Source organism: Kribbella sp. NPDC002412 (assembly GCF_053592935.1).
Genome location: NZ_JBSFBL010000002.1, coordinates 54996 through 109379 on the forward strand (window position 1 = coordinate 54996; position 54384 = coordinate 109379).

Below are 54384 nucleotides of genomic sequence, written 5' to 3' on the forward strand. Positions count from 1 at the left end.
CCCCTACCAACTCCAGGCCGCGATCGCCGCCATCCACGACGAGGCCCCGACCGCGGCGGATACCGACTGGCCCCAGATCGTCGCGCTGTACGACGTGCTCCTGCAGCAGGTCGACAACCCGATGGTCGCCCTGAACCAGGTCGTCGCGGTCGCGATGGCCCACGGTCCCGAGGCAGGCCTCAAACTCCTGTCGACGATCGAGACCGACGACCGCCTCACCTCAGACCACCGCCTACCAGCAGTCCGCGCCCATCTCCTGGAAATGTCCGGCGATGCGGCGGGTGCGCGGGCGGCGTACGAGGAGGCCGCCGATCGTGCGACGAGCCTCCCCCAACAGCGCTACCTCCACACCCGCGCGCACCGCCTCTGAGCGGCGGGCAGGGGTTAGCGAAGGCCGGTGGGGCGGGTGGTGGCCAGGGTCAGGAGGCGGTCGACCAGGGCTGGGTAGTCGACGCCGCTGGCGGCCCAGAGGCGCGGGAACATGCTGGTGGGGGTGAAACCGGGCATGGTGTTGATCTCGTTGATGACGACCCGGCCGTCAGCGTCCAGGAAGAAGTCGACCCGGGCGAGGCCCTCACCCTCGATCGCGTCGAACGCGGTCAGTGCCTTGGCGCGGATCTCCGCCGCGATCTCCTCGGGGAGGTCGGCGGGAACCGAGAGGGCGGTGTACTCCTCACCCTCGGGCAGGTACTTGGTCTCGAAGTCGTAGAAGTCGTGCCCGCCACCGGAGACGGCGATCTCACCGCAGACACTCGCCTCGGCCGGGCCGCCGTCCAGGCCGCCGAGCACCCCGACCTCGATCTCGCGCGGGTTCTTCGCGGACGCCTCGACGATCACCTTCGGGTCGTGCGCCCGCGCCTCGGCGACCGCGTCGTCGAGCTCGGCGAGGCTGTTGACCTTGCTGATCCCCAGGCTCGACCCCCCACGGCACGGCTTCACGAACACCGGGTAGCCGAGCGCGTCGACCGAAGCACGGCACGCCTGCGGGTCGCGGGTCCAGTCGCGGTCGCGGATGACGACGTACGGCGTGACCTCGAGGCCGGCCGCCTGGAAGACCACCTTCATGTAGTGCTTGTCCATGCCGACCGCGCTGGACAGGACACCGGAACCGACGTACCGGATGTCCGACATCTCGAGCAGGCCCTGGATGGTGCCGTCCTCGCCCCACGGGCCGTGCAGCAGCGGGAAGACCACGTCGACCTCGCCGAGCGTGTTCGGCACCTGGCCCGGTTCGCTGACCACGAGTTCGCGGTTCGCGCCGAACAGCACCGGCAACGCGGTCACGTCGACCTCCGGGAGCTTGCCGTCGGTGATCGACAGCCGCTCCGGGTCGCCACTCTCCAGCACCCAGTGGCCGCTGGTGCTGATGCCGACCGGCACCACGTCGTACTTGTCCCGGTCGATCACCTGCAGCACGTTGGCCGCGGTCACGCAGGAGATGGCGTGCTCGCTCGACCGGCCGCCGAAGACCACGGCGACACGGGGCTTGCGTTGTTCCCTCGAGTACTCACTCACCGGCTCGACTGTAGCGGCCTCGCGATCAGGTTCCGACCTGGGCTCGGTTAAGAGCTCTTCAGATCGCGGTCCGTAGCTATCCACACACCGTGGTTATCCGATCACTCCCAGGTGACCGGCAGGGCGGTGACGCCGTACACGAGGGTGTTGTCCTTGAAGCGGATCTCCTCGAACGGGACAGCCACCCGCAGGGTCGGGATCCGGGTGTAGAGCCCCACCGACAGGTACCGCAGCAGCTCCTCGACCGCGGCCGGAGCCAGCGATGGATCCTTGCGCAGGGCAGCGAGTTGGGGCGGGTTGCGCAGCAGCACGAGAGTGCTGACGGCGATCATGTTGGCGGTCGTCTCGTGGCCGGCGATCAGCAGTGTGATGCCGATCGACACCAGCTCCGGCAGCGTGAGCGGTTGCCCTTCCTCCTCGGCGCGAGTGATCAGCCGGGACAGCAGGTCGTCGTCGCGGCGGGCCTGCTTCGCAAGCACCAGGCCGACCATGTACTGGTTCAGCTCGTCGCTGACGTGCGTCACCTCGTCCATGTCCCGGTCGATCGCCACCAGGATCGCGCTGCGCTCCTGGAACTGGTCGCGGTCCTCGTACGGCACGCCGAGCAGCTCGCAGATCACCAGCGACGGGATCGGCAGCGCGAACGCCTCGACCAGGTCGACCGGCCCGCCGGCGGCGAGCATGGCGTCGATGTGGTCCGCGACCATCGCCACGATCCGCGGCCGTCCCTTCAGCAAGATTTTGGTAGTGACTACCGTATGGCAGAGTCACCCATGACACGCCGGAACCGGTACTGTGCCCGCGGAGGTGGAGATGGGACTGCGCGAACTGAAGCGGGAGCGGACCCGCCGGCTGATCGCGGACAAGGCGTTCGAGCTGTTCACCGACCACGGCTTCGGCCGGACCACGGTGGAGCAGATCGCCGCTGCCGCCGAGGTCGGACCGAGCACGCTGTACCGCTACTTCCCGACCAAGGAGACGCTCGTCCTGGAGTTCGTCGAGGACTGCCTGCTGGGCGCGGTCGCCTGGCTCCGCGAGCAGCCCGAGGTGGATCTGCCGGACGGCCTGCAGTCGGTGATCGAGCGCGTGCTGGAGCAACTGGACAGCAACCCGGACCGGGTGCGCGCCGTCTTCGACCTGGCCGCGCAGACCGCGTCCGTGAGCGCTCACCTCAACGAGACGATCTGGCGCTTCCGCAACGAGCTGACCGACGAGCTGGTACGGCGCCTGCCCGGCGACGACCCCCAATCCGTCGAGTTCACCGCCGCCCTGTCCGCCGGCATCGCCATGAACATCATCGAAACCGTCGTCCGCCTCTGGGTCGACAACCCCGGCACCACCGAGGTCAGAACCCTGGCCCGCCAAGCCATGACCCTCCTCCGAGGCGGCGGCATCCCCCTCCCCGCGGTCAACGCCTCCGGCAGCTGACCGGAGGCCGGCGGTGAACGCGCCTCCGCCAGCTGCCCCCCGGCGGTGAACGCGCCTCCGCCAGCTGACGCGCGCCCCGGCGGTGAACCTGTCCGGTGACCGGCCCGCTCGACTCCTTGTGAGGCGCTGCCGGGAGAATCGCGGTATGAGCTCTGATCTCGATCCGTCGACTGTTGTTGTGCATGCGGGGCGGCCGGAGCGGGTGGCCAATGCGCCGGTCGGCCACTCGCCGGTGTTCAGTTCCACGTATGTGGCCGGCGGGGATCGGGGGTACGGGCGGTTCGGCAACGACTCGTGGGTGGCGCTCGAGGAGACGCTGGGCGAGTTGGAGGGCGGTCGGGGGCTGACGTTCGCGTCGGGGATGGCGGCGGTGGCGGCGATCGTCGACCTGGTGCCGGTCGGCGGCAAGGTGGTGGCGCCGCAGCACGCGTACTCCGGCGTACTCGCCCTGCTCGACCAGCAAGCAGCGACGAAACGCCTCACCGTCGAGCGAGTGAACGTCGCGGACACCGACGCCGTGAGAGCAGCGACCGCCGGCGCGGACATGCTGTGGATCGAGTCGCCGACCAACCCGGCGATGGAGGTCGCCGACCTGCCGACGCTGTCCGCGGCCGGACGGGAAGCCGGCGCGACCGTTGTCGTCGACAACACCTTCGCGACCCCGCTCCTCCAGCAGCCGCTCAGGTACGGCGCCGACGTCGTGATGCACTCGGCAACGAAGTTCATCGCCGGCCACTCCGACGTCGTCCTCGGCGCCGTCGTCACCGCCGACGACGAGCTCTGGAACGCGATCGAGCTCCGGCGACGCAGTCTCGGCGCGATCCCCGGTCCGATGGAGGCCTGGCTAGCGCTCAGAGGTCTGAGGACACTCGCCCTGAGACTGGAGCGCGCCCAGTCCAACGCCGCCTTCCTCGCCGAGCGCCTGCTCGAGCACCCGCGCGTCAGCCGCGTGCGGTACCCGGGCCTGCCGACCGACCCGGGCCACGCCAGGGCCGCCGCCCAGATGTCCGGCTTCGGCGCGATCCTGTCGTTCGAGCTCGGCGGTGACGCCGAGGGTGCTCAGCGGGTCTGCGAGAGTACGGCGCTCTGGGTGCACGCGACCAGCCTCGGCGGCGTCGAGTCGATGCTCGAACGCCGTCGCCGCTGGCCGATCGAGGTGCCGACGATCCCGGACGACCTGATCCGGCTGGCCGTCGGGATCGAGCACCCCGACGACCTCTGGGCCGATCTCGAGCAGGCCCTCAAGACCTTGACTTGAGCACCGGCGCGCCGAGGAACGTCAGCACGCACAACACCACCGGCAGGATGAACGCGAGATTCAGCGGCATCCAGTGGGCGAGCCCGCCGATCAACGCCGGCCCGGCCAGCAGGCCGACGTACCCGAGTCCGACGACACGTGCCATCAACGCACCGGATGCGCGCGGGTCGAGGTTGCCTGCGGCGGTGAAGAGCTGCGGCACGCCGCCGGCCAGGCCGAGACCGAACAACGCCCAGCCGAACAGCGCGACCGGCACCCACGGTACGACGATCACGATGGTCAGCCCGATCGCCGCCATCGCAGCGCCGTACCGGACGATCGCGGCCGGGCCGACCACTGCCGCGACGCGGTCGGTGAGGAAGCGCCCGACGGTCATCGCGACAGCGAAGGCGCCGTACGCGTAGGCCGCCGTACTGACCGAGGTGTCGAGCACGTCGCGGAACTGCAGGGCGGCCCAGTCGTTGGCCACACCCTCGGCGAGCATCAGGCCGAAGGCGAGGCCGCCGAGCGCCCACACCAACTTGGCCGGCGGCTTCGCGCGTTCCTCCTGATCCTCGTGTTCCTCGGGCGCCGCCTCGATCAGGAATCGGCTCACGACCAGCGACACCACGACACACAGGACGCCGGCCAGACCGAGCGTCACCTCGGTCGGCACCTCGGCCCGCAGGGTGGCGGCACCGATCAGCGCGGCGAACGCCCCACCGATCGACCACATCGCGTGGAACGCGGCCATGATCGGGCGCGGGTAGCCGCGTTCGACCACCACGGCCTGGGCGTTCATCCCGACGTCGATCGAGCCGTTGGCGAACCCGAGCGCCATCAACGCGAGACCGAGGGTCCACCAGTTCTGGGCGACCCCAGGCCAGGGCAGGGCGAGGCCGAGCAGCACACCGGTCGCCGGGACCAGCCTGCGCTGGCCGAGACGGTCGGCCAGCGGACCGGCGACCTGCATGCCGAGGAACGCGGCACCGCCCAGCGCGAGCAGCAGCAGACCGAGCGTGCTGTGCGTGATCCCGGTGGCGTGCTCGATGCTGGGGATGTGGACGACCCACATGCCGACGGCGAAACCGTTGAGACCGAAGTAGGTCCAGGTGGCGACGCGGGCGGCTCTTGGCGGTGCGGTCTGCGGACGCAGATCGGTAGCGGTCAAGAGGCCACCTCGACCAGCACTCCACGTTGGGCAAGCATGGTCCTCTGATCCTCCGGGGCGGTCGGGTCGGTGATGATCAGGTCCGGCCGGTCGGCCGGGCACACGTACGCCAGCGCGGCGCGGTCCCACTTGGCGCCGTCGGCCAGCACCATCGTGCGGGTGGCGACGTCGAGCGCCGCCTGCTTGACCTCGGCATCACCGAGGTCGAAGGCGGTCAGCCCGGCGTCGAGGCTGAAGGCACACGGACTGAGTACGGCGACGTCGAACCGCAGCGCCCGCAGCGACGCGACGGTCAGCGGACCGACCAGGGCCAGCTCGCCCTTGCGCGCCTCCCCGCCCGGCATCAGCAGCCGGATCCGCGGCGCTTCGGCCAACTCGGTCGCGATGTGCAGCGAGAGCGGCATGACGGTGACCGCGCGGTCGTGCAGGAGCTTGGCCACCTCGAGCGCCGTCGTCCCGCTGTCGAGCACGATCGTCTCGCCGTCATGGATGTGCTCGACGGCGGCAGCGGCGATCGCCTGCTTGGCCGCGACTGCAGCCTGGGCACGCAGCGAGTACGGCGGCTCGACACCCGACGGCATCGCGGACACAGCTCCGCCGTGGACCCGCTTCAGGACGCCTTGAGCGGCCAGGAAGTCGAGATCGCGGCGGACCGTCATGTCGGACGCCTCGGTGGCCTCGACCAGTTCCTGGACCGTGACTCGGTCCACCCTGCGCAGTCGTTCTACGATCACTTGGTGCCGTTCTGCACTCCTCACGCGCAGAAATCTACCATCCGGATGTTCGATCGAACAAAGAGAGTGTTTGCCTGTGGCTGACCTGGTCGTGCGGTCGAGGTATGCGGTAGCGGCAGTCTTCTGCGTGCACGGCGCGGTGACGGGATCGTTCGCCACCCGGGTGCCCTGGATCCAGGAACACTCCGGAGTCTCGGCCGGCCAACTCGGGCTCGCGCTCGCGTTCCCGGCGCTCGGCGCGGCGCTGATGATGCCACTCGCCGCCCGCGTCACCCACACCTTGGGCACCCGCAACGCCCTCCGCGGCCTGCTCACCCTCTGGACGCTCGCACTCGTTCTGCCGTCCCTCGCCCCCAACCTGCTCACCCTGTGCACGGCATTGCTCGTGTACGGCGGCACAGCAGGCATGGCCGATGTCGCGATGAACGCGCTCGGCGTCGAGGTCGAGCACCGGCTCGACAAGTCGATCATGTCCGGCCTGCACGGCATGTGGAGCGTCGGCGCACTGATCGGGTCCGCGGTCGGAACTGTCGCCGCGCACACCGAGATGAGCGCGCAACTCCATCACGCGCTGGCAGCCGCCGTCCTGACGGTGGTCGGCCTGGTCGTGTGTCAGTTCGTGCTGAACCTGCATCCCGCGGACGACGAGGAGCCGCCGGCGAGGTTCGCGTTGCCGCCGCGGTCGGCGTTGCTGATCGGGGCAGTCGGGTTCTGCGCGGTCTTCGCGGAGGGCGCCAGCCTGGACTGGTCGGCCATCTACCTGCACGACATCCTCGACAGTTCGGCCGGCGTCGCGGCCGCGGCGACCACCGGCTTCACGTTGACGATGGCGATCGCCCGGATCAGCGGCGATGCGGTGATCGACCGCTTCGGCGCCGTACGGACCGTGCGGTGGAGCGGCGTGATCGCGACCGCCGGCGGCATCCTGGTCGTGGTCGCTCCCCACCCGGCGGCGGCGATGGCCGGCTTCGGACTGCTCGGGATCGGCATCGCGGTCGCCGTACCGCTCGCGTTCGCCGCGGCGGCACGCACCGGCGCCAACGCGAGTCACGCGATCGCGGGCGTCGCGACGATCACCTACGCCTCCGGCCTGGTCGCGCCGTCGATCATCGGCGGGATCGCGCAGGCCAGCAGCCTGACGATCTCGTTCCTGGTGGTGACCGTGCTCGCGACCGGCCTCGCGATCTTCGCCCCGGTCCTGCGCACGCGCAGCCGCTCCCGGGTGAACTGACAACTCCCGTCCCCCACCACGATCCAGCCGCATCCTTTGACGCAACCGTTCGGTTGCTATAGAGTTGCAACCCATCGGTTGCTAAATGGTTGGAGCGTCTCATGTTCAGTGCACGCCAACGCGTGGTCCTGCTGGTGCTGCTCGGCGCCGGGTTCATGCTGTCCGTCGACTTCTCGATCCTGAACGTCGCGCTGCCGCAAGCCGGTGCGGGCGTCGGGCTGGGGCCGGACGGGCTGGCCTGGATCACCTCGGCGTTCGCGCTGCCGGCAGCAGGGTTCGCACTGCTGTTCGGGCGACTGGCGGACTACTTCGGCCGCCGGCGACTGTTCCTGGTCGGCATGGTCCTACTGGCCGGCGCGTCGGTGCTCGGCGGACTGTCGACGAGCGCTGAGCAACTGTTGACCGCGCGAGTGCTGCAGGGTTTGGCGACCGCGATGGCGCTGCCCACGTCGTTGTCGTTGCTGACCACGACCTTCGACGGCTCGAAGCGTGAGCGGGTCTTGGGACTGCGAGGTGCGTTGCTGTCCGCGGGCTTTGCCGTTGGCGCTCTGGTCGGCGGTGCGCTCGTGAGCCTGCTGGGCTGGCGGGCGGCGTTCTTCATCAACGTGCCGGTCGTGCTGACCGTTCTGGTGCTGGCGCCGTTCGTGATTCCGGAGAGCAGGGCGGCCGTGCGGACGCGGCTCGACGTACCCGGCGCGGTGACGGTGACCGGTGGTCTGCTGGCCGTGATCTACGCCGTGATCGAGCGAAGCCTGCCGACCGCGATCGTCGGCGTACTGCTGCTGATCGCGTTCTGGCGGATCGAACGGCGGTCGCCGGCGCCGCTGGTCCCGGTGCACATCCTGCGGCGCCCGTCGGTGACCTGGGGCAACTTCGCGGGCCTGGTGGTCTGCTCGATGGAGCCCGCGATGATCTTCCTGATCACGCTCTACCTGCAGCAGACGCTCGGCCTGTCACCGCTCGCGACCGGTCTGGTCTTCGGCATCCCCGGGGTGGCGTCGGTGTTCGCCGGGGTGGTTGCCGGAGGCATCATCGGGCGCTTCGGCTACCGCACCGTCCTGACCGTGAGCATGGCGGTGCAGGGTCTGGCGACACTGCCGCTGGTGTTCCTCGGCACCGACCGGGTGATCGCGCTCGTCGTGCTGATTCCGGCGCTCTTCATCGGGTTCTACGGACACGTGGCCGCGATCGTGGCCTACACAGTGACTGGTACGTCGGGCGTCGCGGACGAGGAGCAGGGCCTGGCAAGCGGTCTGACCTCGATGACCCAGGAGGTCGGCGGCACGGTCGGTACGCCGGTCCTCGCCGCCATCGCCGCGACCCAGGCGACCCAGCTCGCGGGCACCCGCGTCGCCCTGGCATTCGACGTCGTACTGACCCTCGCCTGCGTCGTGATCGTCTGGCTCGGCCTCCGCCCTCGCCTAACCAAGCAGCCGGTCGAGCACCTCTCCGGCCTCCCCGTACCCTGCGTCGGAGATCCGCTGAAGCTCCAGTAGGTCGTTGGCGGCGACCGCGCGACGGGTGAGGTGCTCCCCCGCCCGCTCACACCCCTCGTCCAGCAACTCGCTCAACGCCTCGACGTCACCACGCTCGTCGGCCAGGTCCGCGAGCCGATCCAGCGCCTTCTCGTTCCCCTCGTCAGCCAGCGCCCGAAGTGTCTCCCAGTCGGTCATGACTCGATCGTCGAACATTGCCCCAGGGGCAAGGTCAACAATGGCTGTGTGCTCACCATCGGACAGCTCGCCCGGTATGTCGGGGTGTCGACCAAGACCGTGCGCGTCTACCACGCCAAGGGCCTCCTCCCAGAGCCCGAACGCGACGCCTCCGGGTATCGCCGGTACGGCGCGCAGGCGGTCGTCGACCTGGTCCGGATCCGGACCCTGGCCGAGGCCGGTGTGCCGCTGGCGCGGATCCGCGACCTCGACCACGCCGATCTCGGCGAGGCGCTGCGGCAGATCGACGCCGACCTGACCGCGCGAATCCGGGGCCTGCGGGACACCCAGCGGCGATTGCGGAAATTGGCGGCCGGCGACATCCGGCTGCTCCCCGTCGAGGTGGAGAGCCATCTCCAGCAACTCGAGAAGCGTGGGTTCACCGCCCGTTGGGTCGAGCTCGAACGCGACCTGTGGATCGTCGTGTTCGCGACGCACCCGGAGATCGCCGGCGACCTCTTCCGCGACCAGGCCGACGCGCTCACCGATCCGGCGCTCGAAGGGCTCTACCTCGCCTACGACCGGGCCCACGACCTCGACCCGGCCGACCCGTCACTGCCCGAGCTCGCCGACCGCATCGTCGACGCAACAGTCCAGCGCTACGACCCCGGCAACCTGCCCGGGCAATCAACCGGCACCGCCATCCCCCAACTCCTGCAGAGCACCGTCAACGCGTCATCGCCTGCCTGGCGGCGACTCGACGACCTGATCCGTCACCGGCTCAACCGGCTCACCACTTAGCGCCAGGGCCGGGGAGGATGTCGACGTCGTTGGCGTGCATGGGTTTGTCGCAGTGGGTGCAGTGCAGGTCGACGTCAGCGATCTCGCCGCAGGCGTGGTGGCGGTAGAGGACCGGAGGGCCGGCCTCGCCGGCCAGCCACTTGTCGCCCCAGCCCTTCATGACCATGAGCAGGTCGACAAGCTCGGCGCCCTTCTCGGTCAGGTGGTACTCGTACCGCGGCCGGTTGTCGTACGGACGGCGCTCGAGCACGCCGTGGCCGACAAGGTGCTGGAGCCGCTCGGTCAGCACCTTGCGGGAGATCTTGAGGTCCGCCTGGAGCTCGTCGAACCGGCGCATCCCGACCCACACGTCGCGCAGGATGAGGGGCGACCACGGCTCCCCGATCACGTCGAGGGTGCGCGCGATCGAGCAGACCAGCTCACCGAAGTTGGTGCGTTGCATGGAATGACCGTAGCAGTTGGGGTTCCCTTACGGAACTCCAACTGCTACGGTCATGGAGTCTCTTGAAGGAACCCCAAACCAGGAGGACGGCGATGAGCAAGGTCTTCAGCGCGCTGTCGGTCTCGGTCGACGGCTACATCACCGGTCGTGACCCGCGGCCGGGGCACGGGCTCGGCGACGGCGGCATGCTCTTCGACTGGTACTTCGACGGCGACACCGCCAGCCAGGTGATGGACGGCTTCAAGCTCAGCGAGCCCAGCGCCCGGCTCTTCGACACCCTCGCCGCCCGGGTCGGCGCTTCCCTCGCCGGCCGCAACACGTACGACGACTCCGAAAACTTCGGCGGCGGCAGCCCGCACCCGACGGCGCCGCTCGTCGTGCTCACCCACCGGCCGGCGCCGGAGGCGAGCGAACGGCAGACCATCGTCACCACCGGGATCGAGGACGCGATCGCGGCCGCCAAGAAGGTTGCCGGCGACAAGGATGTCGCGCTGATGGGCGGCGGCGTCGTGACCGCGGCCCTGCGGGCCGGCCTGGTCGACGAGCTCGTCCTCCACCAGGTGCCGATCCTGCTCGGCGGCGGCCGCCCGTACTTCCAGGACCTGCCCGACCACGTCCGGCTGCGCCTCATCGACGCCGTACCGGCCCCAGGCGTCACCCACCTGCACTACGAGGTGCAGCGATGATCCTCGTCACCGGAGGCCTCGGGATGATCGGCGCCCACACCGCGCGGGCGCTGCTCGACCTCGGCGAGGAGGTCGTCGTCACCAGCCACCACAGCCGTGACGTCCCGTCCTTCCTCGCCGGCCGAGTCACCGTCGAACAGCTGGACGTCACCGACCGCGAGGCGTTCCTCGACCTCGGCAAGCGCCACGACATCACCGGCATCGTGCACCTCGCGGCCCCGCGACCGCCGTTCGCCCCATCGCCGACTGGCGCGTCGATCGCCGATCCCGTCGAGTTCCTCCGGATCAACACGACTGGCCTGTTCAACGCCCTGGAAGCCGCTCGCGTGTGGCAGGTACGGCGGTTCGCAGTGGCCAGCAGCATCGGTCTGTACATCGGCCGGCCGGAATCCAGCTGGCACGAAGAGCTCGCACTCCCGGCGATGACGCTCGACAACCCGATCCTGTCCTTCAAGAAGGCGGCCGAGCCGCTCACCAAACAGGCACTGGCGGGCAGCGGCGTACAGCCGGTCATCCTGCGGCTCGGGACCATCTGGGGCCCGCTCGGCGACCCGACCTCGCCGTTCTACCCGCTCCCCTCGCTCCTCACCGCCGTCGTCCGCGGCAGCGAGCGGCCGCAGGTGTACGGCGACGACGGTGGCGACCGGTGCTACGTGCCGGACGCCGGCCGGGCGATCGCGCTACTGATGACCGTCCCCACGCTGAACCACGACACCTACAACGTGTCGAGCGGCCGTCCGGTCGCCAACCACGAGTTCGCCGCCGGGCTCGAGACCGCCGTACCGGGAGCACAGGTCCCGCTGACACCGGGCGGCCAGCTGGAGCCGTACCTCGACATCACCCGGCTGACCGCCGACACCGGGTTCACGCCGCACTTCGACACCACCACCGCAGTCGCCGACTTCGTCGGCTGGCTCGCCACCAACCCTCGCTAGGAGCTGATCGCCATGCTGAACCCCGACGTACGCCGTGTGCTCGAGACCACTGCGGTCGGCCACCTGGCCACCGTGCTCCCGGACGGCGCGCCGCACTCCGTTCCTCTGTGGGTCATGCCGGTCGGCGAGCGCATCGCGTTCCTCACCGGTCCGGACTCGCGGAAGGCGCGCAACCTGCGACGCGATCCGCGAGTCGCCCTGTCGCTGACTCCGCTCGACAACCCGCACGAGCCGGTGATCGTCCGCGGCCGCGTCGTCGAGTGGCTCGAAGGCGACGCGGCCTGGGCGATCGTGGACCAGCTGGCCGCGAAGTACATCGGCCAGGCCTACCCACGTGAGCAGGAGCGTGTCATCGCCCTGATCGAGCCGGACCGGCAGCAGTTCGGGATGCGCTGACGGCCTACTTGTCCGTGGCGAAGGCCGCGTCGAAGGCCGCCGCGGGCTTGTCGAAGGCGAGCGCCCGGATCACGTTGACGGCTTCGGCGGCGCCGACCTTGCGCTCCATCCCGGCGTCCTCCCACTCGACCGAGATCGGGCCGTCGTACCCGATGGAGTTCAGCACCCGGAAGCAGTCCTCCCATTGGACGTCGCCGTGGCCGGTCGAGTAGAAGTCCCAGCCGCGCCGCGGGTCACCCCACGGCAGGTGCGAGCCGAGCCGGCCGTTGCGGCCGCCGCCGACCCGCATCCGGGTGTCCTTGCAGTCGACGTGGTAGATCCGGTCCTTGAAGTCCCACAGGAACGCGACCGGGTCGATGTCCTGCCAGACCATGTGGCTCGGGTCCCAGTTCAGGCCGAACGCCTCGCGGTGGCCGATCGCCTCCAGGGTGAGCTGGGTGGTCCAGTAGTCGTAGGCGATCTCGGACGGGTGCACCTCGTGCGCGAACCGGACCCCGACCTCGTCGAAGACGTCCAGGATCGGGTTCCACCGGTCCGCGAAGTCCTGGTACCCGGCCGCGATCCGCTCGGCCGGCACCGGCGGGAACATCGCGACGTACTGCCAGATCGACGAGCCGGTGAAGCCGATCACCGTGTTCACGCCGAGCTTGGCCGCGGCCCGCGCGGTGTTCTTCAGGTCCTCGGCGGCCCGCTGCCGGACGCCTTCGGGGTCGCCGTCGCCCCAGACCCGGGACGGCACGATCGCCTGGTGTCGGAAGTCGATCGGGTCGTCGCAGACCGCCTGGCCGACCAGGTGGTTCGAGATCGCGAACACCTTCAGGTTGTACTTGGCCAGGATGTCGTGCCGGCCCTGCACGTAGGAGTCGTCCTCGACCGCCTGCTGGACGTCGAAGTGGTCACCAGAGCAGGCGATCTCGACACCGTCGTACCCCGCTTCGGACGCGAACTGGCAGACCTCCTCGAACGGCAGGTCGGCCCACTGACCCGTGAACAACGTGATCGGACGTGGCATCTGGCTTGCTCCTCAGCGACTAAGAGTTCTCGACGGTGATCCAGGCGCTGTCCGCGGCGGCCGACCGCAGCACGGCGTCGACCAGCCGGGCGGACCGCGCTCCGGCGGCGAAATCGGGCAGGCCGTCCGGGCGGTCACCCAGTACGGCGGCATAGCTGTCGGCGACGAAGCTGTCGAAAGCGTCCTGGTACCCCTGCGCATGCCCGGCCGGCAGCCGGTTCACCCGCGCCGCGGGCGGGCTCAGCGTCTCGGGATCCCTGGTCAGCAGCTGCGAAGCGGTACGGCGGCCGACCCACAACCGGTCGGGGTCCTCCTGGTCGAAGCCGAAACTCGACTCGGTCCCGGAGACCTCGAGGTAGAGGCGGTTCTTCCGGCCGGCCGCGACCTGGCTGACCACGATCGTGCCGACCACACCGGCCTCGGTGCGGAACTGCGCGGTCGCGAGGTCCTCGGTCCGGACCTCGACGCCGCCACGGTTCGAGCGAACGGTCCGCAGCTGGGCGCTGATCGCGGCGATCCGGTCGCCGGTGACGAACTCGGTCAGGTCGCACCAGTGCGACCCGATGTCGGCGAAGGTCCGCGACGGGCCGCCGGCCTCGTCGTCCACCCGCCAGTTCTGGTCGTCCTCGCCGGCCAGCCAGTCCTGCAGGTACGACCCGTGCAGGCTGGTGATCACCCCGGCCTCGCCCTCGGCGATCCGGGTCCGGAGCTCGCGAACCATCGGGTGGTAGCGGTAGACGAACGGGACCGTCCCGACCCGCTCGGTCTCCAGGGCGGCGGCGTGCAGTCCGGCCGCGTCCTGCACCGAGGTGGCGAGCGGCTTCTCGCAGATCACGTGCTTGCCGGCTTCGAGCGCCTGCAGCGTCACCGGGAGGTGCGTGTTGTTCGGCGTACAGACGTGGACGACGTCGATGTCCGCGGCCAGCAGCTCGTCGAGGTCGGCGTACCCGCGCTCGGCGCCGGTCGCTTCCGCGGCCGCCGCTGCCCGTTCCGGGGTTGATCCGATCGCGCCGACCACCTGGGCGCCCGCGACCAGCGCAGACCTGCCGTGGACGCGGCCCATGAAGCCGCCGCCGACGATCCCGACCCGGAGCTTGCGCGCACTGGTGGACACGCTGAAGGACGCTATGTGACACTTTTGAACCCTGTCAAGCAAAAGTCCACGGCCCTCCGACGGAAGTCCTGCGCATGAGTGATCTCGGTACGGCGGGAAGCGGCGCGGTCCTGCGCCTGCTCCTCGACGGGCAACCGCGGACCCGCGCAGAGCTCATCGATCTCAGTGGCCTCGCCAGGTCAACGGTGACCGGCCGGATCGAGGAGCTGGTCGCGGCCGGTCTCGTCGTGCCGTCGGGTGAGGCCGCGTCGACCGGCGGACGACCGCCGGCCCGGTTCCGGTTCAACCCGTCCGCCCGGCTGATCCTGGCCGCGGACATCGGCGCGACGCACCTGTCGGTCGCCCTCACCGACCTGACCGGCGAGATCCTCGACCGGTCCACGATGCCGCTGAACATCGCGGAAGGGCCGGAGACGGTCCTGAGCGAGGTCGTGCGAATCGGCCGCGGGTTGCTGAAGTCGGCACGACGTTCGGTCAAGGACCTCGCGGGTACGGGCGTCGGACTGCCAGGACCCGTGGAGCACAGCACCGGGCGACCGAACCACCCACCGATCATGCCGGGCTGGGACTCGTACGACGTCGCCGGACGACTCGGCCGGGAGCTCGCCGGACCGGTGCTGGTCGACAACGACGTGAACATCATGGCGCTCGGCGAGCACGCGGCCGAGTACGCCGACGTCGAGCACCTGCTGTTCGTGAAGGTCGCGACCGGGATCGGCGCCGGCGTGATCAGCGGTGGGCGGCTGCATCGGGGTGCGCAGGGCGCGGCCGGCGACATCGGCCACATCCAGGTTCTCGATCACGACGAGGTCTGCCGCTGTGGGAACACCGGCTGCCTGGAAGCGATCGCCTCGGCCGCAGCGATCGCCAACCAGCTCGGGGTCACCAGCAGCCGGGACATCGTCAAGCTGGTCCGGGCCGGCGACACGGCTGCGACAGCAGCGGTTCGGCAGGCGGGCCGCGAAATCGGCACCGTGCTGGCTGCATGCGTCAGCCTGCTGAACCCGTCGGTGATCGTGGTCGGCGGCTCACTGTCGCAGGCCGGTGACAGCCTGCTGGCCGGGATCCGGGAAGCGATCTATGCCAGATCGTTGCCCCTGGCCACCACCGACCTGCTCGTCGTCACCAGCCGGTCCGGCCAGGACGCCGCGCTCCGCGGCGCCGCGACGCTCGTCCTTCAGCACCAGCTGATGACCAACTGATCCGCCAGCGCGAGCACCCGATCCAGCAACGGCCCCTCCCGCGCGACGCCGAACCCGTGCCGGCGGCCGTGGAAGGCGGTCTGCACGAGGATCAGCTGCACCCAGCGCCGGATCCGGTCAGGATCGACCTGCGCGGCGTCGGCGTACTCCTCGAGCTCGCGGTGCAGCGCCTTGACGAGGTCGCCGGACTCGATCAGCGCGAGGGCACGGGGCCTGAGGAAGATGGCGCCGTCGTACGCCGGATCTCCGACCAGCCCCTTGGGATCGACGGCCAGCCAAGGCTCCCGGTCGGCGCGCAGGATGTTGCGCGGATGGAAGTCGCCGTGGATCAGGAGATCCGGCTGATCCCGGCCGACCTCGTCGATCGCGGCCAGCGCAGCATCCACGACCGCAGCCGGGAACGGATGCGCCAACTCGGCGGCGTCCCTGCGCAGCTCGGCCGCCCAATCGTCGGCACGATCCTGCAGCCGCGGCAGGCCGGCCGGTGCGGGGATCGCCAACCGGTGGTTGAGCCGCCCGGCTGACGTGGCGATGTCCGTGCCCTCGTTGAGGGTCGACGGGTGTGCCCGTTCGAGCAGCATGGCGAAGTCGGCGCGCTCGTACAGCAGGACCGCACCTCGTCCACCCCAGGCGGCGAACGCGTCCGGCTCGTGCACGTTGCCCGGGTGCGGGAACGACACCTTGAGCACCGCGGGTCCGGCAGCGCTCTGAACCGGCACGATCACGCCGACCCGGCCGTGCATCACCTCGCCGTCAACCGTGCAGTCCCACCGCGCCAGCAGGGCCTGCACGATCGCAGGCAGCTCGCCGAGCCACGCAGCACCGGACTCCCCCTCGCGGGCGATCGTCTCGCGCGCGAAGGCCGCCGGTACGATCACCAGCGCTCGGACTTGGCCGACCGGGAGACCAGGCTGAACAGCATGTCCTTCGGCGTCATCTCGCCGGCCACCACCTTGGTCACGTGCTCGACGATCGGCATTTCGACGTCGTGGTGGTGGGCGAGCTCGGAGATCGACGCGCAGGACTTCACGCCCTCGGCGACCTGCCGGGTGGCGCCGGTGATCTCGGCGACGGACAGGCCCTGGCCGAGCTTCTCGCCGAAGGTACGGTTCCGCGACAACGGCGACGAGCAGGTCGCGACCAGGTCACCCAGCCCGGCCAGGCCGGAGAACGTGTGCTCCTGCGCGCCGAGCGCCGTACCCAGGCGGGCGATCTCGACCAGGCCGCGGGTGATCACCGACGCCCGGGCGTTGTCCCCGAAGCCGAGGCCGACGGCCATCCCGACAGCCAGGGCGATCACGTTCTTGGAGGCGCCGCCGAGCTCACAGCCGATCACGTCGTTGTTCGTGTACGGGCGGAAGGTCGGCGAGTGGCACAGCTTCTGCAGCCGGGTCGCGGTGCCCTCGTCGGCGCAGGCGACCACCGACGCGGCCGGCTGCCCTTCGGCGATCTCGCGGGCCAGGTTCGGACCCGAGACGACCGCGATCCGCTCCGGTCCGGCGCCGGTGAGCTCCGCGATCACCTCGCTCATCCGCTTCGTCGTACCGACCTCGACACCCTTCATCAGGCTGACCAGGGGTACGGCGTTCGGCAGCACGCCGGCCCAGTCCTTCAGGTTGTCCCGCAGCGACTGACTCGGCACCGCGAGGACGACGGCTTCCGCGCCGTCCGCGGCCACGGCCGGGTCGTGGGTCGCGGTGATCGAGTCCGGGAGCCGGATGCCGGGCAGGTAGTCGGAGTTCTCGTGCCCGGTGTTGATCGCCTCGCACAGCGACTCACGCCGGCCCCAGATCGACACCTGGTTGCCGGCGTTCGCCAGCACCGTGGCGAACGCCGTGCCCCAGGAGCCCGCCCCGAACACCGCAACCTTCGTCATGCCTTCTCCTCACCGTCGTCCTCGGCGTCCTTGGCGTCTTCGGCGTTCTTGGCGTCTTCGGCGGTCTTGGCGTCCTTGGCCCGGTCCCTGCGCAGGTCGAAGAGCTCCTTGGGCGGGGCCTGGCCGCGCACCTCGCCGAGCGTGTCCGCGACCGCGCGCATGATCACCTCGGTTGCCTCGTGCAACAGCTGGTTGGTGATCGGCTTCCCCTCGAACGCGCTCAGGTCGACCGGTCTCCCGGCGCGCACCTTGATGGTCTTGCGCGGCAGCAGCCGGATCCGCACCTTGCCGGTGTACGACTCCAGCACCTCCTGCGCGCCCCAGTTGGCGATCGGGATCACCGGGCACCCGGTCCGCAACGCGATCCGGGCGGCGCCGGTCTTGCCGGTCATCGGCCACAGCTCCGGATCACGGGTGATCGTGCCTTCGGGGTAGACGCCGACGCACTCGCCGCGCTCGATCGCGGCGACCGCGTCCCGGAACGCGTCCACGGCCTGCGTCGACTCCCGGTACACCGGGATCTGCCCGGCGCTGGAGATGATCCGGCCGACGACCGGGATCTTGAACACCGAGGCCTTGCCCAGGAACCGCGGGATCCGCCGGCACTCCCAGATGAAGAACCCGAGCACCAGCGGGTCGAAGTGCGAGATGTGGTTCGGCGCGAACACCACGCCGCCGGAGCGCGGCATGTTCTCCCGGCCGGTGAAGTCCGGCTTGGTGAAGACCAGCATGAACGGCTTGACGATCGCGACCACCAGGCCGAACCAGAAGCCCCGGCGCGGCCTGGGGTCACTCTGCCGGCTGTCCACTGCTGCCTCCTGATGCTCGTCACTGCCACCCGTCATGGGAGAATCCTGCCTGATGGCAGACCTACAGGTCGCTCCCTGGACCCTGGCGATCCCGGTGAAGCGTACGGCGATCGCGAAGAGCCGGCTCGCTGCGGCCTACCCCCAGCACCGGCCCGAGCTCGCCCGCGCCTTCGCTGTCGACACTACTGCGGCCGCCCTCGCTTCTCCCCTGGTCCGCGCCGTCCTGGTCGTCACCGACGACCCGGTCGTCGCCGCGGACGTCACCGCGGTCGGCGCGCGGGTGGTGCCGGACCTCCCGTCCGCGGGGCTGAACGAAGCCTTGCTGCATGGTGCCACTGTGGCGGCTGCCGAGTTCCCGGACAACGGGGTCGTTGCCCTCTCCGCAGACCTCCCGGCCCTGCGGCCGGCCGAGCTCACCGCCGTGCTGGCAGCCTGTGTCGCGCCACGGTCGTTCGTCGTCGACCTCCCCGGCACCGGTACGACGCTGCTCGCCGCGGCGCCCGGTGTCGCGTTGGATCCCCGCTTCGGCGTGGGTTCCGCACTAGCCCACCAGGTGTCGGGCGCGGTCCCGATCGAACTGTCCGGCATCGACTCGGTACGGCGTGACGTCGACACCGCGGCCGATCTGGCGCACGCCGTACAACTCGGTGTGGGTCCGGCGACCGCCGACGTGATGTCGCTGGTGCTCGGTGCCGCCACCGGGACCGAGGGTCTAGCCTGCTGACATGCAGGGAACCGTGAGCCGTTACGACACCGAGAGTTTCGCCGGTGCGGTGCTGACCGACACCGGGATCGAACTGCCCTTCACCGTGCACGCGGTGGCCGACACCCCGGTGCGCCACCTGCGGGTCGGCCAGCGGGTCCGGCTGGAGACCAGCGGGTCCGGGGCCGGGCTGACCGTCACCAAGGTCGACTTCATCACCGAGCTCTGAAGGTTGCCCGAGGCACCCTGACCCGGGAGCTGTTCCGACCCGGCACAGTGCCCCCACACGGCGAAGGCCGGTCATCCCCTGGAGTGGGGTGACCGGCCTTCGCTGGTGTTGCGGTGCTGCAGTGCTGAAGGTCAGCGAGAAGCTGCGCGCTTCGCCGGAGCCTTCTTGGCGGGGGCCTTCTTGGCCGGCGCCTTCTTGGCAACGGTCTTGGCCGGGGCCTTCTTCGCCGGCGCCTTCTTCGCGACGGTCTTGGCCGGGGCCTTCTTCGCCGGGGCCTTCTTGGCGACCGTCTTCTTGGCGGCGGTCTTGGTCGCTGCGGCCTTGGCCGGGGCGGCCTTCTTGGCCGGAGCGGCTGCCTTGGTGGCGGTCGCGGTGGCCTTCGGCACAACCAGCTTCGGCAGCTTCTTTGCGCCGGAGACAACGGCCTTCAGCTCCGCACCCGCGCGGAACTTCGGAACCGTGGTCTTCTTGGCGCGCTTGGTCTCACCGGTCCGCGGGTTGCGCACGATGCGCGCGCCACGCTCGATGGCCTCGAAGGCACCGAAACCGGTGATGGCGACCTTGCCACCCTTCTTGGTCAGTTCGCGCTGGACGGTGTCGATCACCGACTCCAACGCGTGCTGGGCCTGGCGGCGGTTTCCGTCGAAGTGCACTGCGAGCGCTTCGACCAACTGGCTCTTGTTCACTGCTTCCCTCCGTGAACACTAGGCGTCGAGCACAGCGCTCGATCTCACGTGAACGTTATGGACTCAACACGCCGTTCACAAACACCAACGCGGCAATTCGGCCTTGTTTTGGGCGATTCGTGCCACAATTTCGCCCGATTCGCCCCTCCGGAGGCCTCCGGGAGCTCCCGGAATCCCTTCAGAGCAACGATCCGGTCCCCATCAGTGACCGCTTCGGAACCACCCCTCAGCGACGCTTTCCCCGCAAGGTTCGCAGTCCCGACCGGGCTGTGTCGAGGCCTCGCGTCACCGCGGACTCACCCTTCCGGATCCGCAACTCGTCCGCCACCTTGCCCAGCAACCAGTCCAGCAACGGGATCGCGATCGCCAGGATCGCCCACATGATCAGCTTTCTCCGCAGGAACAACCACATAGCCGTCCACCTCCTGCAGGGAGGTTACAGCCAGCCGCGGCGCTTGAAGATCTGGTGCAGACCTCCACACACCAAAGCCATCAGGCCGATCGCGAACGGGTAGCCGTACTGCCAGTGCAGCTCGGGCATGCTGTCGAAGTTCATCCCGTAGACGGTGCCGATCAGGGTCGGGGCGAACAGGATCGCCGCCCAGGCGGAGATCCGCTTCACCTCTTCGTTCTGCTCGCTGCTGGCGATCGCGAGGCTCTTCATCTCCTCGTTCTGCTGCTGGGCGACCAGCGTCGCGTTCACGGTCAGGATGTCGCGGAGCAGCTCGCGGAAGCCGTCGACCTTCTCCACCACCTCGGTGACGTGGTCGGCCACGTCGCGCAGCGACCGCTGCAGCTCCTCGTCGACGCCGTATTTCTCGAAACCGCCGCGCAGCGACTCGAGCATTCCGACCAGCGGCCGGGTCGCGCGCTGGAACTCGATCACCTCGCGGGACAGCTCGTAGATGCGCCGCGACACCTTCGGGTCGCCGCGGAACACCTCGGTCTCGATCTCGTCGATGTCGTTCTCCAGGCCGGCCACGACGGGTGCGTAGCCGTCGACGACCTTGTCCATGATCGCGTAGAGGACCGCCTCGGTGCCGCGCTGCAGCAACTCGGGGTCGCGTTCGACCCGGCGCCGGACCGCGGCCAGGTTGGGCGCCTCGGCGTGCCGGACCGTCACCACGAAGTCCGGGCCGACGAACACGTGCACCTCGCCGAACTCGACCTCCTCGGTCGCGTCCCGGTAGCGGGCGGCCTTCAGTACGACGAACAACGTGTCGCCGTACCGCTCCAGCTTCGGCCGCTGATGGGCCTGGATGGCGTCCTCGATGGCCAGCTCGTGCAGGTCGAACTCCTGCGCCAGCGAGGCGAGCTCGCGCCGGTCCGGCCGGTACAGGCCGATCCAGGCCAGGCTCTTCGGCGACTTGTGCAGGACGCGGTAGGTCTCGGCCAGCGAGTCCGGCGACGCGACCCGGCGGCCGTCGCAGTAGATGGCGCTGTCGACGACGCTGTGCCCCTTGGGCTTCGGGGTGTCGCGGACCGGCTGCTCGACAGGGTGTTCCGGCAGCGCGCGGCGGCCGGCGGCGCGGATCGACGGGGTGCGGCCGAAGGCACGGAGCGTGCGCGTACGGAGGTCGGACATGAGTCCTCCAGATGCGGTGGTGCGGGTGATGTGGGCACACGTCTGCCCGACCCCACGGCGCCAAGCCGCATCAAGAGAAGAAGAAGTCAGCCTCTCGAAGGTCGAGCGAGATCGGTATGTCTGGAGGGATCGCTGTTCATGAGCGCCTCACCTCCCGGATCTCGCAAGCCTTGTTCTGACAACCACGCAAGGGTAACACCAGAGTTATCGCCGCCGATGTGCTGCGCGTTACGGCGGCGATAACCGTGGCGGCGGGCTACGCCTTCGCGGGCAGGGTGGCCGGCTTGAAGCTCGGCCGGGTCGCCTCGTAGGCGGCGATGTCGGACTCGTGCGACAGCGTGATGCCGACGTCGTCCAGGCCGTTCAGCAGCCGGTAGCGGGTGTAGTCGTCGATCTCGAACGGCGCGGACACGTCACCGGCCGAGATGGTCTTGTTCTCCAGGTCCACCGTGACCTTGGTGCCCGGGTCGGCCTCGATCGTGGTCCACAGCTGCTCCACGACGTCCTGCGTCACCAGGGCCGCGAGCAGCCCGGCCTTGCCCGAGTTGCCGCGGAAGATGTCGCCGAACCGCGACGACACCACGACCCGGAACCCGTAGTCCATCAGCGCCCAGACCGCGTGCTCCCGCGACGACCCGGTGCCGAAGTCCGGACCCGCGACGAGCACCGAGACCCCGTCGTACTCCGGCTGGTTCAGGACGAAGGTGGGGTCGTTGCGCCAGGCCGCGAACAGCCCGTCCTCGAAGCCGGTCCGGGTGACCCGCTTCAGGTAGACGGCCGGGATGATCTGGTCAGTGTCGACGTTGCTGCGGCGCAGCGGGGCCGCCGTACCGATGTGCTGGGTGAAGGCTTCCATCTCCGTGTGCTCTCCTCAGACGTTCTCGGGTACGGCGACGTCCAGCGGCTCCAGGTCCGCCGGCGCCGCGAGGGTTCCGGTGACCGCGGTCGCGGCGGCGACCAGCGGCGAGACCAGGTGGGTGCGACCGCCCTTGCCCTGGCGGCCTTCGAAGTTCCGGTTCGAGGTGGAGGCGCTACGCTCGCCGGGGGCCAGCTGGTCCGGGTTCATGCCCAGGCACATCGAGCAGCCCGCGCCGCGCCACTCGGCGCCGGCGTCCTTGAAGATCCGGTCCAGGCCCTCGGCCTCGGCCTGCAGCCGGACCCGGCCGGAGCCCGGGACCACCAGCATCCGGGTGCCGTCGGCAACCTTCCGGCCGGCCAGCACGCCGGCGGCGGCCCGCAGGTCCTCGATCCGGCCGTTGGTGCAGGACCCCAGGAACACCGTGTCCACGTGGATCTCGCGCATCGGCGTCCCGGCGGTCAGGCCCATGTACTCCAGGGCCCGCTCGGCGGCGCGCTTGTCGTTGTCGTTGTCGAAGTCGTCCGGCGACGGCACGTTCTCCGACAGCGGGATGCCCTGGCCCGGGTTGGTGCCCCAGGTGACGAACGGCGTGATGTCCTCGGCGCGCAGCACGACCTCGCGGTCGAAGGTGGCGTCGTCGTCGGTGGCGAGGCTCTTCCAGTACTCGACCGCGGCCTCCCAGTCGACGCCCTGCGGCGCGTGCGGCTTGTCCCGCAGGTAGGCGAACGTGGTCTCGTCCGGCGCGATCATGCCGGCCTTGGCGCCCCACTCGATCGACATGTTGCAGATCGTCATCCGGGCTTCCATGCTCAGCGCGCGGATCGCCTCGCCGCGGTACTCGACGATGTAGCCCTGGCCGCCGCCGGTGCCGACCTTCGCGATCAGCGCCAGCACCAGGTCCTTGGCCGAGACGCCGTCGGGCAGCACGCCGTCGACCGTGACGGCCATCGTCTTCGGCCGGGCCTGCATCAGGGTCTGGGTGGCCAGCACGTGCTCGACCTCGCTGGTGCCGATGCCGAAGGCAATCGCGCCGAACGCGCCGTGGGTGGAGGTGTGGCTGTCACCGCAGACCACGGTCATCCCGGGCTGGGTCAGACCGAGCTGCGGGCCGATCACGTGCACGACGCCCTGGTCGGGGTCGCCCAGGGTGTGGATCCGGATCCCGAACTCCTCGGCGTTCTTCCGCAGCGTGTCCACCTGGGTCCGCGACACCGGGTCGGCGATCGGCTTGTCCACGTCGAAGGTCGGGACGTTGTGGTCCTCGGTGGCGATGGTCAGGTCCGGGCGCCGGACGCCGCGGCCGGCCAGCCGGAGCCCGTCGAACGCCTGCGGGCTGGTCACCTCGTGCACCAGGTGGAGGTCGATGTAGAGGAGGTCGGGTTCTCCGTCGGCATGGCGCACGACGTGCGCATCCCAGACCTTTTCCGACAACGTCCTACCCATCAGACTCTCCTTTGAGATGTGTGTGGTGCAGTGCCTTATCGCTCACAGTGCTCTCAACTGGGTCACGGAAGCGACTTGCGTTCCACGATTCGAGACGGCAATATCGTCTCATGGACAACTCTAGCGGAGTCGGCGTTCTCGACAAAGCAGCCCTCGTTCTGTCCGCGCTCGAGTCCGGGCCGGCGACCCTGGCCGGGCTGGTCGCGGCCACCGGTCTGGCCCGCCCGACCGCGCACCGGCTCGCGGTGGCGCTCGAGCACCACCGCCTGGTCGGACGGGACATGCAGGGACGGTTCGTGCTCGGCCCGCGACTGAGTGAGTTGGCCTCCGCCGCCGGAGAGGACCGGCTGCTGGCGACAGCCGGCCCGGTGCTGGCGCGACTGCGCGACATCACCGGTGAGTCGGCGCAGCTCTTCCGCCGCCAGGGTGAGTACCGCGTCTGCGTCGCGGCCGCCGAGCGTCCGTCCGGTCTGCGCGACACCGTGCCGGTCGGCAGCCAGCTGACCATGGCGGCCGGCTCCGCCGCTCAAATACTGCTTGCCTGGGAGGACCCGGAGCGGATGCACCGCGGCCTCCACAACGCGACCTTCAACGCCGCCGCGCTGGCCGGCGTACGGCGTCGCGGCTGGGCGCACTCGGTCGGTGAGCGCGAGCAGGGCGTCGCGTCCGTGTCGGCCCCGGTCCGCTCCCCCAGCGGCAAGGTGATCGCCGCGGTGTCCGTCTCCGGCCCGATCGAGCGCTTGTCCCGCCAGCCCGGCCGCATGCACGCCCCGGCTGTCATGGCCGCGGCCGAGCGTCTCTCGGAGGCGTTGCGCCGCGCGTCAGAGTAGCCAGACTTCACCTGTTCCACTGTCGATCAGTGCGGCGTGATCCGCGGTCGCCTCGAGCGGCAGCACGTCGTACACAGCTGCAGCCAGGATCGGCAGCGAAGCCAGTGGAACGCGAGGCGCAAGGGTGCAGTGCGGCACCCAGCGCCCTGGTTCGTAGTGGCGGTGGAGATCAGCGCCGGTCTCCCTGACCGCCGAGACTGCTTTCTCCTGCAGCTCCAGCACGTCGACGCCGACCGCCGGCACCAGCCAGGCCCGACCGCGCCGGAACGTCCCGAGCGCGTCGAAGTACAGACCGACAGGCCCGTCCATCAAGGGCTGCACGGCCGTCGTAACCTTCTCCTGGTCCCACTCCCGCAGCACCGCGAGGGACAGGTGCGGCACATGCCGCCCGTGGGTGTGCGACTTCAGCGTCGGTACACCGCGGTCCTCCAACCGGTCCCACAGCGCCCGCAGGATCCGGTCGGTGCGTCGATCGAACAGCAGGCACACCGCCAGCGCCATACCGGCACAGTACGCCCGGGCCGTTGTGCACTGCCGGTTGCGAGGTCACGATGGGCTTGGGAGGTGGGGACATGGAGCGTGAGTGGCTCACCATCGGCTGGAAGTCCCTGGTCATCCGGGGAGCGATCGGTGTCGTGTTCGGCATCCTGGCGATCGTCTGGCCGATCGAAACCGCGATCGCCCTGGCGCTGCTGTGGGGCTTCTGGGCCCTGATGGACGGCATCGGGTCGCTGGTGCAGGCGTTCCGGCCGGAGTCCAAGGGCAGCGGCCGGGTGTGGCTGGTGCTGCTCGGGGTGATCGCGCTCGTCGCGGCGTTCTTCGCGATCTTCAGCCCGGGCGTGGCGGCGGTGACGCTGACCTGGATCCTCGGCATCTGGCTGATCGTGCGCGGCCTGTTCGAACTGTTCGGCGCGTTCACCAGCAACCACGTGATGCCGCGCTGGCTGCTGGTCCTGAACGCGGCGCTGTCGATCCTGATCGGCATCCTGTTCGTCGCCAACCCGGGCGCCGCCGCGGTGGGCATCGCCGTCTTCCTCGGCTGCGTGGCCCTGCTCTGGGGCGTCGTACTGATCGGAGCCGGCCTGGCGGTCCGCCACACGCTCAGCGGCCCGGAGGCCACGACCACCCCGTCCCCCGCCTGACCGCGACACCACGGAACCTGAAGGCTTACGACTGCTGGGCTTTGTCCAGGCCGCGACGAACGGCCACGGCGGCGGCCTGGACCCGGCTCTCGACGCCGAGCTTCTGCAGGATATGCGTCACGTGGACGCTCACCGTCTTGGGACTCATGTAGAGGGCGTCGCCGATCTCCCGGTTGGTGCTGCCCCCGGCGAGCAGAGCAAGCACCTGCCGCTCCCGGTCCGTCAGCCCCTGCGGCGCCTTCGGTTCGGTGGGGACGGCTCGTCCCATGTCGATGCGGGCGAGTCGTCCGAGTTTGTCGATGTGCTCGAGCAGCGGAGCCGCGCCAAGACGTTCGGCGAGGCCTCGCGCGGCGACGAGTTGCTCGGCGGCGGCACGCCGGGCGGCAGCACCTGAGCTGCCGGCGAGGATCGCCTCGGCCGCGCGCAGGCGTGCCCGCGCCTCGTCGTGCGGCCGGCCGACCGCGCCCCACACCGTTGCCGCGATCAGCCACGGGTCCGGATCATTGGCGCCGGTTGCCCGAGATCGTTCGCCACTGATGACCGCGTTCACGGCGGCTCCGGTGCGGCCCGTCGTGATCACGTCCCCGAGCATCGCGACCAACTGTTCGAGCTGCTCAGGCTCAGCGGCGGTGCCCGCGGCCTCGAGCCCGGCGGTCAGCAGGTCCGCCGCGTCGTCGGGCCCGAGGAGCCGGTCGGGCGTCGTCCGTGCGATCGACAGGACCAGCTCGAGCGCTTCGCCGGGACGTCCGGTGTAGAGCAGGAGCCGGGCGCGTGCCTCGCCGTACAGGCTCAGGAACTGCGGCTGATCTCGCTCGCCGAGTGCGTCGACTTGTGCTTGCAGCTTCTCCGCCGCCGCCAGGTCACCGCGCGCCAGGTGAACCAGCTGCAGCACGGCCTGGAAGAAGCCCAGATCGGACGGCTCCGACGGGTCGGGCATCCAGGCGATCGCCTCGTCCCACCGACCCGCCTCGTAGAGCGCGAGGACGACGTTGGCGTCCATGATGTCCTCGAGCCAGTGCCGTCCCAGCATCAGCCGGCCGACCTCCCGCCGGACGAGCGCCGCGACCTGCGCGGCTCGGTCCGGGTCTCCGAGTCGCCAGTGGGCGTCGGTCAGCACGACGCCGGCCAGGGCGAGATCCTCGGGCTCGGCCAGTTTGTACGCGATCGCAAGGGCGGTCTGACGATGCCCGAGCGCCTCGGACAGGCGACCTTCGAGACCAGCCTGAACGCCGAGCAAGCCATGCGCTATCCCGACCGTGCGGAGGTCTCCGCACTTGGCGCCGAGCTCGAGCGCGGTCCTTGCCGGGCCGAGCGCTTCGTCCCATCGCGAGCAGGTGCCGAGCGCCATCGCGCGGGCAGCGCAGATTCGGGCCCACGTCGGTTCGTCGTGCGCAGACGTCAGCCGCTGAGCGAGTTCGACGTCGCGCAGCGCCTGCTCGGTGTGTCCGACAGTCGTGCCGAGCCAGCAACGGGCGAGGGCCGCCCGCACGACTTCGTCGTCCGCGTCGGACATGGCCGTCAGGTCGCCCTCCAGCAGGGCCATGGCGCTGTCTGTTTGACCGACAGACGCCAAGTGGGTTGCCGCCGACACCAGCAGCGCCAGCTTCTCCGGTACGTCGTCCCGCACCTTGCGGGCCGAATCCCACAGTGCTGCGGCGACGGCGTACCAATGACCTGCCTCCGCGATCGCGTACCGCTGCTCGGCCGCAACCGCAGCGCGCACCGACCAGACGAGCCCGTCGTCAGGGTCGTCCGCGCGCCGATGCTGCTCGGCGACCTCCGCGACCGCGGCCGCGGTCGGCCGCGCAGAAAGAACCGACTCCAGGTGTCCCGCCATTCTGCTGTGCAGCTGTCGTCGATCGCGCGACAGCAACCGTTCGTACGCGACCTCGGCCAGCACGGGGTGACGAGCAGACGACCCGCGTCCGGGGTCGCGCACCATGAGGCCGGCCTCGCAGGCCTGCCAGACAGCGTCGGGGTCACCGGAGGCCGCGGCAAGCATCTCGTCGTCGGTCAGCGGACGGCCAAGCGTCGCGGCGGCAGCGACCACCGTCCGTGCCTGCGTCTCGACGGCGTCGAGCCTCGACACCAGCACTTGGCGCAGCGACTCCGACGGATTCGCACCGTCACGCGCAAGCTCCGCGTTGAGGTACGGGTTGCCCGCGCTGCGTCCGTACACCGCGGCCACCAACTCTGCGGAGCACTCCGGCAGTTGCCGGCTGGTCTCCTCGAGTGTGAGTCGGCGAAGCGCCACCTCGGTGACGGACGGGCCGCGCACCTGCTCGCTCAGCCACCGTGCTCGCTCGGGGCCGGTTTCCTCGTCCCGCCAGGTCAGCAAGACCAGCAGACCGGTAGCGGGCAGGTTGCGGCTCAGATGGGCGATGAAGTCGAGCGTCGACCCATCCGCCCAGTGCATGTCCTCGACAACGAGCACCGCGCCGCCCTCGGCGATCTCCCCCACCGTGCGCAGCATCGACTCTGCGGCCCACGCGCGTCCCGCCGCGACCGAGGTGAACACTTCGCCGACGGCGGCTTGGCCAACCCCGAGGGCCGCGTCCAGCCCGCCGTACGCCACGGTGCCGGACAGCGGCGCACACGCACCGCTCAGGATCCGCAAACCCGCAGCGTCGGCATCCGCGACGGCGGCGCGAACCAGCGTCGTCTTCCCGATCCCCGCTTCACCGCGCACGACGGCAACTGCCGACGCCGCCCCCGGCAGCCGAGCCATCAAGCCTTTGATCAGCGCGAGCTCCTGCTCGCGGCCGACCATCGCCCCGCCCACGCCACCATCATGCGCCCGTCCGCGGCGGCTAAGGCATCGGCGGCAGCTTTCTAAGGACCCGCAGCGCGGATTGCGGGGCGGATGCCCGATGTGCTCGCACGGTCCGCGGACGGACGGTGGGAACACCAGAAACACCGCCAGGAGGAACCATGAACCACAAGTACTCGATCATCGCCGTACCCGCCCTCGCGGTCGCCGCCGTTGTGCTCGCAGCGTCCGAGTCGAGCGCCGGGGTGCCGCCGGAGGACCCCGGGCCGGCCACCACGGTCGCGCCGAACAACCCCGGACCACCGAACTATCCCAACTACGACATCCGGACCAGCACCACCACCGGGACCGGCTCCAGCAGCTCGGCCGACGACACCGCGGTCGAGATCCTCCAAGCCGGCGCCGCTGCGATCGGCGGTGCGGGGATCGCCCTGGCCGGCACCTGGGTGTACCGGCGCCGGCAGACCCACACCGCCTGAAACCAGGAAGCGCCTCACACCGGAGGGGTGTGAGGCGCTTTCTCTGGTAGCCCCGACGGGATTCGAACCCGCGCTACCGCCTTGAGAGGGCGGCGTGCTAGGCCGCTACACAACGGGGCCAGAGGTTTGTCGTCCGGTCCTTGCGGGCCGGGCAACGAGGCTGAACTCTACCGATTTTCATCGGTGCGGTCCAATCCGCTGGGGTACTAGGACTCGAACCTAGACTAACTGAACCAGAATCAGACGGGCTGCCAATTACCCCATACCCCAAAGGCATTTCACTGCCGCTGTGAGTTTGTCTCCGCCCTCACAACCTGGCTCGAAGAGAGTACCCGAGCAAGGGCCGAGACACCAAAACGAGGTCCCGCCGGCGGGTTGTCACTCCCGTCACACCAGCCTCTTGCCTGGCAACGGCGCAGCGGTCAGCGGCAGGTCGCAGACGGCCGCCAGCTTCGACCGCCGCGCGATCCACAACGCCACCAGACCGAACGCGGCGAACTTCGCCACGTCGGCGATCACGAGCCCCCACGGCGCGTCCTTGGCGCCCAGGCTGTCGCCCACGCTGTCGGTCAACGCCGCGAACACGAACGTCACCACGTTGTTCGCCGCGTGCACCGCGATCGACGCCTCCAGGCCGCCGGTGCGGACGACGAGGAATCCGGCCACCAGCCCGAACGCGAACCGGTCCAGGAACAGCGCCGGGCTCTCCCACGGCCAGATCCCGTGCGCCATCGTGAACAGCACGGTCGTGACCAGCACCGCGATCAGCGAGCTGCGCACCAACGCACCAACCGCCTGCAGCAGGTAGCCGCGGAAGAAGTACTCCTCCCCCGCGGCCTGGAACGTCGACGTGAGCAACGTGACCGCAATCACCCCGGCGGCATCCGGCGCGATCCCGCCACTGCCGTCGCCGAGCGTCTCGACGCCGCCGAACTGGATCACGCCGACCATCACCAGCTCGATCAGCACAGCGGCCACCGCGAACCAGGCCAGCGGCCGCCAGCGCAGCTGCCCGGCCACCGAGGACAGCAGCCCCGGCGCCTGGCGGTTCAGCTTCTGCGCCACCAGCATGCAGAGCGGGATCAACACGATCAGCGACAGGTTCGTCGCCAGCAACCCGAACCACGAGACAGTGCCCTCGGGGTCCTTCCGGATGCCCTGCTGGACGAGCGCGATCACCAGGCTGGCGAAGATCCAGCCCGCGTAGATCGTGAAGGCCCCGAGGACCACGTACCCGGCCGGCGTGATCGGGTTGCGCAGCAGCCGGTGGTACGGCGCCGGGGTCGCGTCGGGCATCACTCCGCCAGCAGGGACGCGCGGGCGCGCTCGAGCCGGTGCAGCGACTTCTCCCGGCCGAGCAGTTCCAGCGACTCGAACAGCGGCGGCGAGATCCGGCGCCCGGAGATCGCCACCCGGACCGGGCCGAACGCGTTCTTCGGCTTCAGACCGAGTCCCTCGATCAGCGACGTACGCAGGGCCGCCTCGATCGCCTCGGTGGTCCAGTCGACGTCGGCCAGCGCCTTCACCGACGCCTCCAGGACGGCGCCCGCGTCACCGGTGAGCACCTTGCCGGCGGCGTCCGGGTCGAGGGTGAACGCCTCCTCGTCGACGAACAGGAAGCCGAGCATGTCGACGGACTCCGACAGCGAGTTCATCCGCTCCTGGACCAGCGGCACGGCGGCGTGCAGGACGGCGAGCTGGTCCGCCGACGGCTCGACCGGGAGCACCCCGGCCTTGGCCAGGAACGGGATCATCCGGTTCCCGAAGTCGTCGGCCGGCAGCATCCGCATGTGCGCGGCATTGATCGCCTCGCACTTCTTCGGGTCGAACCGGGCCGCGTTCGCGTTCACCTTGCGGATGTCGAAGGCCTCGACCATCTCCGCCATCGTGAACACGTCGCGGTCCTCGGCGATCGACCAGCCGAGCAGGGCCAGGTAGTTCAGCAGGCCCTCGGGCAGGAAGCCGCGCTCCATGTACTCGCCGAGGCCGGCGCCGGGGTCGCGCTTGGACAGCTTCTTGTTGCCCTCGGTGCCCATCACGAACGGCAGGTGACCGAACCGCGGGGTCCGGCCGCTGCCGACGCCGATCTCGGCCAGCGCCTCGTAGAGCGCGATCTGCCGCGGCGTCGACGGGAGCAGGTCCTCGCCGCGCAGCACGTGGGTGATCTCCATCAGCGCGTCGTCGACCGGGTTCACCAGCGGGTAGAGCGGGTAACCGTTCGCCCGGACCAGCACGTAGTCGCCCAGGTTCTCCGGCAGGAAGGTGATCTCGCCGCGGACCAGGTCCTCGAACACGATCGGGCGGTCCGGCATCCGCAGCCGGACCACGGGCCGCCGGCCCTCGTCGACGTACGCCTGGACCTGCTCCTCGGTGAGCCGGCGGCAGTGCCCGTCGTACCCGCTGTGCTGCCCGGCGGTGCGGGCGGCCTCGCGGCGCTGGTCGAGCTCCTCCTGCGAGCAGTAGCAGTGGTACGCCTTGCCGGCCGCGAGCAGCTTGGCCACCACGTCGGCGTAGATGTCCATCCGCTCGGACTGCTTGTACGGGCCGTACTCGCCGCCGACCTCGGGGCCCTCGTCCCAGGTGAGGCCGAGCCAGCGCAGCGACTCGAGCGTGTAGCCGAGGGCCTCCGGAGTGTTCCGGGCCTGGTCGGTGTCCTCGATCCGGAGCACCAGCGTGCCGCCGTAGTGCCGCGCGAAGGCCCAGTTGAACAGCGCGCTGCGGATGTTGCCGACCGTCAGCAGCCCGGTCGGGGACGGCGGGAAGCGCACCCGCACCTTGTTCGGTTCCAGGTCGCCCAGCACGTCGTCAGTCACGCACGATCACCTTGTTCGTCAGAGTTCCGATTCCTTCGACGCTGACCGACACCTCGTCGCCGGGCAGCATCGGGCCGACCCCCGCCGGGGTGCCGGTGAGCACCACGTCGCCGGGCAGCAGCGTGGTGAAGGAGGTGATGTAGGCCAGCACCTCCGGGATGCCGAAGATGAACTGCGAGGTCCGCCCGTCCTGCTTCGGCTCGCCGTTCACCGTCGTGCTGACCTGCAGGTCGGACACGTCCAGCTCGGTGCTGATCCACGGGCCGAGCGGGCAGAACGTGTCGTAGCCCTTGGCCCGGGCCCACTGCCCGTCGGTCTGCTGCAGGTCGCGCGCGGTGACGTCGTTGGCCACCGTGTAGCCGAAGATCACCTCGTTGACCCGCTCCTTGGGCAGGTCGCGGCAGATCCGGCCGATCACGATCGCGAGCTCGCCCTCGAAGTGCAGGTTGTTGGTCTGCTCGGGGTAGACGATGCCGTCGCGCGGGCCGATCACGCTCGTGTTCGGCTTCAGGAAGATCATCGGCTCCTTGGGAACCTCGTTGCCGAGCTCCTCCGCGTGCGCGGCGTAGTTGCGGCCGACGCAGACCACCTTGCTGCGCGGGATCACCGGTGCCAGCAGCCGGACGTCGGCCAGTTGCAGCTTCTCCCCGGTGAACTGGACCGGCCGGTAGAGCGGGTCCGAGTCGAGCACGGAGACGGTGCCGACGAGCCCTTCGGGGTCGTCGGTCTCGACGACGCCGTACTTCGGCTCGTCGTCCACGGAGAATCTGGCGATACGCACGGCCCGAGCCTACCGTCGGCCCGGGATGAGACAGTTATCCGGTGACTGTAGAGATCCGGCTTGCCCGGCCCACCGAGTACGACGCGGTCGGTGAGCTGGCCGCGGACGCCTACGCGCACGACGGATTCCTGAAGCCCGGCTACGCGCAGACCGTGCGCGCCGCGGCGAACCGGGCCGCGAAGGCGGAGCTGTGGGTCGCGGCGGACGCTACTGGTCTGCTCGGCACGGTTACTTACTGTCCACCCGGCTCGGTCTACCGGGAGATCGGCCTGGACGACGAGGGCGAGTTCCGGCTGCTCGCCGTACCGGGTCGTGCCCGTGGGCTGGGCATCGGGACGGCGCTGACCGTGCGCTGCATCGAGCGCACCCGCGAGCTCGGGCTGTCCAGGATCGTCCTGAGCAGTGCGTCGTACATGGCGGCCGCGCACCACATCTACGAGCGACTCGGCTTCGTCCGCCTGCCCGAGCGAGACTGGTCGCCGCTCGCCGACATCGATCTCTACGCCTTCGCTCTGGACCTGTGACCGTCACGCTGCCCCGCTCGGAATGGACGTCGTCGGCTGACGCCCATGGCGCCCGCGTCGACTCGTTGGTCGCGGACCACCTGGACCGCCGGCGTCGCCGCGAAGCGCACCCGGTCGAGGACTTCCTGTTCACCTACTACCCCATCCGCCCCAACCAGCTCCGCGTCTGGCACCCCGGCCCCGGCGTCCGGCTCCTCGACGCACCCGAGTACGACGGACGCCGCGGCTACACGTCCGTCGCCGGCGTGACCGTCCTGGATCCGGCCGAGGTCGACCGGCGGCGCGACAGCATTCAGTGGATTCGCGAGCTGCTCGCGGCGACCGCGGACCGCCAGCCGCAGTTCGGCTGCTTCGGGATGCACGAGTGGGCGATGGTCTACCGGACGTCCGACGTACGGCACGAGAAGTGGCCGTTGCGACTAGGTGCCGAGGGCACCGATCGGGTGGTCGAGTCGCACAAGATCGCCTGCTCGCACTTCGACGCCTTCCGGTTCTTCACCACGCCGGCGCGCGGGCTGAACGTCCTGCAGCCCACCCGCGAGTCCCAGCCGGCGCTGGAGCAGGGCGGCTGCCTGCACGCCAACATGGACCTCTACAAGTGGGCCGGCAAGCTGATGCCGTTCACACCGAGCGCCTTGGTCCTGGACTGTTTCGAGCTGGCTCGCGACATCCGCACGTTGGACATGCGCGCCTCGCCGTACGACCTGTCGGCGCTCGGCTATCAGCCGGTCGCGATCGAGACGCCCGCCGGAAAGGCCGAGTACGCCGCCGCCCAGCGCGCCTTCGCCGCCCGCGCCCTGCCGCTGCGGCGGCAACTCGTTGCCTTGTGCGACGAACTCCTCCAGCCGGGTGGTTGAATGCGGCCGTGCTCAAGGGACCGGGTCGTCGACACGACTCGGCCGTCAGCGTCTAGGCTCGTGGCATGGGGAAGATCGTCGCGATCGCGCTAGGCGTCCTGCTCACCGTCTGCGGCGCCGTCTTCACGTTCCAAGGGCTCGGTTATCTCGAGGGCAGCTCGATGACCGGCAGCAGCTTCTGGGCCATCGTCGGCCCGATCATCGCCGCCGCCGGGGTGTCACTGCTGTACGTCGCGATCCGCGGGCCGCAGCAACGCCGCTAGCAGGAGCAGGGCGAACATCACCAGCAGCAGGATCCAGCGCGGGTCGTTGAGCATCAGGTCGTCGAACGCCTGCGTACGTTCGGCCGGCGTCAGCGGCTGCGTGGAGTGGCTGGAGTCGGCCCAGCCGAGGCGGGCGGGGACGAACGCGAGATAGGTCCAGACGCGCATCGCGAAGTAGAGCGCGGCGGCGGCCACGATCAGGAACCGGCGCCGGCCCGGACGCCAGCCGACGTACAGGATCAGTGGGATGACGAGGATCTCGAGCACGCTGTTGACCGCGATGTAGTACGGGATCGACGGCAGGAACATCTGCCCCAGCGCCTCGCCGGTGAGCGACGTGCTGTTCAGCGCACCCTTGAGCAGCAGGATCGCCATCAGCCCACCACACCCGGCAAACGCGAACCCAGCCGCGCCAACCGCAATCAACACATCCTCAGCCCGCGCACCACGCCCGCCAACTCGCCGCCGCGACGAGCCTCGCGATCCCCCGGCGAGCCAGTGCGCGAGCAGGCACATCACCCCGCCCCACGCCGCGCCGGCCAGCACGGCGACCGGCCAGGGCAGGAACTCGCCGAGGTTGAACAGTCCCGTGATCAGGGCGCTGAACGCCACCACCAGGTAGTACGGCTTCATCCCGACTCCTCTCTCCTGGCTGGGAGTCAAGCATTTCGCTGCTTGAAGCAGCTACTGCTGGAAGCAACTACCGGGGAAGAGTCAGGGCAACCCTTAGGTTTGGCCTATGGCGAGGAAGCGGGCGGAGCTACTGGCGGCGTTGGTCCAGGAGATGCCGTGGTACGTCTCGGCCGCGACTCGCTACCAGATCGCCGTCGCCGACCAGCTCGGCATGCCGTTGACCGACGTCCACGCGATCGGCGCCCTGCTGGAGATCGGTCCGGCCGGAGTACGGCGGCTGGCCGACCTGATGGGGATGACCACCGGCGCCGTCACCCGCCTGGTCGACCGCCTCGAACGGGCCGGCTACGTCCGCCGCGAGCCCGACTCCGCCGACCGCCGCCGGGTCGTCGTCCAGGTCGTCCCAGAACGCGTCGCCGACATCGCCCGCTACTACGAACCCATCGGCGAACGCTGGCAGCACCAGGTCTCCGCCTACACCGACGCCGAACTGGCCTTCCTCCTCGACTTCCTCCGCCAAGGCCGCGAAGACGCCCTGACCGAAACCACCAACCTCCGCACCCAAGGCCGCGCCCACGCCACCCGACGCCGAGCCGCCTCAGACTGACTCAGGCCGGCGTGCGCAGCAGCGCCCACTGGTAGTGCATTGGACCGCCGACGCTCCAGTCCAGCCACTGCTCGATCGTTCCGTGACGCGCAAGCGCTTCCTGAACAGCACTGTCGGTGCGAATGCTGAAGAAGCGGCCGGGCCCGTGACCGCTGTCGTCCTGCCAAACCCGCTCTCCGCCCACTTCGTCACCCCACAGCCCGACCCCCAACGGCGCACCCGGCTGCAACACCCGCACGATCTCCGCCAACGCAGCGTCGAGATCCTCGTCCGCCACATGCAGCAACGTACTCATCGTCCAGCCCGCCTCGAACGCCCCGTCCTCGAACGGCAGCTCGAGCACAGACCCGACGTACGCCGTCAGACCAAGCGACCGGCAAGCCTCGACGCTGGCCGGTGCCAGATCGACCCCGGTGTAGTCGAGCCCCGCTGCCAGGAGCGCCTCGCCGTCGCGGCCAGGTCCACAACCGATCTCCACGACCGATCGACGCCCCTCGGCGTGCAGCAGGCCGACAAAGTCCTTCCGTACGTCGATCCTGGCGTCGGGCAACTCCCGATCCCGACGGTCCTGCACCTCGTTGGTGTAGTAGTCGATCAGATCACTCTCGCGCTGCGCCCGGTCGCTCATCGAGGCACAGTACCGGCGAAGAACGCCAGGAGGTGACGGTTGACCTGGTCCGGGCAGTCCAGCTGGGGGACGTGACCACAGCCGTCCAGGATCACGAGCTGGTCGTTCGGGAGCAGTTCCGCGAAACGGTACGCGCGCTCGACAGGCTGAATGGTGTCCTGCTTGCCCCAGAGCACCAGCGTCGGCGTCTTGGTGGCAGGGATGGCGGCTTCCGACGGCGCCCAGTCCAGACGCCGTTCCAGCAGGTAGGTGGCGCGGATGTTGTCGTGGAAGGTCATCGGAGCCCACCACTCGTCCAGCAGTTGCTCGGTGAGGCGGCCCTTGTTGACCAGCATGCCCTCGGCCAGCCCGCGAACGGTGGACTTGCCGGTGGACAGCTTGACCGCCAGTTCGCCGATGACGGGGATCTTCAGCGATTCCCACATCAGGGTGCCCCGCAGGTCGAGTCCGGTGGCGTCCAGCAGAGCCAGCCGCGTGACACGATCGGGGTGACGCTGGGCGAAGGCCAGGGCCCAGCCGCCGCTCCAGGAGTTGCCCGCCAGCGCGGCCTGCCGGACGCCGACGCCGTCCATGAACGCGCCGACCGCGGAGACCATGGCATCCAGGTCGAAGGCGAAGCCGGAATCCTTCAGCTGGGTGTAGCCCTGACCGGGAAGGTCGACCACGTACACCGTGTGGTCACGGGCCAGCACGTCGACTTGATCCTTCCAGCCGATGACAGAAGTGCCGCCGGGCGAGAGCAGGATCACCGGCGCGCCGGATCCGGCCCGGACGTAGTGGAAGCGGGCGATGGGCGTCTCGGCGTACCGTGATCCGACCTGGGCCAGGTACGGCGAGCGGTATGCGCGGCCCTCCTCGGCCGGCTGCCAGCCGTACGCACCGAACAGCAGCATGGCCAGCAACACTGCCAGCGCAGCCGCCAACCAGCGGCGCCAGCGCCGCTTGCGAGCCGAACGGGCGGTTGAGGGTTGAGGTGTGTTGTCCAGGTTGACCATGGTGACCCCTTGGCTTGGTCCAGCAGCTGTTCGCACGTCTGGACACCTGGGCGTCGACCGCGCGTGACACCGCGGCTGATGAAACAGCTCACACGCAGCGAAAGAACTCGATCTGGTCGGCAACCGCCCGATCCCGGAACGCGGGGTCTGTGTAGAAGGTGAAGTGAGTGCCTGGGTAGGCACGCAGTTCGCCTCGCGGCGCACGGTCGGCAAGCTCTCTGGCGGTCTCCAGCGGCGTCTCACGATCCTCAGTTGCGACGCAGACCAGCAGCGGGCAGGCCAGGCGTCACTCGCTTCGGAGTCTCCCGAGCAACCATCTATCGCCATCTCGAAATCTCATGATTATGAGACTTGATTTTGAGACTGGCTATTTTGAGACGGTCGCTTTGAGGGCGAAGAGGAGGGGGACGCGGGGCGACTCGTCGGGGAGGCGCCACCAGCCTTCCGGAGTTTGCTGCATGGTGGGCCAGCGAGGCCATTGGAGGACTTCGGACTCGCGGAGGCTGGTGATGGTGAAGCCGTTGGCGGCGAGGGTGGTGACGAGCTCGCCGAGGCCGTGTCGCCATTCGTAGCTGCGTTGCCGACCGGGGACTTCGTCGCCGGTGTACGTCACGGTCGAGTCGTGCGCGATCGGACCGCGACCTTCCAGGTAGTCGGTGCGAATCGTCAGCTCCTCGGACTCACCGGGCAGCGACACCGGCCGAAGCGCATTGAGGAGCGGGTGAAACTCGACGATGTACAGGGCACCACCGGGCTTGAGCAAGTCGCGGACGACCTTCGCCCAGGGCTGCAGATCCGGCAGGTAGCAGAGCGCACCCTTGCCGGTGTAGACGACATCGAACTGACGACCCCGCACTGCCTCGACGGCGTCGTACACGTTGGCGTGCACATACTCGACTGCCTGCCCCGACTCGGCCGCGATCCCGCGCGCTTCCTCGAGTGACTTCGCCGACAGATCCAACCCGACAGTCCGCGCCCCACGACGCGCGAACGCGATCGTCTCAGTCCCGAGGTGACATTGCAGGTGCAGCACGTCGCGGCCCTCGAGCGGACCGAGGTCCTCCCACTCGTAGTCCGCGAACCAGTACTCCGCCGGCTGATTGTAGAACTGGCTGGCCGCGTGCAACGGCGCCCGCGCGTCCCAGTCGGCCTCGTTGGCCGCCACCATCTGCCGAGTCTCCGCGTCCAGGCTCACCGGCTCCTCCGTCCGCTCGCGTTCAGCCACGGCCCAGTCTGCCCAAGCCCAGGTCCACATCTCCGCGCTCATGCTCATCGGCGGTTCTCACTCACAGTCATGACGTGGGCCCCGCCGGACGGCGGGGCCCACCCCCGTCGTCAGAACGTCGCTTCGGCCGTGACCTTCACGTAGGCCTTGCTGAACCGCCCATCCGGGACGCAGTTCAGCACCTGGGTCTGGCCCGGCTCCAGGTCGCTGCTGTTGCACTGGACGTTGCCCAGCACCTCGCCGGTCTTGCTGAGGAACTTGAAGTGCAGAAATGCGGTCGAGGTGGTGTCGCTGACGTTCTTCACCTTGCCGGTGATCGAGAACATCTCGGCCTGGCTGGTCACCGTCCAGCCGGCCAGCGTCTGGTGCTTGCCGATCGAAAACGCCTTCCCCACAGCGACTTCCTGCGGTTCGGTGCGAGCCGTCGACTCCTGCACGCTCTTGGCGATCTCGTCGCCGGCCGACGCCACGAAGGCCACACAGCCGCCGATGCCGAGGAAGCTCAGGGCCAGCAGAACGAGAAAGACGTTCCGCACCGTGTGCTTCTTCTTCGGCGGCTGCTGGTACTGCGGTGCCGACTGAAACTGGGCATGCTGCTGCTGCGGGTACTGCGTCACGATTCCCCCCTCGGAATACGGTCAGACGTGGCGGCGCCGCGGCCTTCCGGCCGTTCCCCCGGCGCGTCACTCCGCGTGACTCTACCCCGGATCGCAACGCTGAGTAATCACGATTCGGTCTCACTCTCCTTCACCTCCTTGCTGCCTTGTTCAAGGTTGTGGAGTAAGCTTGAACAAGGAAGGGACGTGGTCATGGCGCGGGTGGAGTTGCATCGGTGGCCTGGGCACCCGGACGGGTTCACCCGGGCCGAGCGGCTGGGCGGGTCGTACGAGCTGTATTTCCCCGATCCTTTGGTTGAACGGACGTTCGACCTGAGCGACGACGCGCTGGCCGCCTTGGAGGACGCGGCCGGCGATCTCGCCCGGCTCGACGCGACGGCCGCCGTCCTGACGAACAGCGAGGCGTTGGCGCGACTGCTGCTGCGGGCCGAGGCGGTCGGGTCGTCGCAGATCGAAGGACTGGTCGTCGGCGCACGCCGCCTGCTGAAGGCCGAAGTCCTGCAGGAGCGACAGCGTGACGTGACCGCCGAAGAGGTGCTCGGCGCCGTCGACGCGATGACCTGGGTGACGGAGTCCGTGCACGCCGGTGACAAACTCGAGGTCGAGCACCTGCTCGAAGCCCACCGTCGGCTGATGGCGCACTCGCCGACGCCGGAGGTCGGTGGCGAGGTCAGGTACCTGCAGAACTGGATCGGCGGCCGCTCCCCTGCCGAGGCGTACTACGTCCCGCCGCCGGCGCAGTCGGTCCCCGAGCTCCTCGCCGACCTGATGGCATTCGTCCGCGAGTCCCGCCTGCCGGTGCTGGCGAAGACCGCGATCGCGCACGCACAGTTCGAGACCATCCATCCCTTTGCCGATGGCAACGGACGGACCGGCCGCGCGCTGATCCACCTGATCCTGCGCGCCGAGGGCCTGGTCGAGCGGACAGTCCCGCCGGTGTCGCTGTCGCTCGCGACCCACGCGACGCAGTACATCGAGGCGCTCACCGCCTTCCGGCACGTTGGCAAGCCGACCACCCCGCGGGCCCGCACGGCAGCCAACCAGTGGCTGCTGATGTTCGCCGCAGCGTGTAGCCACGCCACCGCGGAGGCCGCCCGCTTCGAGCGAACGGCGGCCGATCTCAAGAGCGCCTGGCGGGACCGCGCCGCACCTGTGCGGGCCGGCTCGGCCGTGGAGTTGCTGATCGAGACGCTGCCCGCCGCCCCGGTGCTCACCCTCGCGGGCGCGGCGAAACTGATCGACCGGTCGCAACAGGCCGCCAACCAGGCGCTCGCGCGGCTGGTCGAAGCTCGCGTCCTGCGGGAGGTCACCGACGGCCGCCGGAACCGCGTCTACGAGGCTCCCGAACTGATCGACGCCTTCACCTTGCTGGAACGGCGTTTCGCCAGCCCGGCGGCCGATACGCGGATCGAACCGCCTAGCAGACCGGTCCCGTCGAGGCCAGAACCAACACGCAGCGCTCATTGACTTTCCCCTCCCGTTCGGGCAACAATTCGAACACATGTTCGATCCTGCTGCAAAATCCGACCGGGAGCGTGAGGAACCGTGATGCCGGAGCCGTTCGACTGGGACATCCTGTACCGCCCATCGGCGATGGCGATGGTCCGCGGCCAGCTCGGCTTCAGCTGGATGGTGCTGTCCACCCGGCTCGCGGAGCTGACCGACGAGCAGTACTTCTGGCAGCCGAGCGGCGAGGCGCTGACCGTCGTCCGGCGCCACTACGCCGGCCGGTTCCGGTCCCTCGGTTCCGGCGAGTGGGTCGCGCAGTGGCCGGATGAGCCGGACCACCGTGGCCCGCGCACGATCGCGTGGCTGATCGCCCACCTGACCGAGGCGTTCTTCGAGCGCTGGGAGTGGACGTTCGGCGAGCGCAGGCAAGGACGCGCCGACATCACGCTGCACGGCAACGCCCGCGACGCCGTCGCCTGGCTGACGCACTGGGTCGAGACCTGGCGTGACTCGGTCGCCGCGCTGGACGAGGAGCAGGTGATGACGGTCGGCCTCAGCCAGGCGACCGAGCTCGACGCCGCCGAGCCTTTCGGTCACGTCGTGCTGCGTCTCAACCGCGAGCTGATCCACCACGGCTCCGAGATCATGACGCTGCAGGACCTCCACGCGGCGGCGGCTGAGACGCGGGGCGGTGGGGACCACAAGATGTGCGACACGCGGCGTGGCGCTGCCACAAAATGTCGGAGCCGCCACCTAGCATCACTACTGCTGGTGGTTCGGAGGCATCAACACCACAAGATGTGGGTGACTCCGAGGCAACAGGGGAATCCGGTGCGAATCCGGAACTGCCCCGCAACGGTGAGCGGAACCCTTCCGCAAGTCCGAGTACCTGCCACCGGCGCGCGCACCGCCGGTGCGCGCGGTCCGAGACCTCGAGGGCGGGTCGCAGGGCGTGACAGGCGCAGTCCCGGCCGGTGCTGCCTGTCCCGTCATGCTTCCCGCCCGCGAGACGAGGCCCTCCGAACTCGCGTGGAAAGAGCATCTGTGACCGTCACTTCCTCATCACGACCGGGGGCCGACCAGCCGTCGATCGAGCTGACCGTCGTCCGCCGCGACGGCAGCAGTACGGCGTTCGACCAGTCCAAGATCGCGGTCGCCATGACCAAGGCGTTCCTCGCCGTCGAGGGCGCCGACGCGGGCACGACGCATCGGGTCCGGGACCTGGTGACCGACCTGACCGGCCGGGTCGTCGACGCCCTGACCAGTCGTGGCCCCCGCCACCACCAAGCCCGCCGCAGCGTCCAGGTCGAGGACGTCCAGGACCAGGTCGAGCTGGCGCTGATGCGCGCCGGCGAGCACCAGGTCGCCCGCGCCTACGTCCTCTACCGGGAGGAGCGTACCCGCGCTCGCACGCCCGCCGACCCGGCCGGTGTCACCGAGAAGCCGGCCATCACCGTGCGCGCGGCCGACGGCAGCGCGGCGCCACTCGACCTCGACCGGCTGCGTGTGATCGTCGCCGAGGCTGCCGACGGCCTCGACTCGGTCGATCCGCAGTTGATCCTCGACGAGACGCTCGGCTCCTGCTACGACGGCATCGGCCAGCACGAGGTCGAGCTCGCGCTGGTGATGGCCGCCCGGTCGTACGTCGAGACCGAGCCGCAGTACAGCTTCGCCGCCGCCCGCCTGCTGCTCGACCAGATCCGCCGTGAGGCGCTCGGCCGGGTCCACGGTGAGCCACGGCAGGCGAGCCAGGCCGATATGACCACGGCGTACCCGGAGTACTTCCCGGAGTACATCCGGACCGGGATCGAGGCCGGCCAGCTCGACCAGGAGCTCGCGAGCTTCGACCTGACCGCGCTGGCGGCCGCGATCAAGCCCGAGCGTGACCTCGACTTCGCGTTCCTCGGACTGCAGACTCTCTACGACCGCTACCTGCTGCACATCGACAAGGTTCGGTACGAGCTGCCGCAGGCCTTCTTCCTGCGGGTCGCGATGGGGATGGCGCTGCGCGAGGACGACCGGGAGGCGCGGGCGATCCAGTTCTACGAGCTGCTCAGCTCGTTCCGGTTCATGTCGTCCACGCCGACGCTGTTCAACTCCGGCACGACCAGGCCGCAGCTGTCGTCCTGCTTCCTCACCACGGTCGAGGACGACCTGGGCGGCATCTTCACCAAGATCCGCAACAACGCCCTGCTCGCCAAGTACTCCGGCGGCCTCGGCAACGACTGGACCCCGGTCCGCGGCATCGGCGCCAGGATCCGCGGAACCAACGGTGAGTCGCAGGGCGTCGTACCGTTCCTGAAGATCGCCAACGACACCGCCGTCGCGGTCAACCAGGGCGGCAAGCGCAAGGGCGCGGTGTGCGCCTACCTGGAGACCTGGCACATCGACCTCGAGGAGTTCCTCGACCTCCGCAAGAACACCGGCGACGAACGCCGCCGGACCCACGACATGAACACGGCGAACTGGGTGCCCGACCTGTTCATGCAGCGCGTCGAGGCCGACGGCCAGTGGACGCTCTTCTCCCCCGACGAGGTCCCCGACCTCCACGATCTGTACGGCGCTGCCTTCGCCGAGGCCTACCGCGGCTACGAGGAAGCGGCGGACCGGGGCGAGATCAAGGTGTTCCGCCGGGTCCGGGCGGTCGAGCTGTGGCGGCGGATGCTGACCGTGCTGTTCGAGACCGGCCATCCCTGGATCACCTTCAAGGACGCCTGCAACCTGCGGTCGCCGCAGCAGCACGACGGCGTCGTCCACTCGTCGAACCTGTGCACCGAGATCACCCTCAACACCACTGTCGACGAGACCGCGGTCTGCAACCTCGGTTCGGTCAACCTGGTCGCGCACCTCACCGACGACGGCCTCGACGCCGAGCTGCTGCGCGACACCGTGAAGGCAGCGGTCCGGATGCTCGACAACGTCATCGACGTGAACCTCTACACCACCCCGGAGTCCGAGCGCGCCAACCAGCGGCATCGCCCGGTCGGTCTCGGCCTGATGGGGTTCGCCGACGCGCTGTTCCGGCTGCGGATCCCGTACTCCTCCGACGCGGCCGTCACCTTCGCCGACACCTCGATGGAGCAGATCAGCTACCACGCGATCGAGGCCTCCAGCGACCTCGCCGCCGAGCGCGGCCGCTACTCGACGTACGACGGTTCGCTCTGGAGCCAGGGCGTGTTGCCGATCGACTCGATCGCGCTGCTGCGGAGCGCCCGGGACGGCGACGTGATCGTTGACGAGAGCAGACAACTCGACTGGGACCTGCTCCGGGCGAAGGTCCGCCGCGACGGCATGCGCAACTCCAACGTGATGGCGATCGCGCCCACCGCGACGATCTCCAACATCTGCGGGGTGAGCCAGTCGATCGAGCCGGCGTACAGCAACCTGTTCGTGAAGTCGAACATGTCCGGCGAGTTCACCGTGGCGAACCCGTACCTGGTCGCCGACCTGAAGGCGCGCGGGCTGTGGGATCAGGTGATGGTGTCGGACCTGAAGTACCACGACGGCATCCTGGCCCGGATCGAGCGGGTCCCGGCCGACCTGCGTGAGCTGTACGCGACCGCGTTCGAGATCGAGCCGCGGTGGCTGGTGAAGGCGGCGTCGCGACGGCAGAAGTGGATCGACCAGGCGCAGTCGCTCAACCTCTACATGGCCGCGCCGTCGGGCCGGGCGCTGGACGAGCTGTACCGGTCGGCATGGCGTCATGGCCTCAAGACGACTTATTACCTGCGTTCCCAGTCAGCGACCCATGTGGAGAAGTCCACGCTGCAAGGCACCGATGGGCGGCTGAACGCCGTACCCGTCTCGCTCCCGTCGCCCGATCCGCTGGCCGCTCCCCTGCCCGAACCGACCGGAGCCGTGTGCTCCCTCGACGACCCCGACTGCGAGGCCTGCCAGTGACCACCGGACTCGGAGAGATCGCGGTCGGCGCCGGACGGGTGCACGTCGACGACAAGGCGATGATCAACGCGCGGGCGGACGTGAACCAGTTGCTGCCGCTGAAGTACCGGTGGGCCTGGGAGAAGTACCTTGCCGGATGCAACAACCACTGGATGCCGACCGAGGTGTCCATGCAGGCCGACATCGCACTCTGGAAGTCTCGCGACGGCCTGACCGACGACGAGCGGATGATGCTGAAGCGGAACCTCGGCTTCTTCGCCACTGCGGAGTCGCTGGTCGCCAACAACATCGTGCTGGCCGTCTACCGGCAGCTGACCAACCCCGAATGCCGGCAGTACCTGCTGCGCCAGGCGTTCGAGGAGGCCGTGCACACGCACACGTTCCAGTACATCTGTACGTCGCTCGGCCTGGACGAAGGCGAGTTGTTCAACATGTACCGGGAGGTGCCGTCGATCTCGGACAAGGACGCCTGGGCGCTGAAGTACACCCAGCACCTGGAGGATCCGGACTTCCGCACCGGGACGCCGGAGGCCGACACCGCGTTCCTGCGAGACCTGATCGCGTTCTACGTGGTGTTCGAGGGGATGTGGTTCTACACCGGGTTCGCGCAGATCCTGTCGCTGGGCCGGCGGAACAAGATGGTCGGGATCGCCGAGCAGTACCAGTACATCCTGCGCGACGAGTCGATCCACCTGAACTTCGGCATCGACTGCATCAACCAGATCAAGCAGGAGAACCCGCACCTGTGGACGGCGGCGTTCCAGGCCGAGGTGCGGCAGATGCTGACCGAGGCGTGTGAGCTCGAGGTCGCGTACGGGCGGGCGACGATGCCGCACGGCATGCTCGGACTGACCGCAGAGCTGTGCGAGCAGTACATGCACTTCATCACCGACCGCCGCGCCGAGCAGATCGGCCTCGCGCCCATCTTCGGCGAGACCCGGAACCCCTTCGGCTGGATGTCGGAGGTGATGGACCTGAAGAAGGAAAAGAACTTCTTCGAGACCCGAGTCATCGAGTACCAGTCGTCGAGCGGCCTGACCTGGGACTGACCAGACAACAGGCAACCCCCGGGCTGAGCCCGGGGGTTACCCGCGGTGAGTCGGTCGGCCCGGACACGCCCGGGGTTACCCGCCGTGAGCCGGTCGCCCCGGACCACGCCCGGGGTTACCCGCCGTGAGCCGGTCGGGCCGGGCCCGGCCCGTAACCCTCCCACCGCACACGGGGGTGCGCTGGCCGGCTGCCGCGGCGGGTGGGACGACCCTCCCGTCGGTGGGGCGGCGGTGGTTTGGTTAGCGGGGGTTGTTGGCGTGGGTGAGGGTTTCCCAGGCGTAGAAGTAGTTGGCGCCGGCGGGGCGTTTGGACTCGGTGTAGCGCAGGGTTGTGGGCAGCTGCTGGCCGAGGCGGTTGTGGTAGTGGTTGTAGACGATCTCGGTGACGGCGCCGAGGCCGAGCTTCACCGTTCCACCGCACAGGTTTGACGGTGGTGGTGTGCCGGTCTCCAGGCGGGTGTGGAAGTAGTAGCCGTCGGTGAGTCGCCTGTTGACCTCGCCGTACAGGTTGACGCCCTGGTGCCACGCCGTCTCCGCGACGTGGGTGGCGGCGGTGAGGCCCCAGCCGGTGTGGCCGAAGTCGCGGCAGGTCTCCTGCGCGAGCCCGTCCGAGAACGTCGACTGGCCCTGCCAGTAGGCGACGATCTCCTCGCGGGTGTCCTTTGACGAGCAGGTGGACGGCGCCTTCGGCCAGGGCCCGTCGCTCTTCTGGTAGATGTACCCGGGCACCCGCCCGCGCCAGATCTGGATCGCCTTGTCGAACGCCGGCCGGTCGTCGAGGAAGACCGCGATCCCGATCGCCGCGTCCATCATGATCAGCTCCCAGTTGCCGTTCTTGCAGCCGGCACCGTCCCGGATCTCGGGCAGGTACACGTCGCGCAGCATCCGCTCGAACCGGGCACGCTGCGCCCACTGGCCGCCGTACGTGTACTTGATCAGGTCACCGGCCCGGGAGAACGAGGCGCCGGACCAGCCGGTCTGGAGCGGGGCGTTCGAGTTGGTGTGGTCCTGCAGCACCGCGGACCACGCGTCCATGATCTCGATCGCCTTGCGGGCGTAGCGGACGTCGCGGGTGATGTACCACTGGAGTGCGTGGGTGTACGCCGCGAGCGCGTCGTTGCGCTCGTCGGAGCAGCCGTTGTTCGGGTTCGAGTTCGAGCCGCACTCGACGATGGCCCGAGGCTTCGGCGTGTACGACAAGGCGGCGTACGTGCTCGCCTGCATCGCGTCGTACGCCGCCTTCTGCGGCTGAGCACCCGCCAGCACCTGCTGCCGGGCGAAGTCGAGTTGTGCCTTGTCGACCAGTACGCCGGGATGCGTGAACGCAGCCGGCTTCGGTGTCGGCGGTAGCGCGGCGACGCCACGATCAGCCGGTACGACGACGGCTGCCGCGGCGACCAGCGTGGCTACCAGGGTGACGAGGAGTGGGCGGTGCAGACGAGTCATGACTGCCTCCTGTGGGGCGGTTGGCGACAGGACGCTACCCACGACTCGCCTATTAGTAAACCTTTCTGACCTAATTCACGGCAGCGGATTGTGGTGACCGATGCGGGTGATGCGCTGCGGCTTGGTGAAGAGTTCCACCACAATCGGGTCGAGCTACTGCTGGAGTTCCGATGAAGATCGCTTGCCAGGAGCAACTGCTGCCCGGTGCCACGCTGCAGGAGAAGTGGAAAGGGGTGGAGCTGTTTCTCGAGCCGTTCAACCGGTAGGAGGACCACATGGTCAACCGGTTGGAGCAGGCGGTCGGGCTGGACTCGGTGCGGATCGGGATCGACAGTTGCCACATGAACATCGAGGAGCCCGACCCGTCCGCGGCGATCGTTGCCGCAGCGCCGTACATCGGCCACGTCCAGCTGAGCGACTCAAACCGCTTGCAGCCAGGCGCCGGCCATCTGGACTGGGCAGCATTCCTCGGCGCCCTGGAAGCAGTGGGCTACAACCGCTACCTCGCAATCGAGTGCCGCCTGGCGGGAGATCCCATCGAGGCAGTTCGCTCAATCCCACCCGTAGTCAGGCGATACACATGACCCGACCAGAACCGGGACCAGGCCGGGGGGACCCGCGAGCTGTGCGGGCTGCGGCGGCTCGGGTGTTGTTCGGCAACTGGACCGGGCACTCGACGGTGCCGTCGCACTCGCTGTATCCGCATCAGTGGAGTTGGGACTCGGCGTTCATCGCGATCGGGTTGCGGCACCTGTCGCCGCGGCGGGCGCAAGTCGAGTTGGAGTCGCTGCTCGGTGCGCAGTGGGCGGACGGCCGGATCCCGCACATCAGCTTCTCCCCCAGCGTGCCGCGGGACGCGTACTTCCCGGGTCCAGACTTCTGGCAGGCAACCGCGCGCGGCGGGGTCGAGACATCCGGGATCGTGCAGCCGCCAGTGCATGCGCTCGCGGTCTGGCTCACGCACCAGGCCGACGCCGACGAGTCGGTACGGCGTGGATTCCTCGCCAGGATGTATCCGAAGCTCGTGGCCTGGCACCGCTACCTGCGGGAGCGCCGGGACCTCGGCGGCAACGGCCTGGTCGCGATCGTGCAACCGTGGGAGTCCGGGATGGACAACAGCCCCGCGTGGGACGAGGCGCTCGCGCGCGTGGAGCCAGCCCCGCTCGACTCCTTCACCCGACGCGACACCGATCACGCCAGCGACCACGACCGCCCCACCGACCTCGACTACGGCCGCTATGTACAACTGGCCGCGACCTACCGCGACTACGGCTACGACGACACCCGGACGCCGTTCGCGTTCGCACTGGAAGATCCCTGCTTCAACGCCCTACTGATCGCCTCCGAGCACGCCCTGGCCGCGATCGCCGCGGAACTCTCCCTAGACCCCACACCACACCTGCAAGCCACCGCCGACCTCACCCAAGCCCTCACCCAACTGTTTGCCAACAGCAACTTTCACGCCCGCGACCTCCGCGCGGGGCAGCTCGTGGCGGCGGATACTGTGGCGGGGCTCATCCCGTTGCTCGTTCCGGGGCTTCCGCAGGCTGCGGAGTTGCTGGCTACTGCGCGGGGGGCGAAGTTTCGGTTGGGCCACGTGCGGATGGTGCCTAGCTACGACCTGACCGGGCCCGCGTTGGAGCCTGGGCGGTACTGGCGTGGGCCGAGCTGGTTCAACACCGCGTGGCTGATTCACCGCGGCCTGGTCCAACTCGGCGAGCACGACCTGGCCGACAATCTGCGCGCTGACGCGCTGGACCTGGCGACGTCCACCGGCTTCGCGGAGTACGTCGAACCCTTCACCGGCGAACCCCGCGGCGCCCAGGACTTCTCCTGGACCGCCGCCCTCACCCTCGACCTACTCGCCAACGCCCCGAACGGCCACTCCGAAACTCAGCACCCGACCCAGTAGCCCGCGCAGCGGGGTGCACCGACCGCGCGGCGGGTGGCCTGAGCCCGCGGCGGTGGGCTGGGCGTGCGGGGTCAGCTGAGTTCGACTTCCAGGACGCCGATGATCTTCTCGAGGCGGGCGGCTACGCGGTCGGCGTCGAAGCCGTTGCCTTCGACGACTATGCGGAGGAGTCCGTCGTCCAGGGACAGGGAGAGCTCGCGGACGTCGTAGGGGTTGAGGAGTACGGCGATGCGGGCGAGCAGCCCGCCGGTCTCCACCACCGTGGCGGTGAAGACGGTTTGGGTTTGCTGGGCAGCGAGGACGGTCATCGGGCCACCTCCTTGTGGCGGAGGAGGCCGTAGGTGACGCCGTCGACGAGAGCCTCCCAGGACGCCTCGACGATGTTGTGGCCGACGCCGACCGTCACCCAGGAGCCCTCGCCGTCCGCGGTCTCGATCAGGACTCTGATCACCGCGTCCGTCCCGTGCCCCTGGTCGAGGATGCGGACCTTGTAGTCGACCAGCTCGAACTTGTTCACCACCGGGTACGCGCGCTCGATCGCCGTCCGCAGCGCGTGGTCGAGGGCGTTGACCGGGCCGTTGCCCTCACCGGTGACGATCTCCCGCTCGCCGCCGGCCACCAGCTTCACCGTCGACTCCGACACCGCCTCGCCGTCGGCGCGCGACTCGGTGATCACCCGCCACGACTCGACGTCGAAGAAGCTGGCCCGCTGACCGGTGACCTCCTCGGTGAGCAGCAGCTCGAACGACGCGTCCGCGGCCTCGAACGTGTACCCGCGGGCCTCCATCTCCTTGACCCGCTCGGTCACCCGGCTGACCAGATCGCGGTCGTTGCCGAGGTCGAACCCGAGCTCGCGCCCCTTCAGCTCGATACTCGCCCGGCCGGCCATCTCGGAGACGAGCATCCGCATGTCGTTGCCGACCAGGGCGGGATCCGTGTGCTGGTAGAGGTCGGGATCCACCTTGATGGCGCTGGCGTGCAGCCCTGCCTTGTGGGCGAAGGCGGACACACCGACGTACGGCTGCCGGGTCGACGGCGGCACGTTCGTCACTTCGGCGATCGCGTGCGCGATCCGGAACGACTCGGCCAGCTTGCCGGGCGGGAGCAGTTCCATGCCCCGCTTCAGCTCGAGGTTGGCGACGATCGCGAGCAGGTCGGCGTTGCCGGTGCGTTCGCCGTACCCGTTGATCGTGCCCTGGACGTGCGTGACGCCGGCCTCGACGGCGGCGATCGAGTTCGCCACCGCGCAGCCGGCGTCGTTGTGACAGTGGATGCCGAGCCGGGCCCCGGTGGATTCGAGGACGTCGCGGACGACGTCCTGGAGCTCCCGCGGCAGCGTCCCGCCGTTGGTGTCGCAGAGCGCGACGACGTCGGCGCCGGCTTCGGCGGCTACTCGTACGACTTCGAGCGCGTAGTCCCGGTTGGCGCGGTAGCCGTCGAAGAAGTGTTCGGTGTCGAGGAAGACCCGCTGGCCGTGCTCGCGCAGGTGCGTCACGGTGTCGGCGACCATCCGGAGGTTCTCGTCGAGCGTCGTGCGCAGGGCGCGCTCGACGTGCGCATCGTGGCTCTTGGCAACGAGTGTGACGACCGACGTGCCGGAGTCACGCAGCGCGGCGACCTGCGGGTCGTCGGCAGCGGCGGACTCGGGCTTGCGGGTCGCGCCGAAGGCGGCGAACGTCGCGTTGCGCAGGTGCAGCTCGGTCCGGGCCCGCTCGAAGAACTCGGTGTCCTTCGGCACCGCGCCCGGCCAGCCGCCCTCGATGAAGCCGACCCCCAGGTCGTCCAGGTGCTGCGCAATGGCGATCTTGTCGGCCACGGACAGCGCCAGCCCCTCCTGCTGCGCGCCGTCGCGCAGAGTCGTGTCGTAGACGTGGAACTCGTCCGAGATGCTCATGGTCGGCCTTCCGGAGGGGTGGCGGCTGAACGGTGGGGGCAAACAAAAAACCTCCCGCAAGGTGCGAGAGGTCTGCGCGCTCAGGTACAGCTTGCTGAGCGCGCCTAGGGAATAATGACCCGGCAGTTCTTCATGACATTTGGCAGTCTGCCACAACATGTCCGGCAGGTGGCGGCGGCGTCTCGAATCACGAACATTCAGTACTGCGGAGTACCGCAGAGTTCAGGAATCAGGCGGTGAGCGACCAGCCCGGGTCGTCCCAGGCGGTGTAGAAGTCCTCACGGGTGAGCGCGCGCAGTCCCCACTCGTCGCGGTCGAGGGCCTGGTCTGTGAGCATGCCCTCATCGTCTTCGAGGCGCTGCCACCAGTACCGGGTCAGCGTCCCGTCCTCGGCCGCGCCGAGCTGGCGGACCACGACCCACTCCCGCTCGTGCCAGACCGCCTCGTACAGCCAGTCGGTGCCGTTGTCGTCGGCAAGCGCGCCGTACGTCCGCGGAGCGGTGCCGCGGTCCAGATCCCGGATCAGCTCGACGGTGGACCGGATCGCGGCCGCCGTCTCGGGCGACCAGCCGCGCCGCTCGGCGAGCTCCGCGTAGTAGGCCTCGACGTCGTCCGGGAAGCTGCTCATAGGCCCCGACCCTATCCAAACCCGGCTGTGGACAGCGACCGTCCGTCCGAACCACCCACCTGAAAAGATGCTGTGAAAAGCGCACCGGCTCGGCGATCGCGTTGCCGGCGGTTGCCCTCGGCATCTGGTTGCTGGCGGTCGTCGTCGCCGGGGTCGCACGTACGACGACCCGCACCTAGCAGATGCGGGTCGTCGTCAGGAGATGGTGATCAGCAGACGCGGGTCATCCAGCCGTGCGGGTCGGCCGCGCGACCGTACTGGACGTCGAGCAGGGCGCTGCGGACCGCGGCGGTGGTCGGTCCACCGTTGCCGTCGGCGACCTGGACCTCGCCGTCCTTCCACTTCAGCGACGCGACCGGCGTGATCACGGCCGCGGTGCCGCAGGCGAAGACCTCGCGGATCTTGCCCGAGGCGGCGCCGTCCTGCCACTCGTCGATCGAGATCTTGCGCTCGGTGACGTGGTGGCCGAGGTCGGTGACGAGCTTCAGGATCGAGTCCCGGGTGACGCCCTCGAGGATGGTGCCGGACAGCTCCGGGGTGACCACGGAGTTGTCGTCGAGGACGAAGTACAGGTTCATCCCGCCGAGCTCCTCGACCCACTTCTTCTCCACCGCGTCCAGGAACGCGACCTGGTCGCAGCCCTGCTCGATGGCCTCGGCCTGGGCGAGCAGCGACGAGGCGTAGTTGCCGCCGGTCTTGGCCGCGCCGGTGCCGCCGGGGGCGGCCCGGGTGTACTCCTCGCTCAGCCAGATCCGGACCGGCTTGACGCCGTTCGCGAAGTACGAGCCGGCCGGCGAGGCGATCGCGCAGTAGGTGACCTGGGCCGACGGCCGGACGCCGAGGAACGGGTCCGAGCCGAACATGAACGGCCGCAGGTAGAGCGACGTCTCGCCACCGCCGGGCACCCAGGCCCGGTCGATCTCGACCAGCTTGTGCAGCGAGTCCAGGAACGCCGCCTCGGGCAGCTCCGGGAGCGCGAGCCGGTGCGCGGACCGCGCGAACCGGGCCGCGTTGGCCTCGGGCCGGAACAGGTGGATCGAGTCGTCGGGATGCCGGTAGGCCTTCATCCCTTCGAAGATGGTCTGGGCGTAGTGGAACACCGCGGTCGCCGGAGACAGCTCCAGCGGTCCGAAGGCGGTGATCCTCGCGTCGTGCCAGCCGTTCTCCTTGTCCCAGGTGGCGATCGCCATGTGGTCGGAGAAGTTCTGCCCGAATCCCGGGTTCGCCAGGATCGCGCTGCGCTGGTCGTCGCTGGCCGCATGGGTGGTTGGCTCAACGGTGAACTGCAGATCGGCGCTCATGAGCGCACCGTACCTCTAGCGCAGGTGGTCATGCGAGCCTCAGCCTGCTGCCCGCTTGGCGATCGCGTCCCCGATCTCGGCGGTCGTCCGGGCGGCTCCGGTGCGCTCCTCGATGTCGGCCGTGACGGCCGCCTCGATGGCCGCGGCGGCCTCGGTCAGGCCGAGGTGGTCGCACAGCAGCGCGGCGGACAGGATCGCCGCGGTCGGGTCGGCCTTCTGCTGGCCGGCGATGTCCGGCGCGGAGCCGTGCACCGGCTCGAACATGCTCGGCGCGGTCCGGTCCGGGTTGATGTTGGCGCTCGCGGCCAGCCCGATGCCACCGCTGATCGCGGCGGCCAGGTCGGTGATGATGTCGCCGAACAGGTTGTCGGTGACGATCACGTCGAACCGGGCCGGGTCGGTGACCAGGAAGATGGTCGCCGCGTCCACGTGCAGGTAGTCCACCGCGATCTCCGGGAACTCCGTCGCCACCGCGTCCACGGTCCGCTTCCACAGGTGACCGGCGTGCACGAGCACGTTGTTCTTGTGCACCAGGGTGAGCTTCTTGCGCGGCCGCGCCATCGCCCGGGCGAACGCGTCCCGGACCACCCGCTCGACGCCGTACGCCGTGTTGACCGACACCTCGGTGGCGATCTCGGCCGGCGTGCCGACGCGCAGCGCGCCGCCGTTGCCGGTGTACGGGCCCTCGGTGCCCTCGCGGACGACGACGAAGTCGACCTCACCCGGGTTCGCCAGCGGGGAGCCGACCGACGGGTAGATCTTGGACGGCCGCAGGTTGACGTAGTGGTCCAGGGTGAACCGGAGCTTCAGCAGCAGGTTCCGCTCGAGGACGCCGGACGGCACCGTCGGGTCGCCGATCGCGCCGAGCAGGATGGCGTCGTGCTGCCGGATCTGCTCGAGCTCGCCGTCCGGCAGCGTCTCACCGGTGGCGTGCCAGCGCCGGGCGCCGAGGTCGTACTCGGTCCGCTCGAACGTCACGCCGTGCTGCGCGGCGACCGCGTCGAGCACCTTCAGCGCCTCGGTCGTCACCTCGGGTCCGATCCCGTCACCGGGAACGACGGCCAGCCTGAAGGTCTTCTGATCGGTCACTTCTTCGGTTCTCCGTTGTAGACGCGGTTGAGGGCTTCCTGGGCAGCCTTGACCTCGGTTGCCGAGTCGACGGTACGGCGGACCGGGCGACGGCGCCGGGCCGCCTTCCGCTCCCGGCCGTCGATCGCGGGCCAGTTGGCTGGGTACATGTCGTACATGCTGCACTCCGGTTGGTCGCGTCAACCGCCGGGGCGAACCGGCGGCTGCGGGCGGCATGATGCAGCCGAATTTACTCTGACGTCCGACTAAATCACCACTATGCGGGCAGCTTGTCCCGGGATGTGAGATGTCGGTGCCATGACTGGACCGATGCTGTGCGACTCTCACCCGGTGAGTGCTCCTCCAGAACTGCCGCCGCTGGTGTCCGCGGCCCTCAGCCTCTCCGGACGGCGTGGATTCGTCAGCTCGACCCGGAACGAGACCGGCCGGCTGCTCGCCAGCCTGGCGGCGTCGAAGACCGGCATCGTCGGCGAGCTCGGGACCGGCTGCGGTGTCGGCTCGGCGTGGCTGCGCAGCGGCGTCGGCGACAACACGAGGATCGTCACCGCGGAGAGCGATCCGCAGCTGGCGCAGGCGGTGGCGGAGCTGTTCGCAGACGACGACCTGATCGAGGTCGTCTCGGCCGACTGGACCGCGCTGATCGAGCGCGGGCCGTTCGCCCTGCTGTTCGTGGACGCCCGCGAGGCGAAGATCGGCGCCCGCGACATCATCGCCGACGTGGTCGAGCCCGGCGGGTTCGTCGTACTGGACGACTTCACGCCGTCCGCGGTGTGGCCGCCGATGTACGAGGGCCGGGTGGACACGCT

General features: G+C 69.3%; 58 protein-coding genes, 2 tRNA genes, 1 pseudogene and 1 riboswitch (2 of these 62 running past the window's edge). Of the genes and pseudogenes, 26 read left to right on the forward strand and 35 right to left on the reverse strand.

Annotated features, from left to right (window positions below; translation table 11 throughout):
* Window positions 1-370 carry the final stretch of an RNA polymerase sigma factor gene (locus ACWCOV_RS02020; RefSeq protein WP_449827348.1) on the forward strand. 833 nt of this gene lie to the left of the window's left edge, so 370 of the gene's 1203 nt are visible here — the last part of the coding sequence; its start codon lies beyond the left edge, outside the window; its stop codon occupies window positions 368-370.
* A gap of 14 nt (window positions 371-384) precedes the next feature.
* Here the strand turns inward: ACWCOV_RS02020 and ACWCOV_RS02025 are convergent, their stop codons facing one another.
* Both ACWCOV_RS02025 and ACWCOV_RS02030 read right to left on the reverse strand, forming a co-directional pair.
* The gene (locus tag ACWCOV_RS02025) at window positions 385-1515 is read right to left on the reverse strand and encodes a D-alanine--D-alanine ligase family protein (protein ID WP_449827349.1); all 1131 of its coding nucleotides are present in this window, start codon (window positions 1513-1515) and stop codon (window positions 385-387) included.
* A 101-nt stretch (window positions 1516-1616) separates the two neighbouring features.
* Complete coding sequence (locus ACWCOV_RS02030) at window positions 1617-2252, reverse strand: cytochrome P450 (protein WP_449827350.1); 636 nt, start codon at window positions 2250-2252, stop codon at window positions 1617-1619.
* 76 nt (window positions 2253-2328) lie between these two features.
* Between ACWCOV_RS02030 and ACWCOV_RS02035 the strand changes: the two genes are divergently transcribed.
* Both ACWCOV_RS02035 and ACWCOV_RS02040 read left to right on the forward strand, forming a co-directional pair.
* Complete coding sequence (locus ACWCOV_RS02035) at window positions 2329-2943, forward strand: TetR/AcrR family transcriptional regulator (protein ID WP_449827351.1); 615 nt, start codon at window positions 2329-2331, stop codon at window positions 2941-2943.
* A gap of 145 nt (window positions 2944-3088) precedes the next feature.
* On the forward strand, window positions 3089-4201 hold the full coding sequence (locus ACWCOV_RS02040) for a trans-sulfuration enzyme family protein (protein WP_449827352.1): 1113 nt from the start codon (window positions 3089-3091) through the stop codon (window positions 4199-4201).
* On the opposite strand, the gene ACWCOV_RS02045 is transcribed toward ACWCOV_RS02040, so the two are convergent.
* Both ACWCOV_RS02045 and ACWCOV_RS02050 read right to left on the reverse strand, forming a co-directional pair.
* Window positions 4185-5351: an MFS transporter gene (locus ACWCOV_RS02045; protein ID WP_449827353.1), complete on the reverse strand. Its 1167-nt coding sequence runs from the start codon at window positions 5349-5351 to the stop codon at window positions 4185-4187. The genes ACWCOV_RS02040 and ACWCOV_RS02045 overlap by 17 nt on opposite strands.
* Window positions 5348-6109: a DeoR/GlpR family DNA-binding transcription regulator gene (locus ACWCOV_RS02050; protein ID WP_449827354.1), complete on the reverse strand. Its 762-nt coding sequence runs from the start codon at window positions 6107-6109 to the stop codon at window positions 5348-5350. Before ACWCOV_RS02050 ends, ACWCOV_RS02045 begins: the two co-directional genes overlap by 4 nt.
* Window positions 6110-6161: 52 nt before the next feature.
* On the opposite strand from ACWCOV_RS02050, the gene ACWCOV_RS02055 reads away from it, so the two are divergent.
* On the forward strand, window positions 6162-7316 hold the full coding sequence (locus ACWCOV_RS02055; protein WP_449827355.1) for an MFS transporter: 1155 nt from the start codon (window positions 6162-6164) through the stop codon (window positions 7314-7316).
* A gap of 101 nt (window positions 7317-7417) precedes the next feature.
* A complete protein-coding gene (locus tag ACWCOV_RS02060) occupies window positions 7418-8812 on the forward strand; it encodes an MFS transporter (RefSeq protein ID WP_449827356.1) in 1395 nt (464 codons plus the stop codon).
* Here the strand turns inward: ACWCOV_RS02060 and ACWCOV_RS02065 are convergent.
* Complete coding sequence (locus tag ACWCOV_RS02065; protein ID WP_449827357.1) at window positions 8738-8989, reverse strand: hypothetical protein; 252 nt, start codon at window positions 8987-8989, stop codon at window positions 8738-8740. The genes ACWCOV_RS02060 and ACWCOV_RS02065 overlap by 75 nt on opposite strands.
* A 48-nt stretch (window positions 8990-9037) precedes the next feature.
* On the opposite strand from ACWCOV_RS02065, the gene ACWCOV_RS02070 reads away from it, so the two are divergent.
* A complete protein-coding gene (locus ACWCOV_RS02070) occupies window positions 9038-9769 on the forward strand; it encodes a MerR family transcriptional regulator (protein ID WP_449827358.1) in 732 nt (243 codons plus the stop codon).
* Here the strand turns inward: ACWCOV_RS02070 and ACWCOV_RS02075 are convergent.
* The gene (locus ACWCOV_RS02075) at window positions 9759-10211 is read right to left on the reverse strand and encodes a winged helix-turn-helix transcriptional regulator (RefSeq protein ID WP_449827359.1); all 453 of its coding nucleotides are present in this window, start codon (window positions 10209-10211) and stop codon (window positions 9759-9761) included. The two genes, ACWCOV_RS02070 and ACWCOV_RS02075, sit on opposite strands and share 11 nt — an antisense overlap.
* Before the next feature lie 92 nt (window positions 10212-10303).
* Between ACWCOV_RS02075 and ACWCOV_RS02080 the strand changes: the two genes are divergently transcribed.
* The 3 genes from ACWCOV_RS02080 to ACWCOV_RS02090 are packed head-to-tail and all read left to right on the forward strand — an operon-like array spanning window position 10304 to window position 12228.
* Window positions 10304-10897 (forward strand): dihydrofolate reductase family protein, encoded by a 594-nt coding sequence (locus tag ACWCOV_RS02080; RefSeq protein WP_449827360.1) that lies wholly within the window; start codon window positions 10304-10306, stop codon window positions 10895-10897.
* Window positions 10894-11832 (forward strand): NAD-dependent epimerase/dehydratase family protein, encoded by a 939-nt coding sequence (locus ACWCOV_RS02085; protein WP_449827361.1) that lies wholly within the window; start codon window positions 10894-10896, stop codon window positions 11830-11832. The genes ACWCOV_RS02080 and ACWCOV_RS02085 overlap by 4 nt, the downstream gene beginning before the upstream one ends.
* Window positions 11833-11844: 12 nt before the next feature.
* Window positions 11845-12228 (forward strand): TIGR03618 family F420-dependent PPOX class oxidoreductase, encoded by a 384-nt coding sequence (locus tag ACWCOV_RS02090; RefSeq protein WP_449827362.1) that lies wholly within the window; start codon window positions 11845-11847, stop codon window positions 12226-12228.
* 4 nt (window positions 12229-12232) lie between these two features.
* Here the strand turns inward: ACWCOV_RS02090 and ACWCOV_RS02095 are convergent, their stop codons facing one another.
* On the reverse strand, window positions 12233-13240 hold the full coding sequence (locus tag ACWCOV_RS02095; protein ID WP_449827363.1) for a sugar phosphate isomerase/epimerase family protein: 1008 nt from the start codon (window positions 13238-13240) through the stop codon (window positions 12233-12235).
* Between the two features lie 19 nt (window positions 13241-13259).
* On the reverse strand, window positions 13260-14354 hold the full coding sequence (locus ACWCOV_RS02100) for a Gfo/Idh/MocA family protein (RefSeq protein ID WP_449827364.1): 1095 nt from the start codon (window positions 14352-14354) through the stop codon (window positions 13260-13262).
* Between the two features lie 74 nt (window positions 14355-14428).
* On the opposite strand from ACWCOV_RS02100, the gene ACWCOV_RS02105 reads away from it, so the two are divergent.
* The gene (locus ACWCOV_RS02105; RefSeq protein WP_449827365.1) at window positions 14429-15556 is read left to right on the forward strand and encodes an ROK family protein; all 1128 of its coding nucleotides are present in this window, start codon (window positions 14429-14431) and stop codon (window positions 15554-15556) included.
* Here ACWCOV_RS02105 and ACWCOV_RS02110 read toward each other — a convergent pair.
* From ACWCOV_RS02110 to ACWCOV_RS02120, 3 genes are read right to left on the reverse strand one after another with little or no spacing between them, the layout of a single operon-like run.
* Window positions 15532-16434 carry an aminoglycoside phosphotransferase family protein gene (locus tag ACWCOV_RS02110; RefSeq protein WP_449827366.1) on the reverse strand — a complete coding sequence of 301 codons (903 nt, stop codon included), beginning with the start codon at window positions 16432-16434 and terminating at the stop codon, window positions 15532-15534. The two genes, ACWCOV_RS02105 and ACWCOV_RS02110, sit on opposite strands and share 25 nt — an antisense overlap.
* Entirely contained in the window at window positions 16431-17432 is a 1002-nt protein-coding gene (locus ACWCOV_RS02115) for an NAD(P)H-dependent glycerol-3-phosphate dehydrogenase (RefSeq protein WP_449827367.1), read from the reverse strand. Before ACWCOV_RS02115 ends, ACWCOV_RS02110 begins: the two co-directional genes overlap by 4 nt.
* Window positions 17429-18277, reverse strand: a complete 849-nt coding sequence (locus tag ACWCOV_RS02120; RefSeq protein ID WP_449827368.1) for a lysophospholipid acyltransferase family protein — start codon at window positions 18275-18277, stop codon at window positions 17429-17431. The genes ACWCOV_RS02115 and ACWCOV_RS02120 overlap by 4 nt, the downstream gene beginning before the upstream one ends.
* 16 nt (window positions 18278-18293) lie before the next feature.
* Here ACWCOV_RS02120 and cofC point away from each other — a divergent pair, with 16 nt between their 5' ends.
* Both cofC and ACWCOV_RS02130 read left to right on the forward strand, forming a co-directional pair.
* Window positions 18294-18965, forward strand: a complete 672-nt coding sequence (gene cofC, locus ACWCOV_RS02125; protein WP_449827369.1) for a 2-phospho-L-lactate guanylyltransferase — start codon at window positions 18294-18296, stop codon at window positions 18963-18965.
* Window position 18966: 1 nt separating this feature from the next.
* Window positions 18967-19173, forward strand: a complete 207-nt coding sequence (locus tag ACWCOV_RS02130) for a hypothetical protein (protein WP_449827370.1) — start codon at window positions 18967-18969, stop codon at window positions 19171-19173.
* A gap of 131 nt (window positions 19174-19304) precedes the next feature.
* Here the strand turns inward: ACWCOV_RS02130 and ACWCOV_RS02135 are convergent, their stop codons facing one another.
* The 5 genes from ACWCOV_RS02135 to leuC form a co-directional block, all read right to left on the reverse strand.
* The gene (locus ACWCOV_RS02135; protein ID WP_449827371.1) at window positions 19305-19859 is read right to left on the reverse strand and encodes an HU family DNA-binding protein; all 555 of its coding nucleotides are present in this window, start codon (window positions 19857-19859) and stop codon (window positions 19305-19307) included.
* Window positions 19860-20085: 226 nt separating this feature from the next.
* Entirely contained in the window at window positions 20086-20271 is a 186-nt protein-coding gene (locus ACWCOV_RS02140) for a hypothetical protein (protein ID WP_449827372.1), read from the reverse strand.
* 24 nt (window positions 20272-20295) lie between these two features.
* Window positions 20296-21444: a magnesium/cobalt transporter CorA gene (gene corA, locus ACWCOV_RS02145; protein WP_449827373.1), complete on the reverse strand. Its 1149-nt coding sequence runs from the start codon at window positions 21442-21444 to the stop codon at window positions 20296-20298.
* 256 nt (window positions 21445-21700) lie between these two features.
* Window positions 21701-22300, reverse strand: a complete 600-nt coding sequence (gene leuD / locus ACWCOV_RS02150; RefSeq protein ID WP_396387356.1) for a 3-isopropylmalate dehydratase small subunit — start codon at window positions 22298-22300, stop codon at window positions 21701-21703.
* A gap of 15 nt (window positions 22301-22315) precedes the next feature.
* Entirely contained in the window at window positions 22316-23746 is a 1431-nt protein-coding gene (leuC, locus tag ACWCOV_RS02155) for a 3-isopropylmalate dehydratase large subunit (protein ID WP_449827374.1), read from the reverse strand.
* 110 nt (window positions 23747-23856) lie between these two features.
* On the opposite strand from leuC, the gene ACWCOV_RS02160 reads away from it, so the two are divergent.
* On the forward strand, window positions 23857-24576 hold the full coding sequence (locus tag ACWCOV_RS02160) for an IclR family transcriptional regulator (RefSeq protein ID WP_012922430.1): 720 nt from the start codon (window positions 23857-23859) through the stop codon (window positions 24574-24576).
* Here ACWCOV_RS02160 and ACWCOV_RS02165 read toward each other — a convergent pair.
* Window positions 24568-25077 (reverse strand): 2'-5' RNA ligase family protein, encoded by a 510-nt coding sequence (locus ACWCOV_RS02165; protein WP_449827375.1) that lies wholly within the window; start codon window positions 25075-25077, stop codon window positions 24568-24570. The two genes, ACWCOV_RS02160 and ACWCOV_RS02165, sit on opposite strands and share 9 nt — an antisense overlap.
* 71 nt (window positions 25078-25148) lie before the next feature.
* Here ACWCOV_RS02165 and ACWCOV_RS02170 point away from each other — a divergent pair, with 71 nt between their 5' ends.
* A complete protein-coding gene (locus ACWCOV_RS02170; protein ID WP_449827376.1) occupies window positions 25149-25718 on the forward strand; it encodes an HdeD family acid-resistance protein in 570 nt (189 codons plus the stop codon).
* Between the two features lie 25 nt (window positions 25719-25743).
* Here ACWCOV_RS02170 and ACWCOV_RS02175 read toward each other — a convergent pair whose 3' ends face one another.
* Window positions 25744-28500 (reverse strand): helix-turn-helix transcriptional regulator, encoded by a 2757-nt coding sequence (locus tag ACWCOV_RS02175; protein WP_449827377.1) that lies wholly within the window; start codon window positions 28498-28500, stop codon window positions 25744-25746.
* A 149-nt stretch (window positions 28501-28649) separates the two neighbouring features.
* Here ACWCOV_RS02175 and ACWCOV_RS02180 point away from each other — a divergent pair, with 149 nt between their 5' ends.
* Window positions 28650-28967, forward strand: a complete 318-nt coding sequence (locus tag ACWCOV_RS02180) for a hypothetical protein (RefSeq protein WP_449827378.1) — start codon at window positions 28650-28652, stop codon at window positions 28965-28967.
* A gap of 44 nt (window positions 28968-29011) precedes the next feature.
* Here the strand turns inward: ACWCOV_RS02180 and ACWCOV_RS02185 are convergent.
* The 5 genes from ACWCOV_RS02185 to ACWCOV_RS02205 all read right to left on the reverse strand — a co-directional run bounded on the left by ACWCOV_RS02185 (window position 29012) and on the right by ACWCOV_RS02205 (window position 32561).
* Window positions 29012-29087, reverse strand: a tRNA-Glu gene (locus ACWCOV_RS02185).
* A gap of 78 nt (window positions 29088-29165) precedes the next feature.
* A tRNA-Gln gene (locus ACWCOV_RS02190) sits at window positions 29166-29237 on the reverse strand.
* Window positions 29238-29354: 117 nt separating this feature from the next.
* On the reverse strand, window positions 29355-30263 hold the full coding sequence (locus ACWCOV_RS02195) for a CPBP family intramembrane glutamic endopeptidase (RefSeq protein WP_449827379.1): 909 nt from the start codon (window positions 30261-30263) through the stop codon (window positions 29355-29357).
* Entirely contained in the window at window positions 30263-31780 is a 1518-nt protein-coding gene (gene gltX / locus ACWCOV_RS02200; RefSeq protein ID WP_449827380.1) for a glutamate--tRNA ligase, read from the reverse strand. Before gltX ends, ACWCOV_RS02195 begins: the two co-directional genes overlap by 1 nt.
* The gene (locus tag ACWCOV_RS02205; RefSeq protein WP_449827381.1) at window positions 31773-32561 is read right to left on the reverse strand and encodes a fumarylacetoacetate hydrolase family protein; all 789 of its coding nucleotides are present in this window, start codon (window positions 32559-32561) and stop codon (window positions 31773-31775) included. The genes gltX and ACWCOV_RS02205 overlap by 8 nt, the downstream gene beginning before the upstream one ends.
* A gap of 41 nt (window positions 32562-32602) precedes the next feature.
* Between ACWCOV_RS02205 and ACWCOV_RS02210 the strand changes: the two genes are divergently transcribed.
* From ACWCOV_RS02210 to ACWCOV_RS02220, 3 genes are all read left to right on the forward strand, one after another.
* Window positions 32603-33085, forward strand: a complete 483-nt coding sequence (locus ACWCOV_RS02210) for a GNAT family N-acetyltransferase (RefSeq protein ID WP_449827382.1) — start codon at window positions 32603-32605, stop codon at window positions 33083-33085.
* The gene (locus ACWCOV_RS02215) at window positions 33082-33942 is read left to right on the forward strand and encodes a 3-methyladenine DNA glycosylase (RefSeq protein ID WP_449827383.1); all 861 of its coding nucleotides are present in this window, start codon (window positions 33082-33084) and stop codon (window positions 33940-33942) included. Before ACWCOV_RS02210 ends, ACWCOV_RS02215 begins: the two co-directional genes overlap by 4 nt.
* 65 nt (window positions 33943-34007) lie before the next feature.
* Window positions 34008-34205, forward strand: coding sequence for a hypothetical protein (locus ACWCOV_RS02220; protein ID WP_449827384.1), 198 nt, complete (start codon window positions 34008-34010; stop codon window positions 34203-34205).
* Here ACWCOV_RS02220 and ACWCOV_RS02225 read toward each other — a convergent pair.
* A complete protein-coding gene (locus ACWCOV_RS02225) occupies window positions 34161-34838 on the reverse strand; it encodes a hypothetical protein (protein WP_449827385.1) in 678 nt (225 codons plus the stop codon). The genes ACWCOV_RS02220 and ACWCOV_RS02225 overlap by 45 nt on opposite strands.
* Window positions 34839-34944: 106 nt before the next feature.
* Between ACWCOV_RS02225 and ACWCOV_RS02230 the strand changes: the two genes are divergently transcribed.
* The gene (locus ACWCOV_RS02230; protein WP_449827386.1) at window positions 34945-35445 is read left to right on the forward strand and encodes a MarR family winged helix-turn-helix transcriptional regulator; all 501 of its coding nucleotides are present in this window, start codon (window positions 34945-34947) and stop codon (window positions 35443-35445) included.
* A 1-nt stretch (window position 35446) separates the two neighbouring features.
* On the opposite strand, the gene ACWCOV_RS02235 is transcribed toward ACWCOV_RS02230, so the two are convergent.
* The 4 genes from ACWCOV_RS02235 to ACWCOV_RS02250 all read right to left on the reverse strand — a co-directional run bounded on the left by ACWCOV_RS02235 (window position 35447) and on the right by ACWCOV_RS02250 (window position 38910).
* Complete coding sequence (locus ACWCOV_RS02235) at window positions 35447-36073, reverse strand: class I SAM-dependent methyltransferase (protein ID WP_449827387.1); 627 nt, start codon at window positions 36071-36073, stop codon at window positions 35447-35449.
* Window positions 36070-37068: an alpha/beta fold hydrolase gene (locus ACWCOV_RS02240; RefSeq protein WP_449827388.1), complete on the reverse strand. Its 999-nt coding sequence runs from the start codon at window positions 37066-37068 to the stop codon at window positions 36070-36072. Before ACWCOV_RS02240 ends, ACWCOV_RS02235 begins: the two co-directional genes overlap by 4 nt.
* Window positions 37069-37435: 367 nt before the next feature.
* Entirely contained in the window at window positions 37436-38341 is a 906-nt protein-coding gene (locus ACWCOV_RS02245) for a class I SAM-dependent methyltransferase (RefSeq protein ID WP_449827389.1), read from the reverse strand.
* 62 nt (window positions 38342-38403) lie between these two features.
* Complete coding sequence (locus ACWCOV_RS02250; protein WP_449827390.1) at window positions 38404-38910, reverse strand: FxLYD domain-containing protein; 507 nt, start codon at window positions 38908-38910, stop codon at window positions 38404-38406.
* Window positions 38911-39102: 192 nt separating this feature from the next.
* On the opposite strand from ACWCOV_RS02250, the gene ACWCOV_RS02255 reads away from it, so the two are divergent.
* From ACWCOV_RS02255 to ACWCOV_RS02270, 4 genes and pseudogenes are all read left to right on the forward strand, one after another.
* Window positions 39103-40377, forward strand: coding sequence for a Fic family protein (locus ACWCOV_RS02255; protein ID WP_449827391.1), 1275 nt, complete (start codon window positions 39103-39105; stop codon window positions 40375-40377).
* A 132-nt stretch (window positions 40378-40509) separates the two neighbouring features.
* Window positions 40510-40992, forward strand: a pseudogene (locus ACWCOV_RS02260) (DinB family protein); the annotation flags it as partial.
* Window positions 40993-41114: 122 nt separating this feature from the next.
* Window positions 41115-41270: riboswitch (cobalamin riboswitch) on the forward strand.
* Window positions 41271-41403: 133 nt separating this feature from the next.
* Window positions 41404-44259, forward strand: coding sequence for a ribonucleoside-diphosphate reductase subunit alpha (locus ACWCOV_RS02265; RefSeq protein WP_449827564.1), 2856 nt, complete (start codon window positions 41404-41406; stop codon window positions 44257-44259).
* The gene (locus ACWCOV_RS02270; protein ID WP_449827392.1) at window positions 44256-45308 is read left to right on the forward strand and encodes a ribonucleotide-diphosphate reductase subunit beta; all 1053 of its coding nucleotides are present in this window, start codon (window positions 44256-44258) and stop codon (window positions 45306-45308) included. Before ACWCOV_RS02265 ends, ACWCOV_RS02270 begins: the two co-directional genes overlap by 4 nt.
* A gap of 240 nt (window positions 45309-45548) precedes the next feature.
* Here the strand turns inward: ACWCOV_RS02270 and ACWCOV_RS02275 are convergent, their stop codons facing one another.
* Window positions 45549-46754 carry an alginate lyase family protein gene (locus ACWCOV_RS02275; protein ID WP_449827393.1) on the reverse strand — a complete coding sequence of 402 codons (1206 nt, stop codon included), beginning with the start codon at window positions 46752-46754 and terminating at the stop codon, window positions 45549-45551.
* A 275-nt stretch (window positions 46755-47029) separates the two neighbouring features.
* On the opposite strand from ACWCOV_RS02275, the gene ACWCOV_RS02280 reads away from it, so the two are divergent.
* A complete protein-coding gene (locus tag ACWCOV_RS02280) occupies window positions 47030-47338 on the forward strand; it encodes a sugar phosphate isomerase/epimerase family protein (protein WP_449827394.1) in 309 nt (102 codons plus the stop codon).
* A 41-nt stretch (window positions 47339-47379) separates the two neighbouring features.
* A complete protein-coding gene (locus tag ACWCOV_RS02285) occupies window positions 47380-48666 on the forward strand; it encodes an MGH1-like glycoside hydrolase domain-containing protein (protein ID WP_449827395.1) in 1287 nt (428 codons plus the stop codon).
* 71 nt (window positions 48667-48737) lie between these two features.
* Here the strand turns inward: ACWCOV_RS02285 and ACWCOV_RS02290 are convergent, their stop codons facing one another.
* The 6 genes from ACWCOV_RS02290 to ACWCOV_RS02315 all read right to left on the reverse strand — a co-directional run bounded on the left by ACWCOV_RS02290 (window position 48738) and on the right by ACWCOV_RS02315 (window position 53736).
* Window positions 48738-48974, reverse strand: coding sequence for a hypothetical protein (locus ACWCOV_RS02290; RefSeq protein WP_449827396.1), 237 nt, complete (start codon window positions 48972-48974; stop codon window positions 48738-48740).
* Window positions 48971-50560: a citramalate synthase gene (gene cimA, locus ACWCOV_RS02295; protein ID WP_449827397.1), complete on the reverse strand. Its 1590-nt coding sequence runs from the start codon at window positions 50558-50560 to the stop codon at window positions 48971-48973. The genes ACWCOV_RS02290 and cimA overlap by 4 nt, the downstream gene beginning before the upstream one ends.
* Before the next feature lie 229 nt (window positions 50561-50789).
* Entirely contained in the window at window positions 50790-51188 is a 399-nt protein-coding gene (locus tag ACWCOV_RS02300; protein WP_449827398.1) for a hypothetical protein, read from the reverse strand.
* Window positions 51189-51397: 209 nt separating this feature from the next.
* On the reverse strand, window positions 51398-52489 hold the full coding sequence (locus ACWCOV_RS02305; RefSeq protein ID WP_449827399.1) for a branched-chain amino acid aminotransferase: 1092 nt from the start codon (window positions 52487-52489) through the stop codon (window positions 51398-51400).
* 39 nt (window positions 52490-52528) lie between these two features.
* Complete coding sequence (locus tag ACWCOV_RS02310; RefSeq protein ID WP_449827400.1) at window positions 52529-53578, reverse strand: 3-isopropylmalate dehydrogenase; 1050 nt, start codon at window positions 53576-53578, stop codon at window positions 52529-52531.
* Entirely contained in the window at window positions 53575-53736 is a 162-nt protein-coding gene (locus ACWCOV_RS02315; protein ID WP_449827401.1) for a hypothetical protein, read from the reverse strand. Before ACWCOV_RS02315 ends, ACWCOV_RS02310 begins: the two co-directional genes overlap by 4 nt.
* 172 nt (window positions 53737-53908) lie before the next feature.
* On the opposite strand from ACWCOV_RS02315, the gene ACWCOV_RS02320 reads away from it, so the two are divergent.
* Window positions 53909-54384, forward strand: partial view of an O-methyltransferase gene (locus ACWCOV_RS02320; RefSeq protein ID WP_449827402.1) — the 5' portion only. It continues 91 nt past the right edge of the window; the window shows 476 of its 567 coding nt (coding positions 1-476); its start codon is at window positions 53909-53911; the stop codon falls past the right edge of the window.

Excerpts from the sequence above, each read along its gene's own strand:
- ACWCOV_RS02130 (WP_449827370.1), top strand. The coding sequence starts at position 18,967 with ATGCAGGGAACCGTGAGCCGTTACGACACCGAGAGTTTCGCCGGTGCG.
- leuD (WP_396387356.1), bottom strand. The coding sequence starts at position 22,300 with ATGGAAGCCTTCACCCAGCACATCGGTACGGCGGCCCCGCTGCGCCGC.
- ACWCOV_RS02060 (WP_449827356.1), top strand. The coding sequence starts at position 7,418 with ATGTTCAGTGCACGCCAACGCGTGGTCCTGCTGGTGCTGCTCGGCGCC.
- ACWCOV_RS02095 (WP_449827363.1), bottom strand. The coding sequence starts at position 13,240 with ATGCCACGTCCGATCACGTTGTTCACGGGTCAGTGGGCCGACCTGCCG.
- ACWCOV_RS02080 (WP_449827360.1), top strand. The coding sequence starts at position 10,304 with ATGAGCAAGGTCTTCAGCGCGCTGTCGGTCTCGGTCGACGGCTACATC.
- ACWCOV_RS02280 (WP_449827394.1), top strand. The coding sequence starts at position 47,030 with ATGGTCAACCGGTTGGAGCAGGCGGTCGGGCTGGACTCGGTGCGGATC.
- ACWCOV_RS02090 (WP_449827362.1), top strand. The coding sequence starts at position 11,845 with ATGCTGAACCCCGACGTACGCCGTGTGCTCGAGACCACTGCGGTCGGC.
- cofC (WP_449827369.1), top strand. The coding sequence starts at position 18,294 with ATGGCAGACCTACAGGTCGCTCCCTGGACCCTGGCGATCCCGGTGAAG.
- corA (WP_449827373.1), bottom strand. The coding sequence starts at position 21,444 with ATGTCCGACCTCCGTACGCGCACGCTCCGTGCCTTCGGCCGCACCCCG.
- ACWCOV_RS02225 (WP_449827385.1), bottom strand. The coding sequence starts at position 34,838 with ATGAAGCCGTACTACCTGGTGGTGGCGTTCAGCGCCCTGATCACGGGA.
- ACWCOV_RS02305 (WP_449827399.1), bottom strand. The coding sequence starts at position 52,489 with ATGAGCGCCGATCTGCAGTTCACCGTTGAGCCAACCACCCATGCGGCC.
- leuC (WP_449827374.1), bottom strand. The coding sequence starts at position 23,746 with ATGGGTAGGACGTTGTCGGAAAAGGTCTGGGATGCGCACGTCGTGCGC.
- ACWCOV_RS02105 (WP_449827365.1), top strand. The coding sequence starts at position 14,429 with ATGAGTGATCTCGGTACGGCGGGAAGCGGCGCGGTCCTGCGCCTGCTC.
- ACWCOV_RS02275 (WP_449827393.1), bottom strand. The coding sequence starts at position 46,754 with ATGACTCGTCTGCACCGCCCACTCCTCGTCACCCTGGTAGCCACGCTG.
- ACWCOV_RS02180 (WP_449827378.1), top strand. The coding sequence starts at position 28,650 with ATGAACCACAAGTACTCGATCATCGCCGTACCCGCCCTCGCGGTCGCC.
- ACWCOV_RS02220 (WP_449827384.1), top strand. The coding sequence starts at position 34,008 with ATGGGGAAGATCGTCGCGATCGCGCTAGGCGTCCTGCTCACCGTCTGC.
- ACWCOV_RS02065 (WP_449827357.1), bottom strand. The coding sequence starts at position 8,989 with ATGACCGACTGGGAGACACTTCGGGCGCTGGCTGACGAGGGGAACGAG.
- ACWCOV_RS02140 (WP_449827372.1), bottom strand. The coding sequence starts at position 20,271 with ATGTGGTTGTTCCTGCGGAGAAAGCTGATCATGTGGGCGATCCTGGCG.
- ACWCOV_RS02235 (WP_449827387.1), bottom strand. The coding sequence starts at position 36,073 with ATGAGCGACCGGGCGCAGCGCGAGAGTGATCTGATCGACTACTACACC.
- ACWCOV_RS02170 (WP_449827376.1), top strand. The coding sequence starts at position 25,149 with ATGGAGCGTGAGTGGCTCACCATCGGCTGGAAGTCCCTGGTCATCCGG.
- ACWCOV_RS02245 (WP_449827389.1), bottom strand. The coding sequence starts at position 38,341 with ATGAGCATGAGCGCGGAGATGTGGACCTGGGCTTGGGCAGACTGGGCC.
- ACWCOV_RS02040 (WP_449827352.1), top strand. The coding sequence starts at position 3,089 with ATGAGCTCTGATCTCGATCCGTCGACTGTTGTTGTGCATGCGGGGCGG.
- ACWCOV_RS02120 (WP_449827368.1), bottom strand. The coding sequence starts at position 18,277 with ATGACGGGTGGCAGTGACGAGCATCAGGAGGCAGCAGTGGACAGCCGG.
- ACWCOV_RS02290 (WP_449827396.1), bottom strand. The coding sequence starts at position 48,974 with ATGACCGTCCTCGCTGCCCAGCAAACCCAAACCGTCTTCACCGCCACG.
- ACWCOV_RS02315 (WP_449827401.1), bottom strand. The coding sequence starts at position 53,736 with ATGTACGACATGTACCCAGCCAACTGGCCCGCGATCGACGGCCGGGAG.
- ACWCOV_RS02255 (WP_449827391.1), top strand. The coding sequence starts at position 39,103 with ATGGCGCGGGTGGAGTTGCATCGGTGGCCTGGGCACCCGGACGGGTTC.
- ACWCOV_RS02035 (WP_449827351.1), top strand. The coding sequence starts at position 2,329 with ATGGGACTGCGCGAACTGAAGCGGGAGCGGACCCGCCGGCTGATCGCG.
- cimA (WP_449827397.1), bottom strand. The coding sequence starts at position 50,560 with ATGAGCATCTCGGACGAGTTCCACGTCTACGACACGACTCTGCGCGAC.
- ACWCOV_RS02115 (WP_449827367.1), bottom strand. The coding sequence starts at position 17,432 with ATGACGAAGGTTGCGGTGTTCGGGGCGGGCTCCTGGGGCACGGCGTTC.
- ACWCOV_RS02165 (WP_449827375.1), bottom strand. The coding sequence starts at position 25,077 with ATGGCGCTGGCGGTGTGCCTGCTGTTCGATCGACGCACCGACCGGATC.
- ACWCOV_RS02160 (WP_012922430.1), top strand. The coding sequence starts at position 23,857 with ATGGACAACTCTAGCGGAGTCGGCGTTCTCGACAAAGCAGCCCTCGTT.
- ACWCOV_RS02195 (WP_449827379.1), bottom strand. The coding sequence starts at position 30,263 with ATGCCCGACGCGACCCCGGCGCCGTACCACCGGCTGCTGCGCAACCCG.
- ACWCOV_RS02075 (WP_449827359.1), bottom strand. The coding sequence starts at position 10,211 with ATGCAACGCACCAACTTCGGTGAGCTGGTCTGCTCGATCGCGCGCACC.
- ACWCOV_RS02300 (WP_449827398.1), bottom strand. The coding sequence starts at position 51,188 with ATGAGCAGCTTCCCGGACGACGTCGAGGCCTACTACGCGGAGCTCGCC.
- ACWCOV_RS02230 (WP_449827386.1), top strand. The coding sequence starts at position 34,945 with ATGGCGAGGAAGCGGGCGGAGCTACTGGCGGCGTTGGTCCAGGAGATG.
- ACWCOV_RS02085 (WP_449827361.1), top strand. The coding sequence starts at position 10,894 with ATGATCCTCGTCACCGGAGGCCTCGGGATGATCGGCGCCCACACCGCG.
- ACWCOV_RS02240 (WP_449827388.1), bottom strand. The coding sequence starts at position 37,068 with ATGGTCAACCTGGACAACACACCTCAACCCTCAACCGCCCGTTCGGCT.